The organism is Gracilibacillus sp. Marseille-QA3620, assembly GCF_054950035.1.
Genome location: NZ_CM143102.1, coordinates 1938015 through 1995685 on the forward strand (window position 1 = coordinate 1938015; position 57671 = coordinate 1995685).

General features: G+C 43.2%; 56 protein-coding genes, 1 pseudogene and 1 riboswitch (2 of these 58 cut by a window edge). Of the genes and pseudogenes, 45 read left to right on the plus strand and 12 right to left on the minus strand.

Features of this window, described 5'->3' with window-relative positions; translation table 11 throughout:
• The 14 genes from ACY8DX_RS09850 to ACY8DX_RS09915 form a co-directional block, all read left to right on the plus strand.
• Window positions 1–314, plus strand: the 3' end of a protein-coding gene (locus ACY8DX_RS09850; RefSeq protein ID WP_462406735.1) for a DUF4261 domain-containing protein. The gene continues 403 nt to the left of window position 1, outside the view; the window shows 314 of its 717 coding nt (coding positions 404–717); its start codon lies beyond the left edge, outside the window; it ends in the stop codon at window positions 312–314.
• A 49-nt stretch (window positions 315–363) separates the two neighbouring features.
• Complete coding sequence (locus ACY8DX_RS09855; protein ID WP_462406736.1) at window positions 364–867, plus strand: DUF2716 domain-containing protein; 504 nt, start codon at window positions 364–366, stop codon at window positions 865–867.
• A gap of 387 nt (window positions 868–1254) precedes the next feature.
• The gene (locus ACY8DX_RS09860; RefSeq protein WP_439802603.1) at window positions 1255–2172 is read left to right on the plus strand and encodes a dihydrodipicolinate synthase family protein; all 918 of its coding nucleotides are present in this window, start codon (window positions 1255–1257) and stop codon (window positions 2170–2172) included.
• Complete coding sequence (locus tag ACY8DX_RS09865) at window positions 2156–2818, plus strand: GDSL-type esterase/lipase family protein (RefSeq protein ID WP_462406737.1); 663 nt, start codon at window positions 2156–2158, stop codon at window positions 2816–2818. Before ACY8DX_RS09860 ends, ACY8DX_RS09865 begins: the two co-directional genes overlap by 17 nt.
• 11 nt (window positions 2819–2829) lie before the next feature.
• Window positions 2830–4218: an ABC transporter substrate-binding protein gene (locus ACY8DX_RS09870; protein ID WP_462406738.1), complete on the plus strand. Its 1389-nt coding sequence runs from the start codon at window positions 2830–2832 to the stop codon at window positions 4216–4218.
• 79 nt (window positions 4219–4297) lie between these two features.
• Window positions 4298–5176, plus strand: coding sequence for a carbohydrate ABC transporter permease (locus tag ACY8DX_RS09875; RefSeq protein ID WP_439802606.1), 879 nt, complete (start codon window positions 4298–4300; stop codon window positions 5174–5176).
• Between the two features lie 5 nt (window positions 5177–5181).
• Entirely contained in the window at window positions 5182–6030 is an 849-nt protein-coding gene (locus tag ACY8DX_RS09880) for a carbohydrate ABC transporter permease (RefSeq protein ID WP_462406739.1), read from the plus strand.
• A 23-nt stretch (window positions 6031–6053) separates the two neighbouring features.
• Window positions 6054–6746, plus strand: a complete 693-nt coding sequence (locus tag ACY8DX_RS09885) for an N-acetylmannosamine-6-phosphate 2-epimerase (RefSeq protein WP_462406740.1) — start codon at window positions 6054–6056, stop codon at window positions 6744–6746.
• Window positions 6747–6749: 3 nt separating this feature from the next.
• On the plus strand, window positions 6750–7628 hold the full coding sequence (locus ACY8DX_RS09890; RefSeq protein WP_462406741.1) for an ROK family protein: 879 nt from the start codon (window positions 6750–6752) through the stop codon (window positions 7626–7628).
• Between the two features lie 22 nt (window positions 7629–7650).
• Window positions 7651–8505: a MurR/RpiR family transcriptional regulator gene (locus ACY8DX_RS09895; protein ID WP_439802609.1), complete on the plus strand. Its 855-nt coding sequence runs from the start codon at window positions 7651–7653 to the stop codon at window positions 8503–8505.
• A 190-nt stretch (window positions 8506–8695) separates the two neighbouring features.
• Complete coding sequence (locus ACY8DX_RS09900; protein ID WP_462406742.1) at window positions 8696–9040, plus strand: ABC transporter; 345 nt, start codon at window positions 8696–8698, stop codon at window positions 9038–9040.
• 77 nt (window positions 9041–9117) lie between these two features.
• Entirely contained in the window at window positions 9118–9489 is a 372-nt protein-coding gene (locus ACY8DX_RS09905; RefSeq protein WP_462406743.1) for a VOC family protein, read from the plus strand.
• Between the two features lie 423 nt (window positions 9490–9912).
• The gene (locus ACY8DX_RS09910) at window positions 9913–11079 is read left to right on the plus strand and encodes an endo-1,4-beta-xylanase (RefSeq protein ID WP_462406744.1); all 1167 of its coding nucleotides are present in this window, start codon (window positions 9913–9915) and stop codon (window positions 11077–11079) included.
• 210 nt (window positions 11080–11289) lie between these two features.
• Window positions 11290–11964 (plus strand): lysoplasmalogenase, encoded by a 675-nt coding sequence (locus ACY8DX_RS09915; protein WP_462406745.1) that lies wholly within the window; start codon window positions 11290–11292, stop codon window positions 11962–11964.
• Window positions 11965–12544: 580 nt separating this feature from the next.
• Here the strand turns inward: ACY8DX_RS09915 and ACY8DX_RS09920 are convergent.
• Window positions 12545–13732: an MFS transporter gene (locus ACY8DX_RS09920; RefSeq protein ID WP_462406746.1), complete on the minus strand. Its 1188-nt coding sequence runs from the start codon at window positions 13730–13732 to the stop codon at window positions 12545–12547.
• Window positions 13733–13784: 52 nt separating this feature from the next.
• Window positions 13785–13883: riboswitch (purine riboswitch) on the minus strand.
• Window positions 13884–14004: 121 nt separating this feature from the next.
• Here ACY8DX_RS09920 and ACY8DX_RS09925 point away from each other — a divergent pair.
• The 3 genes from ACY8DX_RS09925 to ACY8DX_RS09935 all read left to right on the plus strand — a co-directional run bounded on the left by ACY8DX_RS09925 (window position 14005) and on the right by ACY8DX_RS09935 (window position 15923).
• Window positions 14005–14445 (plus strand): PH domain-containing protein, encoded by a 441-nt coding sequence (locus ACY8DX_RS09925; protein WP_462406747.1) that lies wholly within the window; start codon window positions 14005–14007, stop codon window positions 14443–14445.
• Between the two features lie 88 nt (window positions 14446–14533).
• Window positions 14534–15424 carry a pentapeptide repeat-containing protein gene (locus tag ACY8DX_RS09930; RefSeq protein WP_462406748.1) on the plus strand — a complete coding sequence of 297 codons (891 nt, stop codon included), beginning with the start codon at window positions 14534–14536 and terminating at the stop codon, window positions 15422–15424.
• 22 nt (window positions 15425–15446) lie between these two features.
• Window positions 15447–15923, plus strand: a complete 477-nt coding sequence (locus tag ACY8DX_RS09935) for a GyrI-like domain-containing protein (protein ID WP_462406749.1) — start codon at window positions 15447–15449, stop codon at window positions 15921–15923.
• 306 nt (window positions 15924–16229) lie between these two features.
• Here the strand turns inward: ACY8DX_RS09935 and ACY8DX_RS09940 are convergent, their stop codons facing one another.
• Window positions 16230–16844, minus strand: a complete 615-nt coding sequence (locus ACY8DX_RS09940) for a hypothetical protein (protein WP_462406750.1) — start codon at window positions 16842–16844, stop codon at window positions 16230–16232.
• 666 nt (window positions 16845–17510) lie between these two features.
• Here ACY8DX_RS09940 and ACY8DX_RS09945 point away from each other — a divergent pair.
• Window positions 17511–18695, plus strand: a complete 1185-nt coding sequence (locus ACY8DX_RS09945) for a hypothetical protein (RefSeq protein ID WP_462406751.1) — start codon at window positions 17511–17513, stop codon at window positions 18693–18695.
• Between the two features lie 17 nt (window positions 18696–18712).
• Entirely contained in the window at window positions 18713–19888 is a 1176-nt protein-coding gene (locus ACY8DX_RS09950; protein WP_462406752.1) for an amidohydrolase, read from the plus strand.
• A 71-nt stretch (window positions 19889–19959) separates the two neighbouring features.
• On the opposite strand, the gene ACY8DX_RS09955 is transcribed toward ACY8DX_RS09950, so the two are convergent.
• Entirely contained in the window at window positions 19960–20532 is a 573-nt protein-coding gene (locus ACY8DX_RS09955) for an HAD-IIIA family hydrolase (RefSeq protein WP_462406921.1), read from the minus strand.
• A gap of 169 nt (window positions 20533–20701) precedes the next feature.
• On the opposite strand from ACY8DX_RS09955, the gene ACY8DX_RS09960 reads away from it, so the two are divergent.
• The gene (locus ACY8DX_RS09960) at window positions 20702–21157 is read left to right on the plus strand and encodes a GNAT family N-acetyltransferase (RefSeq protein WP_462406753.1); all 456 of its coding nucleotides are present in this window, start codon (window positions 20702–20704) and stop codon (window positions 21155–21157) included.
• A 59-nt stretch (window positions 21158–21216) separates the two neighbouring features.
• Here ACY8DX_RS09960 and ACY8DX_RS09965 read toward each other — a convergent pair whose 3' ends face one another.
• Window positions 21217–21540 (minus strand): DUF3784 domain-containing protein, encoded by a 324-nt coding sequence (locus ACY8DX_RS09965; RefSeq protein ID WP_462406754.1) that lies wholly within the window; start codon window positions 21538–21540, stop codon window positions 21217–21219.
• A 298-nt stretch (window positions 21541–21838) separates the two neighbouring features.
• Here ACY8DX_RS09965 and ACY8DX_RS09970 point away from each other — a divergent pair, with 298 nt between their 5' ends.
• A complete protein-coding gene (locus ACY8DX_RS09970) occupies window positions 21839–23053 on the plus strand; it encodes an MFS transporter (RefSeq protein WP_462406755.1) in 1215 nt (404 codons plus the stop codon).
• Between the two features lie 180 nt (window positions 23054–23233).
• Here the strand turns inward: ACY8DX_RS09970 and ACY8DX_RS09975 are convergent.
• From ACY8DX_RS09975 to ACY8DX_RS09985, 3 genes and pseudogenes are all read right to left on the minus strand, one after another.
• Window positions 23234–23659 (minus strand): annotated as a pseudogene (locus ACY8DX_RS09975) (transposase); the annotation flags it as partial.
• A gap of 490 nt (window positions 23660–24149) precedes the next feature.
• Window positions 24150–25016 (minus strand): anti-sigma-V factor RsiV, encoded by an 867-nt coding sequence (rsiV, locus tag ACY8DX_RS09980; RefSeq protein WP_462406756.1) that lies wholly within the window; start codon window positions 25014–25016, stop codon window positions 24150–24152.
• Window positions 25017–25039: 23 nt separating this feature from the next.
• Window positions 25040–25522: an RNA polymerase sigma factor SigV gene (locus ACY8DX_RS09985; protein WP_439803357.1), complete on the minus strand. Its 483-nt coding sequence runs from the start codon at window positions 25520–25522 to the stop codon at window positions 25040–25042.
• A gap of 204 nt (window positions 25523–25726) precedes the next feature.
• Here ACY8DX_RS09985 and ACY8DX_RS09990 point away from each other — a divergent pair, with 204 nt between their 5' ends.
• The 4 genes from ACY8DX_RS09990 to ACY8DX_RS10005 all read left to right on the plus strand — a co-directional run bounded on the left by ACY8DX_RS09990 (window position 25727) and on the right by ACY8DX_RS10005 (window position 29493).
• Complete coding sequence (locus ACY8DX_RS09990) at window positions 25727–27070, plus strand: polysaccharide deacetylase family protein (RefSeq protein WP_462406757.1); 1344 nt, start codon at window positions 25727–25729, stop codon at window positions 27068–27070.
• A gap of 470 nt (window positions 27071–27540) precedes the next feature.
• Window positions 27541–27909: a GntR family transcriptional regulator gene (locus ACY8DX_RS09995; protein ID WP_049671055.1), complete on the plus strand. Its 369-nt coding sequence runs from the start codon at window positions 27541–27543 to the stop codon at window positions 27907–27909.
• Entirely contained in the window at window positions 27906–28769 is an 864-nt protein-coding gene (locus ACY8DX_RS10000; protein ID WP_462406758.1) for an ABC transporter ATP-binding protein, read from the plus strand. The genes ACY8DX_RS09995 and ACY8DX_RS10000 overlap by 4 nt, the downstream gene beginning before the upstream one ends.
• Before the next feature lies 1 nt (window position 28770).
• A complete protein-coding gene (locus ACY8DX_RS10005; protein ID WP_439803354.1) occupies window positions 28771–29493 on the plus strand; it encodes a hypothetical protein in 723 nt (240 codons plus the stop codon).
• Between the two features lie 171 nt (window positions 29494–29664).
• Here the strand turns inward: ACY8DX_RS10005 and ACY8DX_RS10010 are convergent, their stop codons facing one another.
• Window positions 29665–30426 carry a glucose 1-dehydrogenase gene (locus ACY8DX_RS10010; protein WP_049671052.1) on the minus strand — a complete coding sequence of 254 codons (762 nt, stop codon included), beginning with the start codon at window positions 30424–30426 and terminating at the stop codon, window positions 29665–29667.
• Between the two features lie 265 nt (window positions 30427–30691).
• On the opposite strand from ACY8DX_RS10010, the gene ACY8DX_RS10015 reads away from it, so the two are divergent.
• The 8 genes from ACY8DX_RS10015 to ACY8DX_RS10050 are packed head-to-tail and all read left to right on the plus strand — an operon-like array spanning window position 30692 to window position 40137.
• A complete protein-coding gene (locus ACY8DX_RS10015; protein ID WP_049671051.1) occupies window positions 30692–31360 on the plus strand; it encodes a TetR/AcrR family transcriptional regulator in 669 nt (222 codons plus the stop codon).
• An 18-nt stretch (window positions 31361–31378) separates the two neighbouring features.
• Window positions 31379–32524 (plus strand): acyl-CoA dehydrogenase family protein, encoded by a 1146-nt coding sequence (locus ACY8DX_RS10020; RefSeq protein WP_049671050.1) that lies wholly within the window; start codon window positions 31379–31381, stop codon window positions 32522–32524.
• A 34-nt stretch (window positions 32525–32558) separates the two neighbouring features.
• Entirely contained in the window at window positions 32559–34196 is a 1638-nt protein-coding gene (locus ACY8DX_RS10025) for an AMP-binding protein (protein ID WP_462406759.1), read from the plus strand.
• Between the two features lie 17 nt (window positions 34197–34213).
• Complete coding sequence (locus tag ACY8DX_RS10030; RefSeq protein WP_462406760.1) at window positions 34214–35566, plus strand: acetyl-CoA carboxylase biotin carboxylase subunit; 1353 nt, start codon at window positions 34214–34216, stop codon at window positions 35564–35566.
• An 11-nt stretch (window positions 35567–35577) separates the two neighbouring features.
• Window positions 35578–35793 carry an acetyl-CoA carboxylase biotin carboxyl carrier protein subunit gene (locus ACY8DX_RS10035; RefSeq protein WP_049671047.1) on the plus strand — a complete coding sequence of 72 codons (216 nt, stop codon included), beginning with the start codon at window positions 35578–35580 and terminating at the stop codon, window positions 35791–35793.
• A gap of 36 nt (window positions 35794–35829) precedes the next feature.
• Window positions 35830–36603 (plus strand): enoyl-CoA hydratase, encoded by a 774-nt coding sequence (locus ACY8DX_RS10040; protein ID WP_462406761.1) that lies wholly within the window; start codon window positions 35830–35832, stop codon window positions 36601–36603.
• Between the two features lie 24 nt (window positions 36604–36627).
• Complete coding sequence (locus ACY8DX_RS10045; RefSeq protein ID WP_462406762.1) at window positions 36628–38160, plus strand: acyl-CoA carboxylase subunit beta; 1533 nt, start codon at window positions 36628–36630, stop codon at window positions 38158–38160.
• A 15-nt stretch (window positions 38161–38175) separates the two neighbouring features.
• Complete coding sequence (locus ACY8DX_RS10050; protein ID WP_462406763.1) at window positions 38176–40137, plus strand: AMP-binding protein; 1962 nt, start codon at window positions 38176–38178, stop codon at window positions 40135–40137.
• 152 nt (window positions 40138–40289) lie between these two features.
• Here the strand turns inward: ACY8DX_RS10050 and ACY8DX_RS10055 are convergent, their stop codons facing one another.
• Together ACY8DX_RS10055 and ACY8DX_RS10060 are read right to left on the minus strand one after the other, a co-directional pair.
• Window positions 40290–41483 (minus strand): MFS transporter, encoded by a 1194-nt coding sequence (locus ACY8DX_RS10055; RefSeq protein ID WP_439803347.1) that lies wholly within the window; start codon window positions 41481–41483, stop codon window positions 40290–40292.
• 57 nt (window positions 41484–41540) lie between these two features.
• Window positions 41541–41984 carry a MarR family winged helix-turn-helix transcriptional regulator gene (locus ACY8DX_RS10060; protein WP_462406764.1) on the minus strand — a complete coding sequence of 148 codons (444 nt, stop codon included), beginning with the start codon at window positions 41982–41984 and terminating at the stop codon, window positions 41541–41543.
• Between the two features lie 257 nt (window positions 41985–42241).
• Between ACY8DX_RS10060 and ACY8DX_RS10065 the strand changes: the two genes are divergently transcribed.
• The 3 genes from ACY8DX_RS10065 to ACY8DX_RS10075 all read left to right on the plus strand — a co-directional run bounded on the left by ACY8DX_RS10065 (window position 42242) and on the right by ACY8DX_RS10075 (window position 46252).
• On the plus strand, window positions 42242–44719 hold the full coding sequence (locus ACY8DX_RS10065) for a DEAD/DEAH box helicase (protein ID WP_439803346.1): 2478 nt from the start codon (window positions 42242–42244) through the stop codon (window positions 44717–44719).
• Between the two features lie 241 nt (window positions 44720–44960).
• Complete coding sequence (locus tag ACY8DX_RS10070; protein ID WP_462406922.1) at window positions 44961–45545, plus strand: GNAT family N-acetyltransferase; 585 nt, start codon at window positions 44961–44963, stop codon at window positions 45543–45545.
• Window positions 45542–46252 (plus strand): nucleotidyltransferase domain-containing protein, encoded by a 711-nt coding sequence (locus tag ACY8DX_RS10075; RefSeq protein WP_462406765.1) that lies wholly within the window; start codon window positions 45542–45544, stop codon window positions 46250–46252. The genes ACY8DX_RS10070 and ACY8DX_RS10075 overlap by 4 nt, the downstream gene beginning before the upstream one ends.
• Window positions 46253–46397: 145 nt before the next feature.
• On the opposite strand, the gene lexA is transcribed toward ACY8DX_RS10075, so the two are convergent.
• Window positions 46398–47024, minus strand: a complete 627-nt coding sequence (gene lexA / locus ACY8DX_RS10080) for a transcriptional repressor LexA (protein ID WP_049671039.1) — start codon at window positions 47022–47024, stop codon at window positions 46398–46400.
• 164 nt (window positions 47025–47188) lie between these two features.
• Here lexA and yneA point away from each other — a divergent pair, with 164 nt between their 5' ends.
• From yneA to pepF, 6 genes are all read left to right on the plus strand, one after another.
• Entirely contained in the window at window positions 47189–47506 is a 318-nt protein-coding gene (yneA, locus tag ACY8DX_RS10085) for a cell division suppressor protein YneA (RefSeq protein WP_462406766.1), read from the plus strand.
• Between the two features lie 89 nt (window positions 47507–47595).
• Entirely contained in the window at window positions 47596–48246 is a 651-nt protein-coding gene (locus ACY8DX_RS10090; protein WP_049672899.1) for a YneB family resolvase-like protein, read from the plus strand.
• A gap of 76 nt (window positions 48247–48322) precedes the next feature.
• Entirely contained in the window at window positions 48323–48553 is a 231-nt protein-coding gene (locus tag ACY8DX_RS10095; protein ID WP_049671037.1) for a DUF896 domain-containing protein, read from the plus strand.
• A 143-nt stretch (window positions 48554–48696) separates the two neighbouring features.
• The gene (gene tkt, locus ACY8DX_RS10100; RefSeq protein ID WP_462406767.1) at window positions 48697–50700 is read left to right on the plus strand and encodes a transketolase; all 2004 of its coding nucleotides are present in this window, start codon (window positions 48697–48699) and stop codon (window positions 50698–50700) included.
• Between the two features lie 489 nt (window positions 50701–51189).
• A complete protein-coding gene (ltrA, locus tag ACY8DX_RS10105; protein WP_049669436.1) occupies window positions 51190–52575 on the plus strand; it encodes a group II intron reverse transcriptase/maturase in 1386 nt (461 codons plus the stop codon).
• Window positions 52576–52847: 272 nt separating this feature from the next.
• Window positions 52848–54635 (plus strand): oligoendopeptidase F, encoded by a 1788-nt coding sequence (gene pepF / locus ACY8DX_RS10110; RefSeq protein WP_462406768.1) that lies wholly within the window; start codon window positions 52848–52850, stop codon window positions 54633–54635.
• Between the two features lie 412 nt (window positions 54636–55047).
• On the opposite strand, the gene ACY8DX_RS10115 is transcribed toward pepF, so the two are convergent.
• On the minus strand, window positions 55048–55233 hold the full coding sequence (locus ACY8DX_RS10115; RefSeq protein ID WP_462406769.1) for a hypothetical protein: 186 nt from the start codon (window positions 55231–55233) through the stop codon (window positions 55048–55050).
• A gap of 596 nt (window positions 55234–55829) precedes the next feature.
• Between ACY8DX_RS10115 and ACY8DX_RS10120 the strand changes: the two genes are divergently transcribed.
• The 3 genes in view from ACY8DX_RS10120 to ACY8DX_RS10130 are tightly spaced (at most 4 nt apart) and all read left to right on the plus strand, a layout consistent with a single transcriptional unit that may run on beyond the window.
• Window positions 55830–56735, plus strand: coding sequence for an ABC transporter ATP-binding protein (locus ACY8DX_RS10120; RefSeq protein ID WP_462406770.1), 906 nt, complete (start codon window positions 55830–55832; stop codon window positions 56733–56735).
• Window positions 56732–57472, plus strand: a complete 741-nt coding sequence (locus ACY8DX_RS10125) for an ABC transporter permease (protein ID WP_462406771.1) — start codon at window positions 56732–56734, stop codon at window positions 57470–57472. Before ACY8DX_RS10120 ends, ACY8DX_RS10125 begins: the two co-directional genes overlap by 4 nt.
• Before the next feature lie 4 nt (window positions 57473–57476).
• Window positions 57477–57671, plus strand: the start of a protein-coding gene (locus tag ACY8DX_RS10130) for a sensor histidine kinase (protein ID WP_462406772.1). Its footprint extends 927 nt past the window's final position; the window shows 195 of its 1122 coding nt (coding positions 1–195); its start codon is at window positions 57477–57479; its stop codon lies off the right edge, out of view.

Sequence of the window (57671 nt, forward strand, 5' to 3'; positions counted from 1 at the left end):
ATTATCTACCTGTCTATTCTCACTTTGTAACTCTTATTGGGGATGAGGAAAGTTATTTTTCGTGTGGAATGAAAGCTTTTGGATTACCTGATGTCATGACTTCTTCCTCAATATCACCGGAAGAAGCAGCAGACCTTCTTAATAACTTTAATCTTTATAACATTATTGAACAACCATCTTTTAAGGAAGGTGAAACATTTAGTTTGGAGCAAAATTCACCTTTATACAAAATAGCTTTCATCAATGAATGTAGATATGAGAAAGAGGATGTTTTCTTTAATCCATTTGGGTTCATTCATTTATTTCAGGCATAATAAATGGAAGTGTTTTTAAAAGAGATCTTTTTTTAGGAGTAGGTTTATTTTGAATAATTGGATTGAACTTTCAGATTCAGAATCTGACCTAGTATGGGATATGGTATATGGAAAGTTTAAGTTTAAACCTAGTAGAAGTAATTTCCCTTCATTTAAAGTGCCAAAGCCGTTTATTACATATGATATTTCCAGTTATTTTTGTTGGTCAGGAGACTTAGAGGAGATAAAATGGCTTTATCGTAATCTTGAAGAGAAATCTTTATTAGCTTTTCGGGAATTAACAAATGAAAATGAGTATGTTTATGCTTTAGATTGGCAACATCCTTGCTATTGGGTTAATCCCTTTTTAGCGTTTCCAAGAGATGAATTTAATGAGTGGCTAGTTCCTATTTTCCCTAATGGAGATTATTATTTCTTTTTACAAAGAGAATTTAATTGGGGATTATTAGGTCACCCTTGGGAGAAGTCCATTACTGTTTTTGGTCATGAGTTAATACAAGCATTAGAAAAACATAAACCTAGAATGTTTCATACCATTTTACGAATAAAGTAAGTATCTTAATGAACAATCGATGCAGCAAACGTTCAACAACCAGTTCAACCACTTCCTATCTGGAGGTGGCTGTTTTTATATATTAGATGAAAGGAATTGCAACACTCCTTACGAAAGCATAATCCAGTACTACGAAACAAGCTTAATCTTAGGTGGGTTGGAGTTTCTTAAAACCCCTCGTTGATCTAAACCGCTACTGATCATTAATCAGTAGCGGTTTTTTATGATGTACATCTAATCAGCGACAATTGGTATCCTGCTAAGTAACAATAATCGAAATTTTTTTCATTAATTCTAAAAATAAAGAAAATTATTTACAGTCTATTTCCTCCCATGTTATATTGAAACTGGAAAACATAACAATAAATGTTAGAGAGTGTGAGCGAGATGGGATTGGACAAATTTAAAGGGATTTTTCCGGCTTTTTATGCTTGTTACGATGACTTAGGAGAGGTGTCGGAGGAGCGAACGAAGGATTTATGTGGGTACCTTTTGGAAAAAGGGGTTAACGGACTTTATGTCGGCGGGAGCTCTGGTGAATGTATCTATCAGAGCCTGGAAGAAAGAAAGGCAACATTAAGATATGTTGCGGAAAGCCTGCAAGGGAAACTGACGTTAATGGCTCATGTTGGTGCACCGTCCACGAGAGACAGCGTCCGTTTGGCTAAGTATGCCGAGGAATTAGGGTATGATGCGCTATCCGCGATTCCTCCGATTTATTTCAAGCTTCCTGAAAGCTCGATTTACGCTTATTGGACGGATATTATGGAGGCTTCTACGCTGCCGTTCGTTATTTATAATATCCCGCAGACAACCGGATACAGCTTGTCTATGAATCTCTTTACGAAATTGCTTGAGAACGATAAGGTAATCGGGCTGAAGAATTCGTCTATGCCAGTCATGGATATTGAAAGGTTTAAAGCGGCGGCAGGGGAGGACTTCATTGTGTTCAATGGCCCTGATGAGCAGTTTGTATCTGGCCGGCTAATTGGGGCAGACAGTGGTATTGGTGGTACTTATGCGGTGATGCCAGAGCTTTTGCTGGCAGCTGAAGAGTTTGTCTCAACAGGAAATTTTGCTGAGGCGAGACGGATTCAAAAGGATATCAATGATATTATTATCGCGCTTTGCTCCTTGAATGGATCCATGTATTCCGCCATCAAGGAAGTATTGAAGCTTAATGGGGTCAACATAGGAAGTGTGCGGGCGCCATTAGAGCCAGTGAGCGGAGAGGATCTAGAGAAAATAGTCGACATAAAAAATCTGATCGATCAATCCATTCAAACGTATGCAAAACAGGGCTGAGAAGAAACGAATCGTTTGCTTTGGAGATTCAAACACCTGGGGATTTGACGCAAGCATGGGTGGAAGATTTCCTGAAGGGATACGTTGGACAACACTTTTGCAGGAGCATCTTGGTGAGGAGTATCAAATAGTAGAGGAAGGTCTTCCGGGTAGAACAGCCGTATTAGATGACCCCTTATTGGAAGGGATGAATGGAAGTACGTATCTGCAGCCTTGTTTAATGAGCCATTCACCGCTTGAACTTGTCATTATCATGCTTGGGACGAATGATGCCAAAGAGCGCTTTGGTCTTACATCCTTTAATATCGCACAAGGAATCGCCAAGCTTTCCTTCAAGGCTAAGCAGCTCTTGTCAGGACACAACGGACTGAATTCACCTGTGTTAGTCGTTGTGCCGCCGCCGATTGGACCGGAATATGCAAAGACACCAATCGGTAAATCGATGGGGAAAGATTGTGATGATAAAACGGAGCATTTAGCCAGCCATTTGACGGAGCTATTACAGGAATCTGGTATTGAGCTTCTTGATTCGAAGGGCAAGGTTCCTATGAACCGGATTGATTATATGCATCTCGATGAGGAAGGCCACGAGCTTTTAGCAAAGCTTGTCTTCAATAAAGTAAAGACCATTTTAGGAGATGGATAGGGGGAAGGTATATGTTTAAAAAGCGTTATCTGACTGTATTAACGGCTATGCTGCTCTTGCTGGTGATTGTCACGGGTTGTTCCAATGATTCAAAAGAGTCAAATGGGAAAGAATCAGATCAGGTGGAAATTTCTGTTTGGCTGACTCCTCAATGGAAGGGTGTCATGGATGGTTCAGAGGATGGGGCAGATTATGACAGCTTCTTCAAATATGCTGCCGAGAAATTTTCCAAGCAGTATAAGGAGCATGATGTAAAGGTTAATGTCGAAGTGATTGCAGGAGATCAAAGGGATGAGCTCCTCAATGTCAATCTAAATGGGGGAACGCCTCCTGATGTGTTCTTTGAAAGCGTTTTTGCGATGGGGGATTATGCCCACAGGGGAGCTTTAGTGCCATTAAACGATGTGATTGATGATGAAGCGAAGAAGGATATCCCGGAAAGCTACTGGGAAAGCGTCACCTTTGGCGATGATATTTATTTCTATCCATTCTCCCATATGCCTGGTACATTAGCGTACAACGCGGATATGTTTAAGGCGGCAGGACTCGACGAATATATTGCCGAAGAGAATGAAATCGGCACTTGGACATTGAAGGATTATGAAAAGATCCTCAAAGGCTTAAAGGATAATCTGCCAAAAGACAAGTATCCAAACGCTTATCCAATGGGGCTTTATGCACTGAATAATCAAGGTGATACATGGAACTTAGCTTACTTACGAATGTTTGGCAATTCATTCTTCGATAAGGACGGCCATATCACCCTTGATGACGCGGATGGAGTGAAGGCAGCTGAATGGCTGAAGAAGGTTTATGAGAGCGGGTATACAAACCCTGGAGCTGAATCGGTTTCTTCCAATGATGCGAATGCGATGTTCCAGAATCAACAGCTTGCGATCAGCTTCACGAATTCCGTCTTGGCTACCAATGCTAAAGCAGATATGGAAAGCGGAAAAACACAGAAATTTGATATGAGACTAGCGAATATTCCATCTGAAAGTGGAGATCCGCTTACCTTTACTTATGTAACTGGAGCGGCTGTGTTTAATACAAATGATGAAACACGCATGAAGGTCAGCAAGGATTTCGTTCAATTTGTTTCCTCTGATCCAGAGCTTGTTAAGGCTTCCAAAAATGGAATACCGGTACGGGATTCCGTTATCGAAGAGTTCAAGAATGATAATCCGCTCTTCGCCGCTTACAATGACAATGCACAGTATATGTTTAACTTTACCGGGAATGTCCCTGGATACAGCCAATTGAGACAGGTCCTCTATCCAGAGCTTCAGGCCCTTTTCACGGGTGATAAGACACCGAAGCAAGTCGTGAAGGATTATCAGGAAAAAGGAAACCAAATCATCGAGGAATCAAAAGCGAACTCGGTCATCTATCAGAAATAACCCTGTAATGAGAATGGATAACAATCTTAAGCTCTGAAAAAGAGCTTAAGATTGTTATATAGAAAGGTAAGGGAATACCATGCAGATTACGAAATCATTGAAGGAAAACATAACGGGGTATCTTTTTATTGCGCCGCAGCTTTTACTCTTTCTAGTCTTTATCGTCTATCCGATCATTGAAGGAATCCGGCTAAGCTTATTCCGGATTAATTATCAGCAGGAGACGTTCGTCGGTTTTGAAAACTATCAGCGATTATTCGCCGACCCTGTCTTTATGAAATCAACCGTCAATACGGTCATCTTTGTCATCTGTATTGTCGCGTTAACCGTTGTATTTGCCCTCTTTGTGGCTTCCGCTATCTTTGATAAGAATGCCAAATATGTCTCCTTCATTCGGGGCAGTTATTACATACCTGTTATGGTGTCTATGGTCGTCATGAGTATGGTATGGAGCTTTTTGCTTAATCCTGCCAACGGCCTTATCCCATATGCGGCAAGAGAATTAGAAATAGTCTCGGTTAATTTCCTTGGAGATAAAAGCCTCGTGCTGCCCGTGATTATCTTTATCACCTTTGCAACGAACATAGGTCAAGCCATTATCCTTTATGTCGCTTCCATGATTGGGGTTCCAAAGGATGTTTTTGAAGCGGCTGAAATCGATGGCGCTAACCGGATGACCATCATCTTTAAAATCCTGATTCCGCTTGTTAAGCCCACAACCATCTACATAATCATTATGAATATCATCGCTGTCTTAAAGATCTTTGTCGTCATCCAGCTCTTAACCGGCGGTGGACCGAACAATGCATCAACCACTCTTATGTACTACTTATACAATAATGCATTCAAATATAACCAGCTCGGCATCGCTTCAGCTGTGGGGGTCATCATGTTCTTGATTACCTTGGTCCTATCCATTCCGCAGTTAAGAATGATGTTTAAGAAAGATAAGGGGTGAGAGGCTTGTTTGGAAAGAAGAATAGAAACAAAAAGAAAAAAGAAAAAATCGATATCATCATAAATGGATTCGTCGTTTTCTTTGCCCTTCTCAATTTATTTCCGCTATATTGGCTGATCACGAGCTCCTTCAAGAACAGTGCTGATGTGGTGAAAATGCCGCCGGATTGGTTCCCAAAGACGATATCCTTTGCGAACTATGTAGATGTCTTCAATAATCAGCCTGCCTTTAGATGGGCCTATAACAGTATTTATGTCTCCCTCGTTTCGACCATTGCCTTAGTGGTTGTCAGCAGCCTGGCTGCTTATGCCTTTTCAAAGCTGAATTTTAAAGGGAAGAATATTATTTTTATCATCTTCATCTCTAGCCTGATGGTACCAAAGGAAGTCATGATCGTTCCTTTATTCCGGATTATCCAGGATTTCGGCATGGTCAACACGCTAAATGGCATGATCTGGCCGAATGTGGCCACAGCGTTTGGGGTATTCATGCTGAAAGGCTTCTTCGACTCCATTCCTGATTCCTTGCGTGAATCAGCCAAAATGGATGGGGCGAGTGAATTTACGATTTTTTATAAAATCATGCTACCGATGGTGAAGCCTGGGATTGGGGCATTATTTATTCTGAATTTTGTCCAAGTATGGAATGATTACCTATGGCAGCTAGTCGTAGGCCAAAATGAACATTCGAAGACGTTAATGGTCGGTATTGCTACCTTGATGCAGGATTTAAATCCGAACTTTGCCTATAAGATGGCTGGTGCCACAGTAGCCGCTGTTCCTATGCTGATCATCTTTATGATGTTCCAACGCTACTTTACAAAAGGGATATCCATTGGGGCAGTCAAGGAATAAATTCGGGAGATGGAGATGGGAAAATGAACAGCCAGAATAAGATATTGAACCAACTGGAAGGAACGTTGATTGTTTCGTGTCAAGCGCTTCCTGAGGAGCCGCTCCATAGCCCGTTCATTATGGGGAGAATGGCGCGTGCGGCAATGCTTGGCGGAGCACAAGGAATTAGAGCAAATAGTATTGAGGATATAAGAGAGATAAAGAAAAATGTCGACCTGCCCATCATTGGCATCATCAAGAAGGTTTATGAAGGGTCAGATGTCTTTATCACACCAACGATAGAGGAAGTGGATGCCCTTTACCATGAAAAGGTCGAAATCATCGCCCTTGATGCAACCAAAAGGGTAAGACCGGACGGAAAGACCATCAGTGAGGTGTTTCCAATCTACCGTGAGAAATATCGCGACCAATTGTTTATGGCGGACTGTTCAACAATCGAGGAAGCAGAGGAAGCCTGTCGGTTAGGCTTTGATTGTTTAGGGACGACATTAAGCGGCTATACGGACTACTCAAATCATCGTGATTTGCCTGACCTTGAGCTGATTAAACAAATGGTGGAACGCTTTGATATTCCCGTAATTGCCGAGGGTGGGATTTGGACTCCTGAAGAACTGAAAAGTGTCTTTGATCTTGGCGTCCATTGTGCTGTTGTTGGAACGGCCATCACAAGGCCGATGGAAATCACGAAAAAGTTTCTTCATGCAATCGAGGGATGAGAGATGAATATATTAGGAGCAGATATTGGCGGTACATCCATTAAGATTGGGATTTCGGATGAGCATGGTCATCTTACATCTTTTGGCGAGTACCCCTCTGAGAGTAAAAAGGGCGGCAAGCATTTAGTCGAGAGATTGATTCAATACATAACAGAAAATCCTGGATTCGAGGCGATTGGAATCAGTACGGCTGGTCAGGTAAATATAGCTGATGGATCGATCATTTATGCCAATGAGAATATCCCTCAATATACGGGAACAAAATTAAAGGCGATCCTAGAGCATGAATTTCATGTGCCGGTTTTAGTCGAGAATGACGCCAATGCGGCAGCAATCGGCGAGGGAGCATTTGGAGCGGGGAAGCCTTATGATGATTTTCTCTGCTTAACCTATGGGACAGGGATTGGGGGAGCGATTGTATTGAACTCCCAAATTCATAGAGGGTATAATGGCATTGCGGCAGAATTTGGTCATATGATTACCCATCCATTGGGTTATCCATGTAATTGCGGCCGGCGTGGCTGCTATGAAACGTATGCCTCTACCACTGCATTAATTCGAAAAGCTGCCGATATAGATCATAAATTCACCAATGGCCGAATCATTTTTGAGGCGATTAGCCAAGGAGACAGCAGGCTGGAGAAAGTGCTGGATGAGTGGGTAACGGAGGTGGCGTATGGTCTCACCTCTTTAATCCATGTATTTAATCCGCCAGCCATCATCATAGGCGGTGGAATCATGGAGCAAGACATGCTGGCAGCAATGGTAGACCGTAAAGTCAGAGAGCTGATCATGGAAAGCTATGCGGATGTTCAAATCTTGAAAGCAAGACTTGGCAATAAGGCTGGCGTCCTAGGAGCGGTATCCCTGCATAGTAAATAGCAATAGAAGAAGAGGTGTATAAATGGCTTATCAAGATATTTTTTCTCTAATCCACTCAAGATACGCTTCTTTCACAAACACCGAAAAAAAAGTAGCCGACTACATTCTAGCAAACACGAAAGACGTCCTATATATGTCGATAACCGATCTGGCAGACGCCTGTCATGTCGGCGAGTCAAGTGTGTTTCGATTTTGTAAATCGATTGATCTCAAAGGGTATCAGGAATTTAAGATCGTATTGGCCCATAGTGTCTCTTTAGAGGATGAAACGCCTCAGCTATCAAGTCAGATTACGATGCAGGATACCATTCCAGAACTGTCATCAAAGATCCTGTCGACCAATATCAATGCACTGACCGAGACCTACAATCTTATCGATGAACAGGATATCGCAAAAGCAGCTGAGCATATGATTAAGGCAGATCGGATTCATTTTTTTGGCGTAGGATCATCATTAGTGACGGCGATGGAAGCAAAAAGCAAGTTTATGAGAATAACAAATAAAACAGAATGCTCGATGGATTCTCATCTTCAGGTTATGTCCGCTTCCCTATTGACGGAAAAGGATGTCGCGATCCTGATTTCCTATTCCGGTTCAACAAAGGACACGATTGAGATTGCAAAGGTCGCTAAAGAAAGAGGTGCGACTGTCATCTCCATCACGAGATTTGCTAAATCTCATCTCACAAGTTATTCGGACATCACCTTATTATGCGGTGCCAATGAAGGACCGCTGCAGGGCGGGAGCCTGACCGCTAAGATATCGCAGCTCTATCTATTAGACCTTCTATACTTCGCCTATTTCAAGGGAACAAATAAGGAATCGATCTACAATAAGGAGCTTACAGCGAAAGCAGTCGTTGAGAAAATGCTGTAGGGTTGGAATATGAGTGTTAGTAATGAGGCCTTCTTATCCGTTCATGGAACGGAGGGAGGTCTTTTTTCTTTAGAATTGTGGTCAGCCTGTAAAAAGGAGGGGATATGATTTTTTTGCAGAAAGGATATAAGAGCGATTCTCTCCTAACGCTTGGAGATGGTTTTAAATTTAGGCAAAAGAGGGAGTTAGCATGCGTGAACTAAGTGAAATTTATACAGATTGGCAAGATAAGCTGGATCAGGACGAATGGTATTTCAGTCATTCTTTTGAAAAAATAATTGAGCGGTTAACACCGATTGAAGCGTATGATTCTATTCCATCCGTGATAAATGAACTGATCAAGTTGAGGGAGCCTTATTTAATCGGAGAAACGCTAGATTTCTTACATTCTATCTATCATAAAGCAGATACAACCGAGGTACATCCGGTCGTTAAGCAAGAACTTAAGAATATAGAAACGGTCGTTCAAAATGTTGGTGATGATTATTGTAAAAATGCTTTACGGGAATGGAAAACTTTTTTGAGGATAAAGTAGACATTAAACTACGAATACTAGGAAGTTTGTTAGAAGGGATAATTTGATCGACAAGATTAAATAAAGGGGAGAGGGTTATGAGTAAATCATTTATTGAACAAGTACATTATATTAGAATTCCTGTAAAAGATTTAGAACGGTCAGCCAAATGGTATCGTGATGTATTAGGGCTCCAGTTACTCAACCATTCTGAGGAAAGAGCCATCTTAAAAGTAAATGAGGGACCATTCTTGCTTATCTTAGTTCCTACCGAAGATGAAACATTTGCCCATTTTACCATTAATCATGAACAGGAATTTAGCATTGGCTTTACAAGTCCAGAACTATCAAAGTTTCATCAACACTTAATGGATAATCAGGTTAAGGTTGAGGATATACAAGAAGATCATGGTCATACTTTTTTCCACTTTTATGACCCCAGTGGCAATAAACTTCAAGTCCACTGGTAAGGGGCCTGTACCTGTACTTTTTATTTATGGTGATATTCCGTATTCTCGTTTTGTCCTTATTCTTGATGATGGATAAATGGAGAAGAAGGAGTCAGCATTCACCTTTTATGGGGAAGGGAACTAGGGCTTATTGACAACGAAGATATGAAAATAGCCTTGTTTAGAACAGGGCTATTTAGCTTTTGTGTATGCTAAATACACGCAAACTTTGACATATTTCCAAAGTCATAGATAAATAGATTCATTTTTCAGTAAACTTAGTTTGTTCACTGGATAAACTAAAGGTGACTTGCTATAATCAATCTCAACAAGAGGGATACATATTTTCCTGACATAAATTGAAAGCCCTTACATTTTGTTTGATGAAAGGAGGGCAGTTCTTCTAATATAAAAACTTGTATAAATGAAGGGAGAGAACAAATAATGCCTAAAGGATTACGTATGAAGCTTTTCTCTGCTGCGGCTGCAGCCTTATTATTATCCAGTGGTCTGTCCAGTGCTTCTGCAGGGCCGGCAACGAAACCAATTAGTGCGATGAAAGCCCCGGTTGAGCTTGATGAACGGTATAAGGATTCATTTGATATAGGGGCAGCAGTTGAGCCGCATATGCTCAATGGGAAGGATGGCCAAATTCTTAAACGCCATTTTAATAGTCTGGTTGCTGAGAATGTGATGAAGCCAATTAATATCCAGCCTGAGGAAGGTAAGTTTACCTTCAAGGATGCGGATAAGATTGTCAAATTTGCGAAAAAGAATAAAATGGAGCTCAGATTCCACACGTTGATCTGGCATAGTCAGGTGCCAGATTGGTTCTTCCTTGATAAAGAAGGCAACAAAATGGTGGAAGAGACCGATCCGAAGCAAAGAGAAAAGAATAAGAAGCTTTTATTGAAGCGATTGGAGACGCATGTCAAGACAGTTGTGAAGCGTTATAAGAATGATATTACCTCATGGGATGTCGTGAATGAGGTGATTGACGAGTATGCTGGGAATGATAAGGGTCTCCGGGAATCTCCTTGGTATCAAATCACCGGTACGGATTATATTAAAGTAGCCTTTGAAACAGCCGACAAATACGCCAATAAAGATGCCAAGCTCTTCATTAATGATTACAACACGGAGGTAGAGCCAAAGAGAACGTATCTTTACAATCTAGTGAGTGAACTGGTTGAAGAAGGTGTACCGATTGATGGAGTCGGGCATCAGGCCCATATCCAAATTGGGTGGCCAACCTTAACGGAGATTGAGGATTCCATTAATCTATTTGCTGGTTTAGGACTTGATAATCAGATTACAGAGTTAGATGTCAGTCTATATGGCTGGCCGCCAAGACCGGCATACCCGACCTATGATGCTATTCCAGCGAGTGAGTTTGAGCGCCAGGCTGTTCGTTATGATCAACTGTTCGAGTTGTATGAGAGACTGGATGATAAAATCAGCAGTGTTACCTTCTGGGGTGTCGCTGACAACCATACATGGCTCAATGACCGTGCAGAAGAATATAATGACGGCGTAGGGGTTGATGCGCCATTTGTGTTTGATAATGAATACAATGTGAAGCCTTCTTATTGGGCGATTATTGACAGATAGGGATGAATGGAAGGAAGGGTTCCTTGAGCAGTTTTGCTGGCTCTCGGAACTCTTTTCTATTTAGGGAGAATCCGAGTCTAGTAAAATATACAAGGATAATGGAAAAATGATACAGAAATAAAGGTGTTTAAGCAAGTATGTAGAATACAAGATAGAGCTGATTTTGATTCAATTATGATACGAAAATAATTCGGTAGAAGGGAGACATTCATGAAGATTAAATTGCTTTCTCTTTTCATTTTAGTTATGAGCACTATTTATATCTTTCTCATCCCATCAGAGCCTTTTTGGCTGAAGATTTTGTTCAAGCTCATTCCGATGTGGCTGATCATCTATTTTGCCTTTATCCAGAGAACGGATCGTGTTCGGACAAATAAAGGGCTTATCCTCGCGGGTCTTATCTTTTGCATGTTTGGAGATGGATTGCTACATTGGTTTTTGATTGGGCTGAGCTGCTTTTTAATTGGGCATATCATTTATATTTTTGGCTTTCTGAAACGGTGGACCTTTTCGACGCTTCGCTTCTTATCCATCCTGCCGCTTCTCGCATTTGATTTCATTATCGGGAATAAGCTAATCGAAGCACTACAGCTATCAGGGAAGGATGAATTAATCATTCCGGTGATTTTCTATATTGGGGCGATTTCAATTATGGCTTGGGCTGCTTTTATGACCGGCAATCGGTTTGCCATCATCGGCAGCTTGCTCTTTGTCGTTTCTGATACCGTCTTATCATGGAATATGTTTGTATCGGACGTTCCCTACTCACATGTCCTTATTATGACTACCTATTATGCTGCTCAATATTGCATTGCCTCTAGTGTTAGACAAACAAGCAGTCTTGAAGGAATAGGAGCTCAAATAAAGGGGCCATGGTATTCTTAGCCGCTTTAATGTTCAGATTGGGGTGATAATCATTAAAAAAAAGAATTTAGTCTTTTATTTGAGGATAGGGTTTTTTGTTGGATTAGGAATTGGTCTATTTGTCACATCTTTCTCTTCGATTGAGACAATAGGTGAGGGGGTAACGACCACCAATACGAAAGAATTGTCAGAGTATGTGGTAATGGTATTGAGATGGGCTTTTGCAACTAGTCTAGTAAGTGGACTACTATTTCTGTTTCTAGGAGACATCTTGGAAAGAAAATAAATACATGAAAATTGTTAAGAGATTTTATGGAATTCACCATATGTGGCTGATGGGAAGATAGCGCTGGATACACTATTCTTGTATGCCCTTTGAAATTCATACGCCTATGACTGGAGCGTACAATGAGAGCCTATTTCAATAGTTGACTTGGTTGCGAAGTGGTGTGGTTTCTAGTTTTATTTGTTCACTTCTAGATAGTATGATTTGTTCATTGCGGGAGGGAATAGAAGAATACAAGCCTATGTATCAGGACCGTGATGATTAAAAATAAGGAGTTCCTCCTAATGCAAGGGGAACTCCTTTTTATCCTGCGCTTTAAGCGTTCGATTCGTGCAATTCCTTTACATTTCTTTCCCTGACGACAGCCTTTCTCGTAATCGAGAACACCGCACAAGCGAGTGCCACGAGAACAACCGCGCTACCGTACCAGGCCGTATGCGAAACGGAGCCTGTTTGGCTTAATACAATTCCGCCGAATCCAGATCCAATGGAGATGCCGACCTGTAAAGCAGAGTTATTGAAGCTTTGTTGAATATCGGATGTAGCCGGATCTGTTTGAATCAGATAGCTTTGCTGCGGAGGTGATAGGCTCCAGCTGAGTGCTCCCCAAATCAACATCACAGGGATGAAGACGAACATGGAGAATGTGGAGAACGGCAATAGGAACAGCACAACCGCAAATGAGACGATGAAGATAATGATGCTCTTTTGCGGGCCAATCGCGTCAGAGAGCGTGCCTCCCAATGCGCCGCCGCTTACCGCCGCAATTCCGAACAATAGATAGAAGATGCTGACCCAATTCCCATCTAAATGCATGACGTCCTCAAGGAACGGGGTGAAGTACGCATAAATTGTGTAATGCCCCGCCAGCATGAACATCGTTGCCAAATGAGCAGTGCCGATTTTTGGACTGGCGACAGCCTTTAATTGCTGTGATAACGGAATCGATTTTTCTCCAGGAATCCGTTCGAGGAAGATAGAAACGAGAATAAATGATCCAACTGAAAGAACGGCTATTCCAAGGAAAAGGATACGCCATCCGAATTGCTCTGAAATCAAGATGCCAAGCGGAACACCCATAACAAGCGATGAGCTGATTCCCATCGTTACAAGGCCAATTGCCTTTGCCCGGTGTGACGGATGAACGACTTTAGCCGCGATAATCAAGGATAAGACCATGATTAAGGCCGTACTCATCGCCGTTAACACACGGGCAATCATCATAACCGTGTAGTTTGGACTGAAGTAGGTGATGATGTTTCCTAAGAAGAAGATGGCCATGGCGATGAGGTAGACCTTTTTACGCTCATATTTATTCGTCATGACCAATAAAACCGGTCCTGCAATCGCGTAAATAAGGGCAAAGACTGTGATCAGTTGTCCAGCCGTGCTGATTGATACATTTAAATCATTGGCGATGTTCGGAAGAATTCCGCCGATGATCAGTTCCACCAATCCAACCGCCACAGCGGATAAAGCTAATATAATGACTTTAAGATTCATATTGTGTAATCGTCCTTTCTGTACAAAATAAAAAAATCCTGACTACAAAAAATGAAAAAGGTTCATTTTCTGTAGTCAGGACTTTATGGTTCCTGGTAGAGACCCTCACGCCATATTCTGAGGTTATACAGGTTGAAATTATGTTGTTCTTTTGTAGCACACTTTGAAAAGTTTACTAGCTTATCGCTCATTTAGCAAGTATTAAATTTTAATATCGTATAATAAAGGTAAGGATATACAGTTTTAGATATAAAGGGAGGTAGGTATGCATCATGGTTTTTCGCTCTAAAGTGGATGCGTTTTTTGTGAATTTTATGGTGATTGTCGTACTTGTTATCGCTTCTGTAACCATATTTCCATTGTTCCTGGAGGGGATGCGTCATGATTTAGCTGGAAGCATTATATTGGTCTCGGTATTTCTTATGGTTATCGGTTTTCTATTATGGACGTGCTTTTCTGTACAGTATATTTTTCACCAAGACCATTTATTCATCAAGGGTGGACCATTCAAGAGCCGGATTCCATACGAGAAAATCATCAAGGTCGCCCCAACAAAAGCCATCTTTACTGGGTATCGAATCCTGTCCTCGAGAGATGCGATAGAAATCACTAATCAGACAACTGTTTTTGGCAGTATTAAAATTTCACCGAAAAATAAAGAGGCATTTATCAGTGAGCTTAAAAAACGAAATCCTGGTATAAGGATTGAATAGTGAAGGAAGTCCCTGAGCAGGGGCTTTTTTTGTTTAGGGATGACTTTTAGAAGGATTTCTGCCGTTCACCCTCGAATAGGAATAACAATTGTATTTTGTATCTATGAAAATAGGAACGGATGTGAAGAATCATTTGCCTGAACATATAGTGAATGATCACAATCGAAAAAAATTCAGTGCTGACTGCGGGAATTGTTTTGGCTTATGCTGTGTAGCTTTATCCTTTGCGGCTTCCTCTGATTTTGCCTTTGATAAAGAGGAAGGGACGCCTTGCAGAAATCTCCAGCAAGACCATCGTTGTGGAATTCATAAAAACCTTAGGCTGAATGGCTTCAGGGGGTGCACAGTCTATGAATGCTTTGGCGCAGGGCAACACGTTTCTCAAGTGTTATACAAGGGCAATGACTGGCGGAAAAATAAAGCGACAGCTAAGGAAATGTTCGCTGTATTCCCCATCGTACAACAGCTTCATGAAATGCTTTATTACTTATCTGAGGCTCTTCATAGAGAGGATGCTCGCCCAATCTATAAGGAGTTAGAGCAAACGGTTAAAGAAACCGAACAACTCACTCATTTAAGCCCCGAATCCATCTTAACTCTCTATCTCCCAGACACCCGGGAAAACGTGAATATTTTACTAAAACAAACAAGTGAACTAGTACGGACAAAAGGGAAGCATACCAAAAAACCTGGAAGAAAGAGAAAAGACATCAAAGGCCGCGATTTAATTGGGGCTAATTTAAGAGGCGCTAATCTAAGGGGAGCCCATTTAAGAGGGGCTATGCTCATTGCAGCTGATCTTCGAGAAGCTGATTTAAGAGAAGCAGACCTCATTGGTGCGGACTTAAGAGATGCTGATTTAAGAGGAACTAACCTAATCGGCAGTCTTTATCTTACACAAGTTCAAGTGAATTCAGCTAAGGGGAATAGGCACACGAAATTACCATCTGCACAAACAGCTCCTGAACATTGGCTGTGATGAATTGAATAGGGGGATGAACATGTCTGAAACAATCAATCAAAATATAACGGTTAAAGAGCTTGATGAATTAAGGTTAGTCGGTTTTCGAGTGTTGTGTTCAGGTGATCAGTATATTGTTGAAATACCGAAAGCGTCATCCAGGTTAAGTAAGCGCATAGATGAAATTAAACAAGTAATGAATCCAAGGGAACAGTTTGGCGCATTTATGGTGGAGAATGAAACAGCAGAGGAGGATGGGTACTGGGTTTGTGTGGAAGTAAAGGATTTTGAGGATATACCATCAGATATGGTGACCTTGACCATACCAGCTCAACGCTATGCCGTTATCGGGCATAAAGGACCCAATCATCAAATAATAGACGCCTATCATGACTTACATCAGTGGATTGACGAAAACAGCTATGTAAGGCGAAAGAATACTTGGCATATCGAAAAGTATCATGATTGGAGGGATGCGGAGGATTTAGATGTAGAGTTGTTTGATACGATTGAGTAAGAAACTTATATAGCTAATATGGCGTATTAGGCTTAAAGAAAGGGAACTTTTTCTACATTCTTTATATAGGTGAAGATAAAGCAAAAAAGAGTTTGGAAGTATAGATTCCAAACTCTTTTGAAAAAGGATAAAAACATTTTCTAGTTAGATATTAAACATTGCCAATTAAGTAAAGTTTAGCTCGTCATTCACTCGAAAGGAAGAACATCGCGCAAGGTGTTACTACCTCGTTTTATTAAATATGTATAACCATTACTCGTGTTGTATAACGGGCAATCGATAGAATGCCCGCTATACAAGTATAGATTATTTCAGTTCAAGCTTTACTTCTTGGTCGTCATATAGATCATTATCATAGTTCCCGTCTGGGTCTTCATAGCTATTACTCCAAGTAAGTTTAATCCAATCGATTTCTTCAGCTTTTCCACGTTCCAGGTAGAAAATAATGTTACCTTCCTTAATAACACCTTCGTGGATTTCTCCGCCTAAGTTATCTGATAACCACATATCCGCCTCTACTTGTTCACCTGTGCTAGTGACTAATGTGGCTTGGTCTGGATAAGTTGTGTAAATCTTATCTGCAGTTGTATTCTCAATTTTCATTTTTACGCCTACAGCACTTGAAGTCACTTCTTTGCCATTATCATCTACCATTGGAGCTTTATCCGATACAACAGCTTTTTGGATAGTGAATTTTAGTCCTTCCCATGTACCTTCCCAATCGGCATCCTCATAGTAAGTCCATATATCTTCTTCCTTTGTAGCTTCTTCTTTGTTTTCACTATCACTAGAATTGACTTTCGCCTCTGATTTTTCAGTATCGTTTTCTTCTAGCTCTTTTGTTGCTTCATTTCCTCCACATGCTGTTAAAATACCTAGGGACAATAGTAATGTACCCATAACAGAAAGTGTTTTCTTCATGTTGTTTAAATCCTCCTAGAAAATATTGATTATGCGAACAAACTCTATTATACATATTTTTAAAGAATATAGGAGAAAATGTACTTTTCAATTTATTTACGTAGTTATATTGGTTCGGATAATAAATCATTCAGTTTAACTGATCATTATTGATGGCTGTTTTCGTAAAGATGGGTGGTGTTAGCTTCTATGGCACTTCTCTTACTTTATAATTAAGAATGTGAATAAATATACTTACACAAACAGGGCGTTAGTTTAAGGGATACGTACCCAATTACCTGCTATCAATATTGAAAGGGATCTCATTTTTAACGCTTTTGTTACTCTAACAATCATCGAATGATAATTCTATTTTTGTATATCAATAGGCAGATGAAGTTTAATCTCTTTTTTGTAAGTGCTTACACGAGGGGGACAGAGCTGTCTTTAGTTCCTTGGCATTCTTTCGTGAAGTATATTTGCTCTTTTTTGCAATTGAATACTTGATATATAAGCATTTATATGTGTATTCCCCTATATAGGAGAATATTCTAGCTCGGAACAAAAAAGCGCAGAGGACTTAAAAAAATCATAATTATCTAAAAATTATTAAAATTCCCTTTATTTATCAATCATTTTATATTATGATAGTAAAATCATATTTTGTTAAAAAAAGGGGGAGACATCATGACACAAATGTATGCGCTCGTGATTGTAGTTGGAATTCTATACATAGGGGATGTAGTGGCAGCGAGAACAAAGGCTTGGGTACCTTCAGTCTTTGTTTGTGCTGTTTTATTTTTGGCAGGCTACTGGACGTTCTTCCCGCAGAATATTGTTGAAATTGCTGGTATAGGGCCGGTTGTGGCGACAATGTTTATGTATTTACTCGTTACGAATATGGGGACCTTATTATCCGTTCAAGAATTAAAGAATCAATGGAGAACGATTGTGGTCGTTTTATCCGGTATAGCAGGTATTATTAGCATTTTGTTGCTTATTGGGACATTCATTTTTGATTTTAAAACGATGGTGGTGGCGATTCCGCCGCTTGTTGGCGGCTTGGTTTCCTCGTTAATTATGTCTGAGGGGGCTGCTAATGCAGGGCTTGAAGATTTAGCTGTATTTGCGATCGTGATTTACGTGATGCAAGGTTTTGCCGGTTATCCGCTTACATCAATCATGCTGAAGAAAGAGGGCAAGCGGATTCTTGAAATGTACCAAAAAGGGGAGATTCATTATACGGTGCCTGAGGAAGTGAAGGAAGATGTACCAGTGAATCCTAAGCTCTTTAAAGGTTTGCCTGCGAAGTATAATACGGATTATTTTAAATTTCTTCGGTTGGCCATTGTCGGGGCTTTAGCATATGGAACATCGGTGCTGGTAGCGCCTGTTGTTACCATTAATGCTCTTGTACTTTGTCTTGTCTTTGGAGTTCTTGCTACATCAATCGGTTTCCTGGAACGCCAACCGCTCGAGAAGGGAAATGGGTTCGGGATTGCTATCATGATTCTCATGCTCTTTGTGTTTGATGGACTGAAGAACGCAACACCAGATATGATGATTCGAATTATCGTACCTCTTATCGTATCGATTATCCTAGCGGTTATCGGCATGTTCATCTTTTCATTCATAGCAGGGAAAGTATTGAAAATGAGTCCTTACTTAGCATTCGCGGTGTCACTTACAGCATTATTTGGATTTCCAGCAGACTATATCATTACGAATGAAGTAATTAAATCTTTGGCAAAAACAGATGAAGAAAGAGAATTATTATTAAGCCGAATGATGCCTCCGATGCTTGTGGGAGGATTTATCTCTGTCACCATTGTATCCGTCATTCTTGCCGGTATCTTTGTAGGCTGGCTATAAAAAGGGGAGAGAACAAAATGAATCAAGTAAAAGAGATAATCGAGAATTTAAATGAAGAGCTCGTTTCCATACGTCAAAAACTGCACAGTGAGCCAGAGCTATCATGGGAAGAGGTAGAAACAACAAATTTCGTTTGTGCCTATTTAGATGAACTGGGTATTCCTTATCGCAGAACAGAACCGACCGGCGTGATTGCTGAGATTATAGGAGGGAAACCAGGAAAGACAGTGGCACTAAGGGCAGATATGGATGCTTTATCGGTACACGAAATAAATCAAGATCTTGTATACTGCTCGAAATCAGACGGCAAGATGCATGCATGCGGACATGATAGTCATACAGCCATGCTCTTGGTTGCCGCGAAAGCGTTGAATCAGTTGAAGGACGAAATTCCAGGCGCTGTTCGCCTCATCTTCCAGCCTGCAGAAGAAGTAGCTGAAGGGGCAAAAGCAATGGTTAAGCAAGGGGCGCTTCAGAATGTAGATAATATATTCGGTATACATATTTGGTCCTCTGTTGACACGAACAAAATCCAATGTGCCAAGGGACCGCAGTTTGCATCAGCAGATATCGTCCAAGTGAAATTTACGGGCCGGGGAGGTCATGCTGCCCAGCCGCATGATTCGGTGGATGCGGTCATGATGGCATCCAGCTTTGCCTTGAATGTACAGACCATTGTATCAAGAAAAGTGAACCCGCTGCAGCCGGCTGTTGTAACAATTGGCCGAATGGAGGTCGGGAGTCGATTCAATGTCATTGCAGAGAATGCGGTATTGGATGGGACGGTGCGCTGCTTTGATAAAGGTGTCCGTACATTAATTGAAGAACAAATTCGGCATTATGCCAACCAGGTAGCTGAGCTTTACGGAGGGACGGCTGAAGTAACCTACATCTATGGAACCCAGGCTGTCATTAATGAAGAATACAGTGCCAAGCTGGCGGAAAAAACCATTAAAGAGTGCTTTGGAGATGAAGCATATCATATAGATGATCCAACGATGGGCGGAGAGGACTTCAGTTTCTATTTGGATGAAGTTCCAGGCTGTTTTGCGCTAGTCGGCTGCGGTAATACGGAGAAGGATACCCGCTGGGCCCATCATAATGGTCATTTCAACATTGATGAAGACGCACTGAAAGTTGGGGCTGAGCTATATGTCCAATATGTATTTGCTTATTTAACGGATAGTGAATAGATGATGGAATAAAAGGAAGCTTCTCATATACTGGATATGAGAAGCTTTTTTTTGGTGGAAGTGGTCTGATTTCAATTGACACTCCGTTCGTTCTCCAATAAATCAACGGAATCTAGCTTGAATTGACCATACAACCAATCGATTGCATCGGCTAAATTCTCAGCAACATAATCTAGTTCTACATCTTTTCGTTTTTCACCATGCTCATTTAATGAAGTAAGACCTGCTCCAGTTTTCACAAGTATTTTCTTGCAGTTTGCCGATGAGGCGGCCAGCATATCACTCCATCGATCACCAATCACCATGCAGTTTTCTAATGTTAGATTATGTTTTTCTGCGGCATGTAGCAGCATTCCTATGCCTGGCTTTCGGCAACGGCATCCTTCCGTGGGACTATGTGGACAGATGAAAACATCATCAAAGCCAAATCTGGTTAATTCTTCTGTGAAATCATGAATAGTCGCTTTCCCTTCAGAAATTCCAGGTTGATTCGTAAATGAAAATACGTTGATTCCATCACTCTTTAACTGGTGAATGAGTTTTTTGGAGAGAGGAAATATTTTGAATTCACCTGGATAATGTATCGTGTGGTCACCACCAATGGTTCCATCTCTGTCTATAAATATCGCTTCTATCTTTTGTATGTGACTCACAGAATTCCCCCTATATAACAAATATCTACAATACTCTTATATTCGGCTATATGTAAGGCAATTCCTCCTTCATTCATTCTGCCTGGCTAAAGTTATGGTATTTTATAAATACAAGCAAGGATTTATCAGGATGAAAAACAAGGGGTAAGGGGGTAATACCTTGATCAGATTAGAAAAAATGAAGTCAGAGGAGTTTCAAAGATATCTCGAGTTTGCAATCAAAAACTATGCTGCCGAACATGTTAAAGCTGGTAATTGGGATGTGTCAGATGCACTTAGCAGGGCCGCTTGGGAATATGAGAAGCTATTGCCAGAAGGGGAAAAGACGGGTAATCATCACTTATTCATGATTCGTGATGAAGAGCAAGAGGTGGGGATGATTTGGCTTGCTCAAAGATCAGCTGATAAAGGATTTATCTATGACATACATATCTGGGAAGATTATCAAGGGCGTGGGTATGGCAAACAAGCGATGATGGAAATGGAATATGTGGCTAAGAATCTAGGATTAAAGAGTGTAGGTCTCCACGTTTTTGGTCATAACCAGCAAGCCAGACATTTATATGAGAAATTAGGGTATATAGAAACGAGTGTTGTAATGGAAAAGAAACTTTAACCCAAGTTTCCAGCATACAGCCAATGCTCCATGAGCAGGCTGTCTTTTTTATGGAGTCATTAACCATTCTTTTTGAATCGGTTCCCTGTATTGGCGTACACCAATGCAAAAATAATAAGACCAATAAATAAAATGAGACCAAGGATAAATAAAGCTTGGGTATCTAATAACTCACTCAAACCAAATAATAATAGACTAAAGCTAATCCCATACATGATTTTCCCCATAAATTGGCACAGAGCAGCTTCATCGTATTTCGCCTTTTCACTGTCTGGCATTGTATTGTAACCCGCAAGTAATGATGCTCCTTTTCCCTTTGAGAGGACGATAGCCAAAATGAAGAATGGTAATGGAATAATAATCAGAAGAATAACTGCTTCCATACAAGTCGCCTCCTTTTTTCCTTTTTTATCCTGCTTATACAATCTGAATTTTCCTATTTATACGTTCTTTATGAACCCTAGGTTTCATTAACTGGATAAATTCCACTCTGCGGATTGCTTTACGTATAAATGGATGATTATAAATAATCCCTAGATAAAAAGTCATAAAACATTCGCTATGACCTTATCATATAGGTAATGCCCATATAGCAGAAAGAATACTAGATTCTGTATAATCTCCTATAAATGAAAGGGCAGATGGGTTATGCTAGATAAAAAACATAGGAATGGTGAAACAATGCAAGTATGGAAAAGGCAAGCGGCTTTATTTCTTTCGAGTCAAAGTGTGTCTATGTTTGGGTCATCGATTGTGCAATATGCGATTATGTGGCATTTGACGTTGACGACGGAATCAGGATTGATGATGATGTTTTATATTATTTGCGGGTTTTTGCCGACTTTCTTTTTAGCGCCTTTTGCAGGGGTATGGGCGGACCGGTACAATCGGAAGAAATTAATCATTTTTGCAGATGGCTTGATTGCGGCAGCGACATTAATCCTGGCCATTTTATTCTTGAGCGGGATCCAATATATGTGGCTTTTGTTTGTGGTTGTGACGATTCGAGCCATCGGTGCAGGAATCCAAACGCCGGCGGTTGGAGCGGTATTGCCGCAAATCGTCCCAGAAGAAAAGCTGATGAGGGTAAATGGCGTAAACGGAACCTTGCAATCAATCATTTTCTTTGCATCTCCGTTACTCAGTGCTGGGTTGTTATCCATAACGACTTTAGAGGTGATCTTGTTTGTCGATGTTGTAACAGCTGTGATTGCCATAGGCATTTTACTGTTTTTAAAGCTGGAGCATGTGAGAAAAGAAGTTAAGAATGAAGGCTATTTTACAGAATTTAAAGCAGGCTTGCGGTATGCAAGGTCACAGCCTTATCTCAAATGGTTTTTCATTTTCTTCTCCATTCTATTTTTCTTAATGGCACCAGCCTCCTTTTTAACGCCGCTGCAGGTAACCCGTGAGTTTGGCGGGGATGTTTGGAGATTGACAGCGATTGAACTAACCTTTTCCATTGGGATGATGCTGGGCGGTGTCCTCATTTCAGCGTGGCAAGGGTTTCAAAACCGGGTACATACGATGGTTCTTGGAGGGTTAGTGTTTGGCTTGTGTACAATGCTATTTGGGATTGTGCCTAACTTTGTTCTCTATCTTGTCATCATGGGCATATGCGGGATTTCCATGCCCATCTTTAACACGCCAACGATGACCATGCTTCAAGAAAATATTGATGCTTCCTATATTGGTCGTGTGTTTGGTCTATTTAGCATGATTTCTTCCTCGATGATGCCGATGGGGATGCTTTTATTCGGTCCTCTGGCAGATGTCATCGACATAAAATGGATTCTTATGATCACGGGTGTGTTCATGATGGGACTGTCGATTGCGATGTTAAAGACAAAAGCGCTTGTTCAAGCAGGGACCAAGAGCCAAGATATAAACGGGTAAAGAGTTGGCTATTGGCGGAGAAAAGGGACGATATCATGCGGGTTCGGTCATGAAAAAGAGCAGCGAGAAAAAACGCTGCTCTCAGACTGTAGACAAAAGGGACTGAGAATGCTTTTATTCTCAGTCCCTTGTTTGATTTTTTGATATTTCCTCCCTAGATAGACCTCTCCCGGTATCTTTTTAGGCCATTTTTGGTATTCTCCACAACCAATTGACCATCTTCTTCAGGTTCATGGCAGCAAAAGTAAACATCGCCTGCATGGACAATTTTTTTAATCCCCTTAGGATTGTCCATCGCATACCATGCTTTTCTTTTGCATCGGCAAAGACTCGCTCGATTGTCTCTTTGCGCCTGGCATATAGCGCTTTATTTTCGTCTGTATGACGAAGATGGTCGGCTTCCTCCACATGTTCTTCCCAAACATGCCGTTGAATCAACTTCTGATGGTTTTTACAATGCGAGCAGACAGATAGAAGTGGACATTCCTTACAATGAAGGGGATTGGAAACATACTGACGATAGCCTTCTTTTGTGGTCCTACGATAAGGCAACTCTTGTCCTCCTGGACAAAGGTAACAGTCGTAATATTCATCATAGATAAACTCGGTTCAGCCGAATAAGCATCCTCGACTAATGAGTAAATGAAGGAGAAATCAATGGCGGCTTCAACTTTCCGAACAAAATGGTTCTCGGGTACGAGTTGATCTAATGTAATCATTTCTAATTGTTCACGGTTTTTAGGGGTATATTTGGTTAACATGTCATCATCACCTTTGATAAGAATCGTTAACCCTGTTATATCAAAATGAGGAAATACCGGTTTTGTGTGTGCTATTATTATGAAGTGCAGCCTCCTATTTTCGGCAGAATGGGCGAGACTCCTGTGGGAGAAGGAGGCAGGCTGATGACAGCTCTTGCCGAAGGCGAGCTGGCTCAGCGCTTCCCCCACGGAAAGCGAGTCCGTTCTGCCGAAAATAGCTTTCACGTCCATATGGGGTACAAGAGTATAAAAAAACTGTAGACCAACCCTTAATGGATTTTGTCTACAGTCTGAGAGCAGCGCGAAAAAGCACTGTTCTTTGTGTATTTGAAAAATTAGTTAATATACAGATGGCTCACCAGAATATTCGATAGGACATCGGTTGGGATGACAAACTCTACTGTTCCCATATAACCTGGAGCCGCTTCGTACTTATTAAAAACAATCACCAATTTATGATCTGCATTAATGTAGAATGGCTGATTCTCCTTGATTTGTTTGAATTCACCAGGTTCTCCATGCTGTATCCAATAGCTTTTATTTGAATCTGCCTTCATTTGCTGTTTCATTTGTCTTTTGATTTCTTCACTAATGACCTCTATATAGCGATCATCTTTAAATAAGCTCTCTAGTGAGAGTAAGATTTCATTTTGTTTATCAATCGTATCATACTTATTTTCCACATAGCTTGAGGCTTGGGTTTGTTCCGTATAACGTCGGATGGATAGAATGCGCTCGTTATTTGTTAGTACCTCATAATCACTGTAAATAGCTGTATTGCCATTTTGTCCAGCTTTTAAAGCTGCCATAGACTCCTCAAATTGCTTGTATAGCTCCTTACCCTCTGCAATATATTTGGAATTGAGACTGTTTTGAAGTTCAGTATTATCTAATCCCTCTATCGCAGGGGTCTTGATTTCAATACTTGAGTTATTTTTCGTTTCCTTTATTTCATGAAAGGTGAGGATTCTTACTATTTTTCCGATTACCGGTACATCCGATAACGTATTGGCCAATGCAGGGCTGATGTTAAGGGTGATGGTTAAAAGCAGGGCAGCTGCAGCTGTTAAAGCGGCGGCCTTCCAAAATAGATTCTTCCTCTTAGGACGAGTGCGGAGGGCTTTGTGAACCACTTCATCTAATTCATCCGGTATCGGGATGGAATGGTACTCTGCCTTCAATTGTTCTAATCGTTTATCCACTTGATTGATTCCTCCTTGTATTCCTATTCCATTTTCAGACGCAGCATTTTATGGGCCTTATATAATCTTGTTTTTATCGTATTGATATTGACATCCAGAACCTCTGCAATCTCCTCCATTTTAAAATCCTCAAAATATCTCAAAATAATGATGATTTTATATTTATGGGGAAGTTCATCAAGCGCCTTGCGTAAGTCCAAATCCGTATAATGATCAGCCTTTCCATTTTGTAAGGCTGATAATTGTTGGTTATCGGTTAATATGGTTTTCTTTCGCTTACGCAATAGGTCCAATGATGTATGGACAATAATCTTATAAAACCAGCTTTTCATGGAATTGATATCTTGTATTTTATCAAGTGATAGGAGTGCTTTTTGGATGGATTCCTGCACGACGTCTAAAGCATCCTGTTCATTTTTCACATAGCTGTAGGCTAGCCGGTAGTAGCTTTCTTTTTGCTCTGTAATAAGGGTTATAAGTGAATGGCGGATATCCTTATTCTTCATCTCATAGTAGAGCTCCTTCCCTTTTACTCTTTGGGAGATTCAATGGAATGATTGAAACGTTTCATTTATCTTCCTAATACTAGACGCACTGATTAGCCAAAAAGTTTGTATGAAAAAAATATTTTTCTGCTAAAACTTTTTCATTTTCTGCTCCGTCTATCAAATAGAATTAGATCATTAATCAACCGGGGAGAGAAACATCCTATGAACAGAAGAAAGCTTCACAAAAAACGCCTCTTTATTTTGCTGTCATCTTTAGTCGTGCTGATTGGCGCTGTCGTCAGGACAAATGCATCAAAAGCAAATACTTCTCCTATTCGAACGGATGAGAAATATCCGCTTGTCGAAATCATTCATACTATTGATAAGGAAAAGGGCATTACCATAGACTATCCATTCTTTCATCTAGAAGAAGTTGATCAAGCAATAGAAACCTATTTAAAAGAGACAATCACGCCATGTACGAATAAAGAACAGTTAATCGTCACATACGAGATTGTTCACTATAGTCAGCAAACCGTATCCATTATTTTCACGGAAAAAAATAAAGAGAAATCATTCAATCATATGGTTACTATCGATCTTGCCAATGGCAAAATCATTCGATTAGATGACCTGTTTAAAAATGAAAGTGATTATTTGAGCCTATTATCTGACATTGCGTATCACGAGCTTAAGAATAAGGAGGATATCCTTCTTTCCAATAAAGAATTGGCAGAAGCTGCGGCTCCGACACAAGATCATTTTCAGGAATTTACCCTATTGAATAAGGCCATTATTTTTTATCTCACAGTTGGTGACCAGATGGCCGATACACAATTGATTATCAGCAAAGAATTACTTAAGGACATGCTCGAGGATAAATATGTATCAGCTGAATTAAACAAAGATAGGATAGAGGATATCGACCCACCAAATATGATTACGGAACTGCCGAAAAAAGACATTCAGATAGCACCAGACCAAAAGGTGATTGCACTCACGTTTGATGATGGTCCGAAAAAAGGGACAACAGATAGTATTCTCGAAGCTTTAAGAAAATATGATGCACATGCGACCTTTTTTGTACTAGGAAGTATGGCTGAAAAGAATCCGGAGCTGCTCCGTGATATGGTGGAACAAGGAAATGATGTCGGCAGTCACACGTGGGATCACAGGCTAATGACCAAGCTGAGTGAGGAAGAGATGATAAAACAAATTAGTCAAACGAATTCGCTTATTAAAGAAATGACAGGGAAGGAGGCGACGCTGTTCAGACCGCCATATGGCGCTTATGATCAAAGAGTGACCAGCCATTTAGGGAAGAATACGGATGTCATTTTATGGGACGTCGATCCCGAGGATTGGAAATATCGAAATAAAGACCATATCGTACAATCTGTTTTGAATCAAGCTGGTGATGGTAAAATAATACTGATGCATGATATCTATAAAACAAGTGCAGAAGCAGCCGTTGAGATTATGGAAAAGCTGACAGCTCAAGGATATAAAATCGTCTCTGTCTCCGAATTACAAGAAATACAGAAACAAAGAGAGCTAGCTTCGTAATAGGTCATCATAAATATTTTTGCTGGGGCATCTATCTATTCGTCGAGGATGGGTAGGTGCTTTTTATTCAAGAAGAATGTTCATAAGCAGCTGGAATTAATGACTTTGGTACAAGATGGTGAAATGGGTTTTAAGCTTATCCATCTTCCTGTTGTGAAAGCTTTTGTTGACTCGCTATACTAGGGGCCATCATCCTCTGCTTATTTTAGGCTTACGTCCTGCACAAAATGGAAGTCGGAGTTTTCCCGTCTAATAATGATAAAAAAGAAACACTGGTTCTGTGTGATGAATTGCACGGAGATCAGTGTTTTTATGTTGTTGGAACAGTATATTTAGGTGAGCCCAAAAGGAAAATTTTGAATGGAAAGTATTTACAATTAAAGAGCTGTATTGTATAGTTGGTTACAGAGGTATACAACTATACAAATAATCAACTTGGACCGAACAGGGTTAAGAGAGGAGTATTCCTATTGAAGCCAGTATTAGATGAGTCGCTGCCCATCTTTCAGCAAATTGCACAAATCATAAGAGATGACATAGTTGAAGAAACATTAGTGGAAGGGGAAAGGGTCCCATCTGAAAATGAACTTTCCAGCTTTTATAACATCAATAGGGCTACAGTGAGGAAAGGCCTGCAAACGTTGGTTGATGAAGGAATCATATACAAAAAACGTGGAATTGGCATGTTTGTTATGGAAGGAGCAAAAGAAAAATTAGTTAATGAGCGAAAAAAACAGTACAAGAAGGAATATATATGGCCGCTGCTTGAAGAAGGAAAGCGCTTGGGGATGAGTGTTGATAAGGTAATCGAATTAATAAAAGAGGAGGATCAGAAATGATTCGCGTGGAGAATGTTACCTTTGGTTACGAGAACGCATTAGCACTTAAGGATATTTCTTTCAGTGAAGAGGAACGAGGCATTATCGCCATTTGGGGTCGTAATGGAGCTGGAAAAACGACACTGATGAAACTTCTTGCAGGACATGAAAAGCCAGACAAAGGAAAGGTTGAAATTATGGGGATGGCACCTTATAACCATACGAAAGCTGTCCAGCATATCTGTTATATGCAAGAGGATCATCCGTTTAGCGCTATCTGGAGTGTGAAGGATGCATTGAGGATTGCGGGTTATTATTATGCTAATTGGGATCAGGACTTAGCTCAAAGGTTGTTAAAGACCTTTCAATTGAATGAAAGGAAGAAAATATCTAAGCTGTCGAAGGGAATGAAGTCCGCGCTGCAATTTATCATTGGAATTTCCAGTCATGCGGACATTACCATCCTAGATGAACCAAGTAATGGTTTAGATGCAAGCATGCGTAAGAAAATGAATCAGTCTTTACGGGAAAGTCATGAGATTCATCCACGATTAATCCTTTTATCTACTCACCATATCGAGGAAATCCAGTCTTTATGCGAATCACTGGTTGTCATACATGATAAAAAGGTCTTGTTACATGAATCGATTGATGACATAAGAGAGTACGGGGTATGGTTGGCAGGCGAAAAAACCAAAATCGAGAAGTTATTAGATGGACAAAAACCATTAGAAATACACAAATTAGGTTCAAGTGTAAAAGTGATGATTGATGTACCATATAATGATGAATGGAAGGAATTTGCATCCACACACGGACTCTCGATTGAAAAAGCCAAGCTTCAAGATTATTTACTCAATAAAACAGAGGAGGCAGTATAGGGTGAATTCTTTATACGGAACGGTACGGTTAGTATCTGAAGATTCCCTTTGGTTCTTTGGAAGGCTTTTGTTTCTTTATATTACGGTTCCCCTAACATTAATCTGGCTCCTTATTGGCTATCTATTTGAAATAGGAAATGATGTAGTTGTCGTCATATCAGGGCCAACTTATTTCTTTATTGCCTTCTTTGGAATCGCTGGTTTTAAGTCTTTGTTCCCCATAGTCATTGGGTTGGGAAGCACGAGGACACAATTTCTCAAAGTATTCTATGGAGTCAGTATATTGGGTGTTGGTTTAAGTATCTTATTACTAAATCTATTGCAACGTATATTAAAAGCAGTCTTTCTACAATGGGATATCCATTCAACGATCATGCACCCGGGATTATTCTTAGTAAATGAATATCATTTCTTCACGTATCTTTGGATTGATCTCATGTTGGGCTTGTTTCTGATTGGGATTCCTTTTTTTCTATACAGCATTCATTATAGATTGGGAATAAGTAAAAGTTTGATTATTCTTATGCTGTTATCGTTTGTTACAATGCTTCTGTATTATGGCGGGTATTTGCAAAACAGTATAGAGTGGATGATGGGGCTGGATTTAGAAGCTATAAAAATGAATCTTATTACCGTATTGGGCTTATGCGGAATAGGAGCGTTTCTATTAACCTATCCAATCATGAGAAATGCCTCATTAAAGCCTAAGTCAAGAAAAGAATAACCATGATTGACGGATTGATAAACTTTCCCCTAGGGGTAGAAAGTGAACTAGTAAGATTAAACAAGACAGGGGAACCGACAATCATCCGGTTTTCCTGTCTTGTTCGTTTGTAGGCCTTTTACAAATTCAAGGGCACTGTCATTCTAGATTCTTTAAGAATAATGAACGATCTTAATAAGCACTCCAGCCGCCATCAGCCGTAATCACCACGCCATTGATCAACTGTGATTGATCGGACGCAAGGAAGAGGGCGATGTTCGCGATATCGGAAACTTGGCCAGCCTTGGTGATCATGTTCACGCCGCGGGTGGCCTGCTTCATGCCGAATGGGTCAATATTCGTCATTTTTGCACTGAAGCCTGTTTCGACATGACCAGGGGCGATTGCATTGGCACGGATATTGAGCGGACCGTAATGTGAGGCAACGTTTTTCGTCATCCCGACAACAGCATGCTTAGCAGCCGTATAGGTTAAGCCGCCGCGTCCGCCCATGACACCGGAAAGAGAGGCCATATTGACGATAGTGCCTCCGCCGTTTTCTTCAAAATGAGGGAGAATGCGGCGTATGCAACGCATGACACCGGTTACATTGATGTCCATTACGCGATTCCAGATATCATCCTCTACATTAGCGGCGGCCTGCATATTATCGCCGACACCTGCATTGTTCACTAAGATATCGATGCGGCCGAATTTCGCGATGGATTCCTCCACCATGCGCTGTACATCCTCTTCATTAGATACATTGACTTTGACGCCCATAGCCGTATAGCCCGCATCTATCAGTTCTTTCACAGTTGCATTCATGACTTCCTCGTTAAAATCGGCAATGACCACTTTAGCTCCTTCTTGTGCATAGGTGGTGGCGATTTCTTTTCCAATGCCAGAACCACTTCCGGTAATGATGGCTACCTTGTTTTCTAAGAGTTTCATTTTAATCCCTCCAATGTTTTAATTTACAATTCTATTATACTATAAACTCATTATTCTGATAAAATTATACACTCATGAGAAATTTTGAATACATATTCTGTATAATATTGGAAGGAGCATGCAATTGCAGGTATTCTATTCTGATGAAAAGTTTTGAAGAATAGTAAATCAAGTAAACTCTCTTTCTTTGTCGAATTATTCTCTGCATCTGTAATTGACAGATAACGGAAGGCTGCGATAGAATCACCTTGTAAACATTTGCCAAATGGAGGTGGTGAACTCGCAGCTTAAGGACCGGATTCTTGCCACATCTCTCATGCTGTTTGAGAAGCACGGCTTTCATAGTGTCACAGTGAAGGACATCGTGGAGGCGAGCGGGACCTCAAAGGGCGGTTTTTATCATCATTATCGTTCTAAGGACGATCTTCTGTTTTCCATTCATGACACATTTATCTCCTATGTTTTGGCTAAGGCGAAGGAAGCAAACCTTACTTGTCAGACCCCAGCAGAGAAGCTAGCGCAGATCATTCATTCATTTGCGAAAGTCTTTGATATGTATCAGCCCCACATATCCGTTTTTTATCAAGAGAGCAAATATTTAAAGCCGGAGCTCGACCAGCTCATTAAGGTGAAGCGGGATGAGTACCGCCTGCTGATCAATGAAGTGATTGCCAGCGGCCAGGCGACCGGTGAATTCAGACGGGAGATTCCCTTTGATATTAGTGGTATGGCCATTTTAGGGATTGTGAATTGGACCTCCAAATGGTATCAGCGCAATGGGGAGCGCTCCATTGATGAGATAGCGGATATCTTCACGGATTTCATTATGCATGCCTTGTTGACGGAAAAAGCGAAAGAGACGTATTCCTTTTATTTTTTGGACAAAAGTAAAGCGCTTACAAATGTAAAAGGCAGACCAACCAGTCGGTCTTAAATGATGGAGGTTTAGGATATGGATTTTGAATTATCGGCAGAACAACGGATGGTAAAGGATTTAGCAAGAGAATTTGCTCAGGCAGAATTGAAGCCGCTTGCGATTGAGCTTGACCGCGAGTCCCGCTTCCCAGAGGAAATCTTCATGAAGATGGGTGAGCTTGGCTTGCTCGGTATTCCGTTTCCAGAGGAATATGGCGGTTCAGGCGGGGATACGATTTCCTATGCGCTCGCTGTTGAGGAGATTGGCCGTGCCTGCGGCGGAAGCGGTCTCAGCTATGCGGCGGCGGTTTCTTTAGGTGCGAGTCCCATCTATTATTTCGGGACGGAGGAGCAGAAGAAGAAGTATTTGACTCCATTAGCCAGCGGAAAGGGACTTGCCTCCTTTGGCTTAACGGAGCCGAATGCCGGCTCAGATGCCGGGGGCACACGCACGACGGCGAAACTCGAGGGAGACGAATACGTTATTAACGGAGAGAAGTGCTGGATTACCAATGCCGGATTTGCAGATTTCATCACGGTGACAGCGGCTGTCGCCGGCAAGGAGAAAAACGGCAAGAAGGTCATCTCAGCCTTCATCGTTCCAGCTGATGCGGAAGGTGTCACCATTCGCAGTGATTACGAAAAAATGGGCGTACGGGCATCGAATACATGCGAAATCATCCTCGAGAATGTCCGGGTACCAAAGGAAAATGTGCTTGGTGACCCAGATGGCGGATTCAAGCAGTTTCTTTACACATTAGACGGGGGCAGAATCTCGATTGCGGCTTTATCCGTTGGGATTGCCCAGGCTGCCTTTGACCGGGCGCTTGCCTACAGTAAGGAAAGAATTCAGTTCGGCCAATCGATTTCGAAGTTCCAGGCTATTCAGTTCAAGCTGGCTGATATGGCAATGGAGATTGAGCTGGCCCGGAATATGGTCTTGAAGGCCGCATGGCTGAAGGATAAGGGCAAGCCGTTCACGAAGGAGTCCGCTTATGCGAAGCTGTTTGCCTCTGAAATGGGCTTCCGTACATGTAACCAGGCCATCCAAATTCATGGCGGCAATGGATATATGCGTGAATACGAGGTGGAGCGTTACTTAAGAGATATTAAGTTGATGGAGATTGGCGAGGGGACATCAGAGATCCAGCGGCTTGTTATCTCCCGCCAGCTAGGTTGCTAGTCTTTATGGATAAAAGATTAGGAGGATTGATGTGATGGCAGATTTGGTAGAGCTGACAGTCGGCGGTTTATTGGAAGAGGTCGCGGCGAAATTCGGCGATCGGGATGCGGTCGTTTATCCAGAGCTTGGCCTCCGGCTGACCTATAAGGAGTTTGACGAGCAGACAAATGAGGCGGCAAAGGCGTTTATGGCGCTTGGAATCGAAAAAGGGGACCATCTGGCCGTTTGGACGACGAATCAGCCGGAATGGCTGACAACGCAATTTGCAACGGGAAAGATGGGAGCCGTGCTTGTGACGGTGAATACGAGCTACCGGGCAAGTGAGCTTGAGTACCTGCTGCGCCAGTCAGAGTCTGGCACCTTTATCCTGCAGGAGAGCTTTCGGGATCATTCCTATATCGAGACGCTGTATGAGATTATTCCTGAGCTGAAGGACAGTCAGCCTGGAGAGCTGCAGTCGGAAAAATTCCCGCATCTGAGGCGAGTGATTGTCCTGGGAGATAAGTCTTATCCAGGCACATACACCTGGTCTGAGGTCATGCAGATGGCCGGTAAGATTAGTCACGGCAAGCTCCAAAAGCGCAAGAAATCCCTTCACCGGGACGATGTCATCAATATGCAGTACACCTCAGGGACGACGGGATTCCCGAAAGGGGTCATGCTTACTCATTATAACATCGTCAATAATGCCATCAACATTGCAGAAGGAATGAAGCTCACGCAAAGAGACCGGATGTGTATACCCGTCCCGTTCTTCCATTGCTTCGGCTGTGTGCTTGGTACCTTGACAGCTGTTTCAGCCGGGGCGGCAATGGTTCCGCTCCTTGAATTCAATCCTCGCAAGGTATTGCAGACAGTCCAGGATGAAAAATGCACCGCCCTCCATGGCGTGCCGACCATGTTTATCGCCGAGATGAATCTTGAAGACTTTGAAAGCTATAATCTTTCCTCCCTGCGGACTGGCATTATGGCAGGTTCCACTTGCCCGATAGAGGTCATGAAAGGTGTCGTGGAACGAATGGGAGCAAGCGAGCTCACGATTGTGTTTGGCCAGACGGAATCATCTCCTGGTATTACCCAGACACGAACGGATGACCCGCTTGATTTGCGCGTCACCTCGATTGGCCGCCCAATGCCGAATATCGAGGTAAAGATTGTGGAGCCGGGAACGGAGAAGGAGGTCCCTAAACTGGAGCATGGGGAGCTGATCACAAGGGGCTACCATGTGATGAAGGGGTATTATAATGACCCGCATGCGACTAAGGCGGCGATTTCACCTGACGGCTGGCTTCACACCGGCGATCTCGCCGTGATGGATGATAATGGCTATTGCTCGATTACGGGGCGGCTGAAGGACATGATTATCCGGGGCGGGGAGAATATTTATCCGCGTGAGATTGAGGAATTCCTTTATCAGCATCCGCAAATTATGGATGTTCAGGTAATTGGGGTGCCAGATGAGAAATACGGGGAGGAATTAATGGCGTGGATCATTCCAAGGGAGGGGCATAATCTGACCGCAGAGGTTGTGCGTGCCTACTGTGAAGGGAAGATCTCCCGCTTCAAGATTCCGCGCTATATCGAATTCATCGATGAGTACCCAATGACAGCCTCAGGCAAAATCCAAAAATACAAGCTTCGTGAAAAATCAGCTGAAATACTGAAAGCATAGGAGGCGCTTACGACATTATGTTCAAAAAACTATTAATTGCTAACCGGGGCGAAATCGCCTCCCGCATCATTCGTGCCTGTAAGAAGCTCGATATAGAATCAGTGGCCGTTTATTCGGAGGCGGATAAGGAGGCTCCTTTTGTGAAGGAGGCTGACCATGCCCGCCTGCTCGGCGGTCCAAGGGTCAACGAGAGCTATTTGAACACAGCCAAGATTATCGAAATCGCGAAGGAGGAAGGCGTGGAAGCCATCCATCCCGGCTATGGGTTCCTGAGTGAGAGCGAGCAGTTTGCCCGTATATGCAAAGAGGAAGGAATCATCTTCATCGGCCCCTCTCCCTCCGTAATTGAAGCGATGGGAATCAAGACGAAGGCGCGCAAAATCATGGAGGAGGCCGGGGTGCCGGTCGTTCCCGGGTTATCAGATGCGACGATGAATGTGGAGGCTGCACTAAACGCCGCTCAGAAAATCGGTTATCCGGTCATGCTGAAGGCATCGGCTGGAGGCGGCGGAATCGGCATGCAGCGAGTGAATCATGCTGCTGAACTGGAAAAAGCCTTCGCCGGCAACCAAAAGCGGGCGGAATCCTTCTTTGGCAATGGAGAAATGTTCGTTGAGAAATTAGTCGAGAATGCCCGCCATATCGAGATCCAAGTACTTGCTGACTCATACGGGAATGCGGTGTATCTAGGAGAGAGAGAATGCTCCATCCAGCGCCGCAACCAGAAGGTCGTAGAGGAAGCTCCATCTCCATTTGTGGATGAGCCTCTCCGCCGCAGGATGGGGGAAGCGGCCATTCGTGCGGTCAAGAAATTGGGCTATGAAAATGCTGGCACATTAGAATTTCTGGTCGATGCGGAGAAGAACTTTTATTTCCTCGAGATGAACACCCGCCTTCAAGTGGAGCATCCAGTGACAGAGGAGGTCACGGGGATCGATATCGTCATGGAACAAATCCGTATTGCAAATGGGGAGAGACTTTCTGTTACGCAGGAGGATGTCACCATTACAGGTCATTCAATCGAGGTTCGGATATATGCGGAGGACCCGGTGACATTTTATCCATCCCCAGGGCAAATCACGAGACTGGAGCTTCCCGAGGGACCACAGATTCGCCATGAAATCGGCATTGACGGGCATACCTTGGTCAGCCCCTTTTATGATCCGATGCTGGCAAAGCTCATCGTCTCTGGTGCGGACCGGCAAGAGGCGATTGACTCGCTCGCACAGGCGCTTTGTGATTACAAAATAGAAGGAATCAAAACCAATATCCCCATCCTCCAAGACATCATTGACCATGAGGCATTCAAGAATGGGGACATGAACACAAGCTTTATTGATACACATATGAAAAAACAACGAAATGGATAGGAGGAAGAAACATGGCACAAGAGATTAAAGCCAGCATGGCAGGAAGCGTTTGGAAGGTACAAGTGAAGCAAGGGGATTCAGTTACAAGCGGGGATGACATCGTCATTTTAGAATCCATGAAGATGGAGATTCCCATTGCCGCTGAAATGGATGGACAGATCAGCGAGGTGCTCGTGAACGAAGGGGATTTCGTGAATGAAGGAGACGTGCTCGCCCGAATGGACTGAGGAAAGAAGAACTAGAAACGGGAGGGATAGGTAACCATGATTGAACAATGGAGCGAGGACACTGGGATCCATGTGATTAGGCTCAACAGGCCGCAGCATGCCAATGCATTGTCGATGGCCCTGCTTAAGGAGCTTCAGGAAGCCTTACAGGCAATAAAGAATAAGGAAGAGATTCGCTGCGTTCTCTTGACGGGAAGCGGTGAGCGGGTGTTCTGTGCGGGGGCAGACCTTAAAGAGAGAAAGGGCCTTCCGGAAAGCGAGGTCAAGCAAGCCGTTGCTCTCATCAGTGACACAATCAATCTGCTGGAGGAGGTTCCTCAGCCGACCATCGCCTGCTTAAACGGCTCTGCCTTTGGCGGAGGGCTTGAATTGGCCCTTGCCTGTGACATCCGCCTTACAGCGGCAGAGGCAAAGATGGGCTTAACGGAGACTACGCTTGGCATTATTCCAGGGGCTGGCGGAACACAGCGGCTTCCGCGTATTGTCGGCATCGCAAAGGCAAAGGAAATGATTTATACCGGAAAGCGCATCACAGCGAGTGAAGCGCTTGAGATCGGCCTCGTCAATGCAGTCGTGAGGCAGGAGGAATTAATGCAAACGGGGATGGAATGGGCCGGCCAGATTGCCGCAAACGGACCAATTGCCGTTAGAGCAGCCAAAAAAGCGATTAACAGCAGTCTTGATACCGATATCGCCTCAGGGCTTGAGGTTGAGAACCAATGCTATCAAATGACCATCCCGACAGAGGACCGTCTGGAGGGTTTACGGGCATTTGCGGAGAAGAGAAAGCCTGTCTATAAAGGAATCTAGCTTTCGAAAGGAAGGGTTTGAATCATGGATACTATTCAAGCAGAATTAAACGAGCGAATTTCCCGCATAAAAGAAGGCGGGCAGGAGAAATACCATCAAAAAAACAAGGAAGCAGGGAAGCTGTTTGTTCGAGATCGTCTGAACCAGCTGCTTGATAACGGACTCGAGTCAGAGGATGCCCTCTTCGCTAATTGCGAGGCAGAGGATCTGCCGGCTGATGGTGTGGTAACAGGACTCGGATCTATTAACGGGCAGGCGGTTGCCGTCATGGCGAATGATTCGACCATTAAGGCAGGCTCATGGGGCTCTAGAACAGTCGAGAAAATCATCCGCATTCAGGAGACCGCGGATAAGCTGCAGATTCCGATGCTGTATCTTGTCGATTCAGCAGGAGCCCGTATAACAGACCAGGTTGAGATGTTCCCTGGCAGGCGCGGAGCTGGACGCATTTTCTATAATCAGGTGAAAATGTCCGGCAAGGTGCCGCAAATCTGTTTATTGTTTGGACCTTCCGCTGCCGGAGGAGCCTATATCCCGGCCTTTTGTGACATCGTCGTGATGGTAGAGGGCAATGCCTCCATGTACCTTGGATCACCGCGTATGTCAGAGATGGTAATCGGGGAGAAGGTAACCCTTGAACAAATGGGCGGTGCGAGGATGCATTGCTCGGTTTCGGGCTGCGGGGATGTGCTGGCGAAGAGTGATGAGGAGGCCATTGAGTTTGCCCGTCGATATTTGTCTTATTTTCCAGCAAATTTCACGGAGAAACCGAAGGCATTCGAGCCAAGGGCCGCTGAGCAATTGGCAAAGCCGCTTGAGGAGCTTCTGCCGAACAATCAAAATGCACCCTTTGATATGTATGAGTTAATCAAGGGCGTCATTGATGAGGATTCCTTCTGTGAAATCAAGAAGCTGTTCGCACCTGAGCTCATCACGGGACTTGCCCGTCTGCAAGGGAAGCCGGTCGGCATTATTGCCAATCAGCCGCGTGTCAAAGGCGGCGTTCTTTTCCATGATTCAGCGGATAAGGCGGCGAAGTTCATTCATTTATGCGATGCCTATCATATTCCGCTTCTATTCCTTGCGGATATCCCAGGCTTCATGATTGGCACAAAGGTCGAGCAGGCAGGGATCATCCGCCATGGTGCAAAGATGATTGCCGCGATGAGCGAGGCAACTGTGCCGAAGATCTCTGTCATTGTCCGTAAAGCATATGGTGCGGGCCTTTATGCGATGGCCGGCCCTGCCTTTGAGCCGGATTGCTGTCTTGCCCTCCCGAATGCCTCGATTGCGGTTATGGGACCGGAAGCAGCCGTGAACGCTGTCTATGCCAATAAGATTGCTGCCTTGCCAGAGGAAGAGCGCCAGGCCTTTGTCATGCAAAAGCGGGAGGAATATAAAGAGGATATTAATCTTTATCACCTTGCCTCAGAGATGATCATTGACGGGATTGTCGAGCCGCAAAACCTTCGTCAGGAGCTTTCAACAAGATTCCGTCTATACGAAAGCAAGCACCAAGTGTTCACGACAAGAAAGCACCCGGTTTATCCGGTGTAACGGGAGGGACTTGACATGCAAATGTCTAAATGGGTGCCTGATGAGGAATCGATGAAATCACTTCGGCTCGTGCAATGGATGGAGGAATTGAATCTCCCTGATTATGATTCGTTCTATCAGAAGTCCATCCAGGAGCCGGAATGGTTCTGGTCGGCTGTGGAAAAAGAGCTTGGCTTTGTCTGGAAGAAGCCGTATGAAGAGGTCTTGAACCTTGATAACGGGATTGCCCGCCCGCATTGGTATGTCGGAGGGGAATGCAATCTCGTTGATACGGCATTGGCAAAATGGGCGGAAACGGACCGGATGGCCATACTTTGGGAGGGCGAACAAGGGGAAGTGAGGGAATACACCTATGCCGAGCTTCATGCTTGGGTAAGCCAGGTCGCTTCCGGCTTGCAAAAGGCCGGCATCCAAAAGGGTGACCGTATTACTCTCTTTATGCCCATGATTCCGGAGGCGGCCGTTTCCATTCTCGCCGCTGCCAAAATTGGCGCGATTATCTCACCAATCTTCTCAGGCTATGCAGAAGAAGCGTTAAAAACCCGGGTTATTGCTGCTGGTGCGAAGATGATCATCACCGCTGACTCCTTTTTGCGCCGAGGCAAGCAAGTGGATATGCTGCAAACCGTACGCAATGCCCTCCCAGAACTTGGCGGTGTGGAAACAATCGTCGTTGTCGGCGGCAGCGATTTAGAAGCTCCATTCATGGATTGGTCAAGGCTGGAGGAGGCTGGCTCCCTTGAGGAATCCGTCCGGATGAAAAGCGATGACCCATTCATGCTGATCTATACCTCAGGGACGACGGGCAAGCCGAAGGGAACGGTTCACACTCATGCAGGGTTTCCGATTAAGGCAGCCATTGACGCCCGTGTGGCGATGGACTTAGTAGAAGGGGACCGCCTCCTTTGGGTAACCGATATGGGCTGGATGATGGGACCCTTCCAGCTGTTCGCAAGTTTGACGAACGGGGCGGCAATGGTGATGTATGACGGGGTGCCTGATTATCCAGAATCCGATCGTCTCTGGAAGCTTGTCCACAAGTGGCGTGTCACTCAGCTGGGAATCTCCCCAACCCTTATCCGCTCACTGATGGCAAAGGGAGAGGGCTGGCTTGATGGGCATGATTTAAGCTCGTTAAAGGTGTTCGCTTCAACAGGTGAGCCGTGGAATTCCGCCTCCTGGCTCTGGCTCTTCCAGCAGGCAGGCAAATGTCTGATTCCTATTATCAACTATTCCGGCGGCACGGAAATCTCCGGCGGCATTCTCGGCAATGTGCTCGTAAAGCCCATCACACCGGCTGCCTTTAATACCCCATTGCCAGGAATGGAGGTAGTTGTTCTGGATGAGAACGGCCAGCAGGTAGTAAATAAGGTTGGCGAGCTTTGTCTGACAAAGCCGTGGGTCGGGATGACCAATGGTTTCTGGAATGAGCCGGAGCGCTACATAAAGACATACTGGAGTACCTATGACGGCTATTGGGTTCACGGCGACTGGGTTGAAACAGACGGGGAGTCCTGGGAAATCAAGGGCCGATCGGATGATACACTCAATATTGCCGGCAAGCGGGTTGGACCGACTGAATATGAATCGATTCTCGTCAAGCATGAGGATGTCGTGGAAGCGGCAGCCATCGGAATACCTGATTCGATCAAGGGGGAGGCCTGCCTATGCTTTGCTGTCTTAAAGGGACATGTCAAAGCTAGCAAGCTCCTGGAAGACGAGCTGCTTGAGATGATTGGGCATGGTCTTGGGAAGGCATTAAAGCCTAAAGGAATCTATTTCTTATCAGACCTTCCAAAGACGAGAAATCAGAAAATCATGAGACGGGTTATTAAATCCGCCTATTTGCAGCAGGAGCCCGGAGATTTATCCTCCTTAGTGAATCCGGAGGTTGTAAGGGAAATCGCCCTGTGCAACGAAGAAAACATAGCAGGTAATCATAGAAGTGAAGGCGATATGATGAGAGGAAATCAATAATTTGTTGATAAGTCGAAAAGAAAAACAGAATTCCAGCAATGGAATGTTTGATGTAATATAGATTGCTTTCATGTAAACGAGAGGAAGGGGGCTGTTTCAAAAGTCATTCAATGATTTTTGAAACAGCCCCCTCCTTTGTCATTATAGGCTCATTATTTCCAATCAAATTTTATCGATTTTGCTTTTAAAAGATAGAGCCAAGCAAGGGTAGTGAAAGAAATAAAGATCAACATCGTAATGGCTAATCCGCTTGTATAACTACTCCAGGCTAATGAACCAACAGTCATGCCGATACTGCCGACTACAGTAAATCCGAAATTCATGACAGAGGATGCTGCCCCGACATCTGTCTCAGTAGCTGATAATAATAAATCTGAAATCATTGGTCGGAAATAGGTCGATACAATCGAATAAATGACATATGACAATAAGAAAATGATCGGACCTGCATGACCTACTGTGAGTATTAATACCGCTGAAATGATGGAGACAATAATCCCGATATTGATTGCTTTCTTGACAGAACCCGCTCCGAATTTCATGTAAATGACTGGACCCAAAATAGCAGCTGCAGAGTTAATGGCGAAATAGATACTGAAGGTTGTTTCCGAAACACCAAAACCATCAATATAAATATAGGAGGCAATTGCCAGGTAAGCCATATACGGTGCTGCAATTAATGCTCCAACCATTAATACGCTTGTAAAATGACGGTTTCTGGCAATTTTGCCTAATCCCAAAATAGACTGAATGGTGCTCCCTTGCGTGCGTTCATGCCTTGGTAACGTTTCTTGTAAAAGGAGAGCACCAATGAGGGAAATACCTGTTAAGATGGCCAAGGCAATAAATGTCATTTTCCAATCAAAGATACTTAAAATGAGTGCTCCTAAAAGAGGAGCTAACATTGGAGCCAGCAGTCCGAATGCTTGTGTAACAGATAGTACTTGTGACATTGATTTTCCTTCAAAGCTATCTTTAATTAAGGCTGTCGCAATCGCTACCATACCGCCTGCACCTACCGCTGAAGCTGCACGCGCAATAATTAAGAAGGTGATGGTTGGAGAAATTGCACACAGGCCACTAAATATCAAAGAAATAGAAATACTTGCAATCAAGATCGGTTTTCGGCCATATTTATCACTCATTGGACCTAGAATTAAAATGCCGATTGCCATGAAAATAAAAAAGATCGTCATGGTAGAACTCATTAATGTAGAGGATGTCTTAAAGTATGCCGTCATTTCAGGCAACGCTGGCATATATAAGTCAGTCGATAATGGCGGTATCATGGATAGTATGGTAATCAATGCGATTAAACCAGAATTCTTTAAATACTTTTGCTTCATAACTAAACTCCTTGTATAACATATAGCTTGCTATATAAGTGCGGAAAAATAAATGCATCACATATGACGTAATGCATTTGCGGCCATCCTACTCATGAAAGGCTTTAATAGATCAATCTCTTCATCCGAAAATCCCTCTAAAAGCATTTGCTCTGTTTGATGAATACTTTGATAAATAGCATCAAGAACATCTAGTGCAGCGCCAGTTAATGAAATAATGCGAGCTCTCGAATCGTCTGGGTCGATGTGACGGACGATAAAATTCTTTTGCTCCAGCCGGTTTAATAAGCCTGTTACAGTCGGATTCGAATAATTCAAGGCACGCTCAATATCACGCTGCCGGAACACTTTATCTGATTCATGCGCAAGTAATATAATGACATCTGCCTGACTTTTCGTTAAGCCAATCTGCTTTAGATGTTCATCTCCAATTCGTTTCACAAGATGCTCAATCATTTTCACATGTGTAAGAACAATAGGCTCTTTTTGGGAATTCTTCATTATAGCACCTCACTTATAAAAGCATCTTTCGGAATTATATAGCTAGCTATATAATCTGTCAACTACCTTCAATTCTATCGTCGCATTTCTTGGGTTAACGAAATGAAGCAGTACGGTTTGGAATCGAAGTATCTTTTGAGCTTCCATTCCAAACCGTAAAAATATTATGTAAACAAAAACAAATTTCGATTTTTCCTGTGACTTCTGTATATAATGATACCTATATAGAAGAAGTAATATGTTGATGGGAGTACTGAATGGTGGATATTTTGGAAAAAGGGTACATCGCTGCCGTAGAAAAAGCAAAGAATGATGTACTGAATGATCTATATCTTTATTTCGAACAAACGGATGAAAAGCCTACGTTCGATGAGTATATGCGTTATACCGGCGGCCGCTTTGAGCAAATTTGGCGATTGGCCTGGAAGAGCAAGACTGTCCAGCGCATGAACCGGTATGAGAAGCTCCGATTTTTGGAGAGCCGTGGTTTGTCAGCAGACGGCTTATCCAAAAAAGGCATCAATAAGCTGATTGAACAGGAGCTTGATGGCTACCGTACATTTGATCTGCATAATTGGGTCGTTGATTATTTTAAACAATCCCCGCATTTATGGGATGAATTATATGAGGATGTGAAGGTGAAGAAGCAGAAGGAATACTTCGAGACCCGCATCTTAAAGGATAGTATGCTGGATAGTTTAATGCAGGCACGGATGAAATTATACATCTTCCTGCGAGCGGATGTGGCAAAGCATTTAGCGTTTGAGCTGGAGGGGATTCCAAAGGCAAATCTTCATGGGGCAAAGACGCTCGCTGATCTTTTTCACCTGGATATTCAGCGAAGCGACGGTGAATGGGTGCTTGAGGATTTTGAACTGGAGGCATTCATTGGAAGGCTGACCTATGAGAGAATCATTCCAGCTATTCAAAACAGTCTGCCAGATGAATTGAAGGAACAGTACGAGCTGCTAAGCGGTGAGAAAATCAGCCGCCATCTTATATGGCAGCTGATTGGCGGTAGGATTGAGGAGTTAGAATGGGAATTCCAGGAGGAACTCGAACAGGAGCAGGTAAATGAGCTGCTGGAAGCGGCGGCGATTCCCTTTCAGTATGAGACCCATTACCGGCTGTATCACGAGCAGGCGGAAAACCGAGAGCGCAAACGGGCCGAAGAGCTTGCGGAGCAAAGAAGGCTGGAGGAGGAAAAGAACCGACAGCTGGAGGACATCTTCGGCAAGGAATACCGGACCTCCATTTATCAAAATACGCGGTATGTGCTTCATATCGGAGAAACGAATACCGGCAAGACATATCAGGCATTGAAACAGATGAAGGCCGCACCTACTGGTATTTATTTGGCTCCATTGAGGCTTCTCGCGCTCGAGGTCTATGAGGCGTTAAGAAGCGAGGGTATTTCCTGTGCCCTGAAGACTGGGGAAGAGGAGAAGCATATGGAGGATGCGACTCACTTCTCCTGCACAGTCGAGATGTTCCATGAGAAGGATTATTATGACGTGATGGTCATAGATGAGGCGCAGATGATTGCCGATAAAGACCGTGGTTTCTCCTGGTACCGTGCCATTCAAAAGGCTCATGCGAGGGAGGTCCATATCATTGGAAGCCATAGCGCGAAAAAGATGCTATTGAACATGCTTGAGGGAAATGATGTGGAGCTGCATGAATATCACCGGAATGTCCCTCTTAAGGTGGAGGAAAAACCGTTTAAGCTGTCTCATGTGAAGCAAGGGGATGCCTTGATTGTCTTCTCACGCGCGAAGGTGCTCCAGACAGCCTCCCGACTGGAAAGGGACGGTCATAAGGTCAGCATCATCTACGGAAGCATGCCCCCTGAGACAAGGGCTAAGCAGATGAAGCGATTCATTGATAAGGAATCAAAGGTCATCGTTTCAACGGATGCCATCGGAATGGGATTAAACCTGCCAATCCGCCGTGTCGTCTTCCTTGAAAACGAGAAATTTGACGGAACGAGAAGAAGGATGCTCACCTCCCAGGAAGTAAAGCAGCTAGCTGGACGTGCCGGCAGGAAGGGTCTCTACAACGTCGGTTTGGTTGCCTTTACCTCGCAAATTGACGTCATGACAAGACTTTTAGAGGATGAGGATAAGTCGATCAATACCTTCACGATTGCCCCGACCCAGCAGGTGTTTGACCGGTTTGCCCGCTATCATTCTTCCCTTGAGCATTTCTTCTACCTATGGGGAGAATTCAAAAATCCACATGGGACGAAGAAGGCGCCGCTGACTCAGGAACGGGAGTTGTATGAGCATATCCGAAACACCGATATTGAACGACGGTTCTCGCCAAGTGATTTATACGGATTCCTGCATCTTCCGTTCTCAAGCAATGAACCAGCATTGGTGCGGCAATGGATGGCCAACATGAAGGCCGTCATTCATAACTCAGACCTGCCAGAGCCCATTATGAAGCAGGATACACTGGATGAATTGGAGCTTTCCTATAAATCCATCGGCCTTCATTTATTGTTCCTTTACCGGCTGGGACGGAAAACGGAGGCCTATTATTGGGAGCGGATCCGGGAAGAAATCAGTACACGTGCTCACTCAAAGCTCCGGACAGATGTGAAGAAATATCAGAAGAAATGCCGATCATGCGGCAAGTCACTGCCTGGTGAGTACCCCTATAATATTTGCCAATCCTGTTATGATGACAGGCTGCTGCAAAGGCATCATTATCGGGGCAGAAACTTTAGATAAAGTGAAACGACCATCCGTGAGTGTTTTTCCCCCGTGGATGGTTAGTTGAGCCAATTGGGCTTTTATGGACAGTTGACCTCTCACGAAAGCATCTCGATGATCCTGCAGGTTAGTGGGAGTTTTACGGTCCGTAAATGCGGGATAAACAAAAAGCAGCATTCCATGAATTTTGTGGGTGCTGCTTTTTTCGGTTTTTTCAAAAATATTTTATAATGAGAGAAAAGAGGGTGAGGTGTGGGCAGTGAAGGTGGAGGATGTGTTCGGTTCATTTCCTGCTTTAGAAACGGAACGGCTGTTATTGAGAAAGCTGACGAAGGACGACGCGCAAGATGTGTTTGAGTATGGCTCTGACCCTAAGGTCACGAAATACGTGACGTGGAACACGCATCAATCATTGAAAGATACCCGAGAATTTATGGAGTTTTCCTTAGGGAAATATGAGAATAAGGAACTCGCTCCATGGGGAATGGAATGGAAAGAGAACGGCAAGCTGATTGGGACAATCGATTTCATCTCATGGGACATTCGTAACCGAGTGGGGGAGATTGGCTATGTCCTATCACGTGATTACTGGGGAAAAGGCATCACGACAGAGGCAGCAAAAAAAGTGATTGAGTTTGGATTTGAGGAAATGGATTTAGTGCGTATCCAGGCTCGATGCTCTACAGAAAATGCAGGCTCTGAGCGGGTGATGCAGAAAGCTGGGATGAGCTATGAAGGCATTATTCGGAAAGGGTTGTTCGCTAAGGGAAAACATCATGACTTGAAGCTGTATTCCATTTTGCGAGAGGAGTACGATGCTAGAGGCGGAGGGAGAAAGAAATGAATAAACGACTGGACCCGTTAAGCGCTTCTATGAGGATTATCGAGAAATATTTCCCGGATTGTCACGGAGCAATCCTGTCCGGCAGCGCAGCTCGCGGGGAAGTGACAGAGACATCGGATTTGGATATCATCGTTTTTGATGACCGTCTCCAGCACTCCTATCGTGAGTCATTCATCGATTTTGGCTGGCCCATTGAGGTATTTGTCCATAATTTGACCTCTTATCAGATTTATTTCGAGCGTGATTGCCGGGACGGAAGGGCTTCCTTGCCGCGAATGATAGCTGAGGGAACGGTGTTGAAGGATATGGGAGCGTTGATGAAGATTCAGGAAGAGGCAAAGGCATTGCTAATGAATGGCCCAGAGGTGTGGACACAGGATACGATTACATACAAGCGGTATTTTATCACAGATCTATTGGATGATTTAATAGGAAGTCAAAATCGAGGGGAACGCATCTTTATCGCTGGGAGTCTGGCTGAACGATTGAGCGAGTTTGTGCTTAGGACAAATAGGCAATGGACGGGCTCATCTAAATGGATGATTCGCTCTTTGTCCCAGTATGATAAAGAATTGGCGGATGGTTTTATGGAAGCTTTTGATTATTTCTATAAAACGGATGACACGAAACCGATTGAAAGGGCAGCAGCCAGTATACTTGAACCGTATGGCGGAAGGCTGTTCGAGGGTTTTTCACTAGGAAAATAGAATAGGAAGAAGCACATTGCTTGAGCTTATCTCAAGCATTTTTTTGTGCGGTTATGCTGCATAAACTCTAGTAAACATTCATATAGTCTACTAAGAATCTAGCAACTGAAGGAAAAAACCAGCCGTTTAATAGGCTGGCTCTTGATTAGTGAATATTTCTGTATAGGCCGATGACTTTTCCTAAAATGCTGACATTTTGAAGGATAATGGGGTCTAGCATAGAGTTCTCCGGCTGTAAGCGGAAATGATTCTCTTCCTTAAAGAAACGTTTAACGGTTGCCTCGTCATCCTCTGTCATAGCGACGACAATCTCGCCGTTGTTGGCTGTATGCTGCTGGCGGACGATCACATAGTCGCCGTCAAGGATGCCGGCTTCAATCATACTGTCTCCCATGATTTCAAGCATGAACACGTTCTCATCTGCCGGTGCCATATGCTCAGGTAGTGGGAAGTACTCCTCAATGTTCTCGATCGCGGTGATAGGCTGTCCTGCTGTAACCTTACCAATAAGAGGAACACTAACGGAGTTTGCTTTTGGAATATGATCATGCGGATCCATATCAAGAATCTCAATGGCACGCGGTTTCGTTGGGTCACGTCGAATGAGTCCCTTGCTTTCCAGCCGAGCTAAGTGTCCGTGAACGGTTGAGCTTGAGGCAAGTCCGACTGCTTCCCCAATCTCCCTTACGGAAGGCGGATACCCCTTCGTCCGAACTTCTTCTTTAATGTATAGTAAAATATCTTGCTGTCGCTTTGATAGTTTTGTTGTCATCTCCCGCACCTCTTTATCTGATCTTTGTCGTTATTATATCATGAGGGGAACACTAGTACAAACATAAGTTCGATTTTTCTTGTTGACACGAAACATTTGTTCGGTTTATACTGAATTTACGAAAGGCGAACATATATTCTTATTTTGTGGAGGGATTTTTACATATGAAACACGTTTGGTCTTCTTACTCATATACCATCATTTTTACGGTTGGACTTTTTCTTTTGATTTTATTGGCGACTGTCACGAATTTTGAAAAGAGCGATGATCAATATATGAAAGTGACGGTTGAGAGCGGAGATACGTTATGGGCTATGGCAGAGCAGTACGAGGATGCGAATATGTCTACGACGGAATTTGTCAAATGGGTTCGAGAGGCTAATGAACTTCAAACTACCCACATTAAAGAAGGCCAAACGATTATCCTTCCGATTGAAAAGAATGCGGATATCCTGCATTTGGCAGACTCAAATAAAGAATAAACGCTATAATGAGACTAGTGAAGGCCGGGGCATTCGTTCCGGCCTTCCATGCATATCTCAGGAAGAAATTATAGAGAATGGTGAGAGAAATGAAGGTTGGAATTTACTGCAGGGTCAGTACAGAAAAGAGCACACAGGAGACCTCTCTTGATAGACAGGAGCAGGAATTAACCCAGCTTGCCGCAATGAAAGGCTTTGAGGTCGTCACGATTGAGAAGGAGCAGGCGAGCGGCTATGACTTGGAGAGGGAGGGAATCCTGGTCCTGCTCGAGCAAATGCGCAATAAAGAAATAGAAGGGCTTCTTATTCAGGATGAAACACGGCTAGGCCGGGGGAACGCGAAGATTGCCTTGATGCACTGCATCTATAAGGAGGGCATTAAGCTATATACCGTGACACATAACGGTGAGCTTGAAGTGTCTGAAACAGATGCCATGCTCCTGCAGATCATCAGCATTGTTGAGGAATATCAGCGCAAGCTGCAAAACAGCAAGATTCGCAGGGGGATGAAGCGGGCTATAGAGAATGGCTACAACCCTGCCAAGAATTTGTCGAATCAGCATGTCGGCGGCGGCAGGGAGCGTTCAGAGGTCCCAATCCAAGAGATTATCGCCCTAAGAATCAAAGGGCTGACATTTGCCGAGATTACGGAGAATTTAAATCGCAGAGGCTATGAGGTCTCAAAAGCAACGGTTCATCGCCGCTATGCGGAGCATGCCGAAAAACAAAAGCATGTATAATAGATACTTCTTGAAATAGTGTCGGTTTTTCTATACGATGTCAGTAATTGATTTTTTAGGAAAAGGAGCAATATACATGCTGCCAAAAAGCAAAATTAATCGAATTAATGAATTATCCAAGAAGGCGAAGGAAGGCAGCCTTACAACAGAGGAAGCGAAGGAACAATCCTTGCTGCGCGCTGAATATTTAGAGGCTTTCCGTGCTTCCATGAGAAAGACAATTGAGGGAGTAACCATCATTGACCCAGAAGGAAATGACGTGACACCGGAAAAGGTTAAGCAAATCCGCAATAAAAGACTTCATTAATGGGTAAGAGATAGTAGGAGCTTCCACTCTTCGTTGAAATTTTTGTCAATTCTGTAGAATTGGGTAAATAATGTTGTCAATATAACTTTGTTTCATTTATAGTAAGACTGAAGTATGTTAATCGGAAAGGATGTAGACTGACTATGTTTACTGAAAAGGATCAATTAGCGATTACAGCTATTCGTACACTTTCAATTGATGCAATCGAAAAAGCCAATTCTGGTCACCCAGGGATGCCGATGGGCGCTGCGCCTATGGCCTACACATTATGGACTCGTTTCATGAACCATAATCCAAATAATCCAGAATGGTTCAACCGTGACCGTTTTGTGTTATCTGCAGGGCACGGATCCATGCTTTTATACAGTCTTCTTCACTTATCCGGATATGGACTTGATATGGAAGAAATCAAGAATTTCCGTCAATGGGATTCTAAAACACCTGGCCACCCGGAATATGGCCACACTCGCGGGGTTGAAGCAACGACTGGTCCACTAGGGCAAGGGATTGCAATGGCTGTTGGGATGGCAATGGCTGAACGTCATTTAGCCGCAACTTACAACAAAGAGAACTATGAAGTAGTCGACCATTATACATACAGCATCTGTGGAGATGGCGACTTAATGGAAGGCGTATCTGCAGAAGCAGCTTCATTGGCTGCACACTTGAAGCTTGGCCGTTTAGTCGTTCTATATGATTCAAATGACATCTCCCTTGATGGGGAATTGAGCATGAGCTTCTCTGAAAGCGTAGCGGACCGCTTTAAGGCGTATGGCTGGCAATATATCCGTGTAGAAGACGGCAATGATTTGAGTGAGATTGCCAAAGCGCTGGAAGAGGCAAAAACAGATCTTGATCGTCCAACTATGATTGAAGTCAAAACAGTCATTGGTTATGGAGCACCGAATAAATCCGGTAAATCTGCCGTTCATGGCGCTCCGCTTGGCGAAGATGAAATGAAGCTGACGAAAGAATACTATAAATGGACATTCGAAGAAGACTTCTATGTACCTGAAGAAGTATATGAGACATTCAAAGATACAGTTATTGAAACAGGCGCTAAGAAAGAAGAGGAATGGAACCAATTATTCGCAAGCTATAAGGAAGAGTATCCAGAGCTTGCTGCTCAGCTTGAAACAGCTATCAATGGTGAGCTTCCAGAAGGCTGGGATAAAGACATTCCCGTTTATGAAGCAGGCAAGGCTGTTGCAACACGTAATTCCGGCGGCGAAGTGCTGAACGCCATTGCGAAAAATGTACCATCCTTATTCGGAGGTTCCGCTGACTTGGCTGGTTCAAACAAAACGATGCTGAATGGCGAGAAGGATTTCCTTCCAGGAGCTTATGATGGACGCAACATTTGGTTTGGTGTACGTGAATTTGGAATGGGTGCTGCGTTGAATGGTATGGCGCTTCATGGAGGACTCCATGTGTACGGCGGTACATTCTTTGTCTTCTCTGACTACCTGCGTCCAGCTATCCGTTTGGCTGCGCTTATGAACCTGCCTGTTACTTATGTGTTCACACATGATAGTATCGCAGTAGGGGAAGATGGTCCGACACATGAGCCAATCGAGCATCTTGCGGCCTTGCGCGCAATGCCGAATGTTTCCTTGATCCGTCCAGCTGACAGCAATGAAGTGGCAGCGGCTTGGAAAGCGGCGCTTACTAGCAAGAATAAACCAACGGCGCTTGTTCTATCCCGCCAAAACCTCATGACATTGCCATTGTCTGCTAAATTGGCAGAAGAGGGCGTTCAAAAGGGTGCCTATGTCGTATCTCCTGCTAAGAAAGACCAAGCAGATGCAATCCTTCTTGCATCCGGTTCTGAGGTTGGCCTTGCTGTTCAAGCCCAAGGCGTATTGGCTGGTGAAGGTATTGATGTATCTGTTGTCAGCATCCCGTCCTTCGACCGCTTCGAAGAGCAATCTGCGGAATACAAGGAATCTGTCCTTCCTAAATCCGTTAAGAAACGCTTGGCAATCGAGCTTGGCACTTCCTTCGGCTGGGAACGTTACACTGGCGATGAAGGCCGCGTACTTACGATGGACCGCTTCGGTGCATCTGCACCAGGAGATCTATTGATGGAGAAATTCGGTTTCACACCATCCAATGTGGTTTCCATCGTAAAAGACATGTTGAAATAAGCACGATGAAAAGCCGTCCAGCGTGGTATAAGCCCACAGGACGGCTTTTTCTTGTGCGCCCTGCATGGGCGAAAACTTGGTGGTGCAAGTCCACTACAGGCTTGGCAGTAGGAACTGTTAGCGAAAAGCAAGGTGGCTATCGTGAGGTAGTGGCTGAAGGAAGCTGGACGCAAACTCCTGAACTGACGAACAGAAACTAGATACAAGGCTGGCTTAGGTCGGATGAGTCTGCAAGACAAGACGAAGTCCAATACTGCCCGAAACCTATCCAGTAAATCTAGCAGTTACATGGGAGGAAAGTTTTCGCTCTTACCAGGGGAGGTCTTGTGAGGGTGCAGTGTGAGTTGAATGAGAACGAGCCAGCACAATCGAAGTGGTGACATCTCGATGAATCACAAGAAGTCAGCCGAAGTCATAGTAGTATCCCATCTGACAAGGATACGAAGGACGGAACAATAGTAATTTTGAGCATTTTAGGAGGTGTGGAAAGTGCGACAATCGCAGAAAACAGGACAATCTGGCTATCGTCAGAGAGATAATGTGGAACATGAAGGGTATGACGAAGTGCGTAGCACTTTTCATGGTGAACAGAACAATCAAAATGGTGTAAATCTGTTTGAGAGAATCCTATCAAGGGATAATCTCAATCTTGCTTACCTTCAAGTTGTCAGAAATAAAGGAGTGGCTGGAGTCGATGGCATGACATGCGAACAGTTACTTCCGTACTTGAAGGAACATCGGGAGGAATTACTAGCGCAACTCCGAGATGGAACATATAAACCTTCTCCCGTCTTACGGGTAGAAATCCCGAAATCTAATGGAGGAAAGCGTAAACTAGGTATTCCAACCGTCATCGACCGAATGCTTCAACAAGCTATCAATCAAGTCTTACAACCATTATTTGAACCGACCTTTTCGGATAATAGCTTTGGGTTTCGTCCAAAACGTAGTGCTCATGATGCCATTAGAAGAGCACAGACGTACTACAAAGAAGGGTATAGATACGTAGTAGACATTGATATGAAAGCTTATTTTGACACGGTGAATCATGACAAACTTATGTACTTTATCGAGAGAAAGGTAACGGATAAGCGTGTCCTACGACTGATTCGTTTATACCTTCAGAGTGGCATCATGACAAATGGGCTGGTTGAGCGATCGGAGAAAGGAACACCGCAAGGTGGAAACCTATCCCCATTACTCAGTAATATCTATCTTAATGAATTTGACCAGCTTTTAGAGAAGCGCGGACACAAGTTTGTGCGTTACGCGGATGACTGTAACATCTACGTGAAGAGCCGACGTGCAGCGCAACGAGTGATGAACAAGGCCATTGACTATCTTGAAGGGACATTAAAGCTCACCGTTAATCGTGAAAAAAGTGCCGTAGGCAGTCCGTTGAAACGAAAGTTTCTGGGATTCTGTCTGCTTACGACAAAAACGGGGGTCAAAATTCGTCCTCATAATAAGGTGAAAGTATCGGTAAAAGCAAAGCTGAAGAAAATCACAAAGCGTAACCGGGGAAGAAGCCTTGAAATCATTCTAAAGGAAATCCGTCAGCTTATGACTGGTTGGCTAAACTACTATGGTATTAGCGAAATGAAAGGGTTTATGAATGAATTGAATGGATGGTTGAAGCGAAGAATCAGACAATATATCTGGAAACAATGGAAATATCCACGAACAAGAAGGAAAAATCTGATTCAATTGGGTATCGAAAAGCAAAAGGCTTATGAATGGTCGAACACTCGGAAGAGTTATTGGTGTATCTCCAAGAGTTACGTCCTTCATCGGTCCTTAACAGATAAAGAGCTGGCACGTCACGGATATGAAGACATATCTGTGAAATACCAGCTCATTCACTCAAGCTATTGAACCGCCGTATACGGGTCCGTACGTACGGTGGTGGGAGAGGGGCGGAAATTCAAGTGAATTTCCCCTCTACTCGATTAGGCAATCTGAACGGCCGGTAGAAGAATAAGGGATGAGGAACTCCCTGATGGATTGAAATCTTATCGTATCTTTCAAGCAAGTATAGTAAGTTTTCTGCTCTTTATTGGTAAACTAGAGAGATAAGGGACCAGTGCTAATACGGGCCTATTTATGTATATACATAAACAATGGACAAATGAACAGGAGGCAGCCATATGAAACAGTATAAAGATCGCAATGAAGTACCAGACCATGAGAAATGGGATTTGACTGACCTATACTCCAGCATAGACGACTGGGAGAGGGATTATCAGCAGGTAGAGGGACTTGTCGGGGAAATTGCTGCCTATAATGGGGCAATACAGAATGGCAAGGACTTGCTTGATTATTTGACCAAGAATGAAGAGACAGATGCCATCTTCACGAATATATACGTGTATGCGATGCTGCTTGGTGATTTGGATACACGAGAATCATTGGCGCAAAATTTACTGGCGAAAGCACGTACGCTTAGCGTGAAGTTAAGCGAGGCCGGCGCATTCTTCATGCCGTACTTATTAAGCTTGGATGAAGAGACGTTGCGCACGTATATTAAGGAACAGGAGGGACTCCAGTACTTCGAGAAGGACTTATGGGATGCGTTCCGTTATAAGAATCACACCTTGAATAAGGAACAGGAGGAGCTCTTATCGAAATTAGGGGAAACCTTCTCTGCTCCGAATACGACCTTTCAAATGTTCAATAATGCGGACATTCAGTTCGGCGAGGTATCTGACGGCAATGGCGATATGGTCGAGCTCACGAGGGGGATGTACTCAAAGCTGATTGAGGACACTGACCGAAATGTACGGAAAGAGGCCTATAAAGCCTATTACAAGCCGTACCTACAATATGCGAACGTGATTGCTTCTACCTTATCAGCCAATATTAAGAACAATGTTGTGCGGACAAAGATTCGAAACTACTCATCGGCACTTGAGAAGGCATTGTTTGCTGATAAGGTGCCGGTTGAGGTATATGAGAATTTGATTGAAACGACAAGAAAGAATTTAGATGCGAAGCACCGTTATAATGAGATTCGCAAGGAACTCCTCGGTCTTGAACAATTGAAGCCATATGATTTGAGTGTCGATCTTGTAGAAGGTGTGAAGCAGGATATCAGCTATCACGAAGCCTACGAGACCATGCTAAAGGCACTTCATCCGCTTGGTGAGGAGTATTTAAGCATCCTCAGCAGCTTCCGTGACAAACGCTATGTCGATGTCAGGGAAACGCCAGGGAAGCGCTCTGGTGCCTATAATCTTGGCGTTTATGGGGTGCACCCGTTCATCCTGTTGAATCATCATGATGATATTGACAGCCAGTTCACGCTCGTTCATGAGATGGGCCATGCGATGCACAGCTATTATTCCTCGACCTATCAGCCAAGAATCTCAGCCGGCTATTCCATCTTTGTGGCAGAGGTGGCCTCAACGGTAAATGAGGTGCTGTTAATTCATTACTTATTAAAAGAAACGACGGATCCGAAGAAACGGAAATACTTATTGAATTACTTTATTGACCAGTTCAACGGAACCTTCTTCACGCAGGTTATGTTTAGTGAGTTTGAGAAAATCACGCATGAGAAGGCGGAGCAAGGCGAACCACTTAATAAGGAATCCTTCAATCAAATTTACGGCCAATTATCGAATGCCTACAGCGGTGATGTCGTAGAAGAAGAGGAAGAAACAGCATACGGCTGGTCACGAATTCCTCATTTCTACCGTCCATTCTATGTGTACAAATATGCGACTGGATTTGTCTCCGCCATTCATTTGGCAGGGGAATTGCTGAAGGGCAACAAAGAGGTTCAAGCCTCCTATCTGGAATTCTTAAAGAGCGGAAGCTCCGAATATCCGCTTGATCTCTTGAAGAAGGCAGGGGTTGATTTGACCTCGCCTGAGCCAATTAATAACGCGATGAAACAGTATCGGGAATTGATTGAGGAGTTTGCCTCATTGTAAGAGAATAAAAAAAGAGTTTCGGACTAAATGGAATAAATGATTTTCAAAAATGAGTGATTGTAACTTATTCTTCCTATTCAACAGCAGTTGGAAATATACAATCGTTTCATTCCGCAAAATGCACTCGTTTTCCGCGGGGAGGAAGGCTTGAGCCTCCTCGGCACTTACGCCTGCGGGGTCTCAGCCTTTCCTCTACTTCCCGCAGGAGTCGAGTGCATTTCGCTCCATTTCACTAGTCAAAGAAAGCAACAATCAACGAATGCATAGAAAACAACAAATAAAGACCCGAATGATTAGACGATAGATTTATTCCTTTATCGTCTAATCATTCGGGTTTATCATTTGGCTGGAATACTTATGTCCCCGCCTCTTCTTTTTTATTCATCCTCAAATTCATCCATTATCCTTGCTCTTAAGCATAAACATAGAACGAGGGGATAAACCCGCTAATAAACAAGATGGCTCCTATTAGGACACCATCCTGCAATCCAAAATTAGGTGTGATGGAAACGTAGTATGCGGCTACTAATACAATTCGAGCAAGGACAATCAAGCTGATGCGAAATGATTTGGCGGGATTTTTTAACCGTTTTTTCATTTTCCACATTTACATTCATCGATAAATAGGCAAATACAATGGTTGTTGTCATGAACAATAGCCAAGGTGGGTTGGCGCGCATTCCTTCCATTACATCCTGGAAAAGGAAGCCTGAGAATACCTATAATCCCGATGGTTTGAATGATATAGACAATTCTGATGTGTTTTGTGGGTTCTTTAAGATCAGCCGTTCATCCAGTATATTCTTCATACAGTAGCCTCCTCATCCCCCTAAAAGAGTTCAACTAATGTGGCGTTATGCCTGCAGCTTCCGCTAGTTTAGCTTGAGTTAATCCGGCTTTTATGTGAGTATTTTACTAAATTTCCCATAATGGTCCCCTTTTTTTAGGTAACCTATATATTACTATATGTAAATTATAAGTTACATAATATGGTTTTCTGTCATTCTGAGTGTATATGAGTTTTATTGGTGCAATGGAGAAGATTCATTTTTAATCTGATTCCTCCAATCATCTCTGGTCATTTTCATGACAATTGTCATTATGTTTTATGACAGTCCATACTGCATAAATCAATGAAGTCTCAGATACAATCAAAGTATGAAATGCTTAGGACTAAATGGAGGGGAATAGATAATGGCATGTGTTGTTTCTTTTCAGCAAGTGAGTAAGGAGTTCAAAGGAAGAAAGGCCGTGGATGGGGTATCATTTTCAATTGAAGAAGGGGAAACAGTGGCGATTCTAGGTCCGAATGGAGCTGGAAAAACAACGACGATCATGATGATGCTTGGGTTAATGCAAGCATCCAGCGGCAAGATTGAAATATTCCAGCACACCGCTGCGGATAAGAGAACCCGTGACCGTATCGGTGTCATGCTCCAAGAAGTAAGTATGATTGATGCGCTAAAAGTACATGAGATTCTGGAATTATTCCGAAGTTATTATCAAAATCCTCTCAGCTATGAAGAGTTAGTAGCGATTACGGCATTGGATTCTAAAGTGCTTAATCAGATGGCCAATAAGTTGTCAGGCGGACAAAAGAGACGGTTAAGCTTTGCTTTGGCCTTGGCAGGGAATCCGGATGTGCTCTTCTTGGATGAGCCAACTGCCGGGATGGACTTAACATCGAGGAAACACTTTTGGGAAACCATTAGTCATTTGAAAGAAATCGGGAAGACAATCATTTTCACCACGCATTACTTACCGGAAGCGGATGAAGTCGCGAGTCGTATCCTTTTATTCGCCAATGGGAAAATCATTGCAGATGGATCCCCTCAAACTATGAAAGCCAATCTCACCAAAAAATCACTATCATTTGATATGAATGATACCATTCTCCTGGATGTTCTTCAGGAAGACCAAGTCATTTCCGACGTAAACATCAAGCATAATCGAGTATTTATCGAGTCAAATGATACAGATGACGTATTGAGACGGTTACTTCAAACAGACATGCGGATTCAAAATATCACGATCGAGCAAGCAAAGTTGGAGGAAGCCTTTGAATTGCTGACCTCCCAAAAGGAGGAACATAGCCAATGAACATGTTCATCATGCAATCCCGCACGGAGACAATTAGAATATTTCGTAATCCTTATTATGTATTTTGGTCACTGATGATGCCAATCGCTTTTTATTTTGTCTTTACGAAAATATTTGCACAAGATGGCGCTGATGACAATCTCTATAAGGCTCACTTTTTGATGTCAATGGCTGCGTTCAGTGTTATGGGAACGGCTATCATGAATCTTGGCATCCGTCTAGTGGAGGAGCGAAACCATGGCTGGTCGCTTCTCTTGAAAGTGACACCATTATCTCCGTTCACGTATTATCTTGCTAAAATGGTTAGTCAATTAATGATTCAATTCTTTTCGATTGTCTTAATCTTTCTTGTGGGGGGATTATTTAATTCTATTTCCTTATCCATTTGGGAATGGGTAAGTGCGAGCTTGTGGATTTTATTTGGCTCGATTCCTTTCCTGGCCATTGGGTTAATTATTGGAACGATGAAGAAGGTTGATACGGCATCTGGTGTAAGCAATTTGATTTATTTATCACTCGCCATTACAGGCGGTATGTGGATGCCAATGGAAGTCATGCCAGACTTCATTCAGGATGTTGCAGTATGGCTGCCCGGATATAACTATGGAAACGGAGCTTGGCAAATCGTTCGAGGGGAAACGCCTGAATGGAAGGGGATATTGTTATTAATAGGGTATTCCTTCCTTTTTATGCTACTATCAAATTATATTAAAAAGAGGCAAGAAGCGGTGGGGTGATCATGTGAATGGATGGACAATCTTTCCGAGAAAATACGGTTTCTTCCCCTATCTATTTTTAGTTTATCTATTCTTCCCTATTTCCTTTATCGCTGAAGAAAGTGGATGGAAGAGGCTTATTGGATTTGGATGGATTGTCGTGTTTCTCATCTCGTATAGGCAGCTTTACTTCGTTAGAGACACTTGGAAATTCCATCTG

Bases quoted from the DNA above. Each gene is read 5' to 3' on its own strand.
- ACY8DX_RS09860 (WP_439802603.1), top strand. From the start codon at position 1,255: ATGGGATTGGACAAATTTAAAGGGATTTTTCCGGCTTTTTATGCTTGT.
- ACY8DX_RS09865 (WP_462406737.1), top strand. From the start codon at position 2,156: ATGCAAAACAGGGCTGAGAAGAAACGAATCGTTTGCTTTGGAGATTCA.
- ACY8DX_RS09870 (WP_462406738.1), top strand. From the start codon at position 2,830: ATGTTTAAAAAGCGTTATCTGACTGTATTAACGGCTATGCTGCTCTTG.
- ACY8DX_RS09875 (WP_439802606.1), top strand. From the start codon at position 4,298: ATGCAGATTACGAAATCATTGAAGGAAAACATAACGGGGTATCTTTTT.
- ACY8DX_RS09885 (WP_462406740.1), top strand. From the start codon at position 6,054: ATGAACAGCCAGAATAAGATATTGAACCAACTGGAAGGAACGTTGATT.
- ACY8DX_RS09890 (WP_462406741.1), top strand. From the start codon at position 6,750: ATGAATATATTAGGAGCAGATATTGGCGGTACATCCATTAAGATTGGG.
- ACY8DX_RS09895 (WP_439802609.1), top strand. From the start codon at position 7,651: ATGGCTTATCAAGATATTTTTTCTCTAATCCACTCAAGATACGCTTCT.
- ACY8DX_RS09900 (WP_462406742.1), top strand. From the start codon at position 8,696: ATGCGTGAACTAAGTGAAATTTATACAGATTGGCAAGATAAGCTGGAT.
- ACY8DX_RS09905 (WP_462406743.1), top strand. From the start codon at position 9,118: ATGAGTAAATCATTTATTGAACAAGTACATTATATTAGAATTCCTGTA.
- ACY8DX_RS09910 (WP_462406744.1), top strand. From the start codon at position 9,913: ATGCCTAAAGGATTACGTATGAAGCTTTTCTCTGCTGCGGCTGCAGCC.
- ACY8DX_RS09915 (WP_462406745.1), top strand. From the start codon at position 11,290: ATGAAGATTAAATTGCTTTCTCTTTTCATTTTAGTTATGAGCACTATT.
- ACY8DX_RS09920 (WP_462406746.1), bottom strand. From the start codon at position 13,732: ATGAATCTTAAAGTCATTATATTAGCTTTATCCGCTGTGGCGGTTGGA.
- ACY8DX_RS09925 (WP_462406747.1), top strand. From the start codon at position 14,005: ATGGTTTTTCGCTCTAAAGTGGATGCGTTTTTTGTGAATTTTATGGTG.
- ACY8DX_RS09935 (WP_462406749.1), top strand. From the start codon at position 15,447: ATGTCTGAAACAATCAATCAAAATATAACGGTTAAAGAGCTTGATGAA.
- ACY8DX_RS09940 (WP_462406750.1), bottom strand. From the start codon at position 16,844: ATGAAGAAAACACTTTCTGTTATGGGTACATTACTATTGTCCCTAGGT.
- ACY8DX_RS09945 (WP_462406751.1), top strand. From the start codon at position 17,511: ATGACACAAATGTATGCGCTCGTGATTGTAGTTGGAATTCTATACATA.
- ACY8DX_RS09950 (WP_462406752.1), top strand. From the start codon at position 18,713: ATGAATCAAGTAAAAGAGATAATCGAGAATTTAAATGAAGAGCTCGTT.
- ACY8DX_RS09965 (WP_462406754.1), bottom strand. From the start codon at position 21,540: ATGGAAGCAGTTATTCTTCTGATTATTATTCCATTACCATTCTTCATT.
- ACY8DX_RS09970 (WP_462406755.1), top strand. From the start codon at position 21,839: ATGCAAGTATGGAAAAGGCAAGCGGCTTTATTTCTTTCGAGTCAAAGT.
- ACY8DX_RS09985 (WP_439803357.1), bottom strand. From the start codon at position 25,522: ATGAAGAATAAGGATATCCGCCATTCACTTATAACCCTTATTACAGAG.
- ACY8DX_RS09990 (WP_462406757.1), top strand. From the start codon at position 25,727: ATGAACAGAAGAAAGCTTCACAAAAAACGCCTCTTTATTTTGCTGTCA.
- ACY8DX_RS10000 (WP_462406758.1), top strand. From the start codon at position 27,906: ATGATTCGCGTGGAGAATGTTACCTTTGGTTACGAGAACGCATTAGCA.
- ACY8DX_RS10010 (WP_049671052.1), bottom strand. From the start codon at position 30,426: ATGAAACTCTTAGAAAACAAGGTAGCCATCATTACCGGAAGTGGTTCT.
- ACY8DX_RS10015 (WP_049671051.1), top strand. From the start codon at position 30,692: ATGGAGGTGGTGAACTCGCAGCTTAAGGACCGGATTCTTGCCACATCT.
- ACY8DX_RS10020 (WP_049671050.1), top strand. From the start codon at position 31,379: ATGGATTTTGAATTATCGGCAGAACAACGGATGGTAAAGGATTTAGCA.
- ACY8DX_RS10025 (WP_462406759.1), top strand. From the start codon at position 32,559: ATGGCAGATTTGGTAGAGCTGACAGTCGGCGGTTTATTGGAAGAGGTC.
- ACY8DX_RS10030 (WP_462406760.1), top strand. From the start codon at position 34,214: ATGTTCAAAAAACTATTAATTGCTAACCGGGGCGAAATCGCCTCCCGC.
- ACY8DX_RS10035 (WP_049671047.1), top strand. From the start codon at position 35,578: ATGGCACAAGAGATTAAAGCCAGCATGGCAGGAAGCGTTTGGAAGGTA.
- ACY8DX_RS10040 (WP_462406761.1), top strand. From the start codon at position 35,830: ATGATTGAACAATGGAGCGAGGACACTGGGATCCATGTGATTAGGCTC.
- ACY8DX_RS10045 (WP_462406762.1), top strand. From the start codon at position 36,628: ATGGATACTATTCAAGCAGAATTAAACGAGCGAATTTCCCGCATAAAA.
- ACY8DX_RS10050 (WP_462406763.1), top strand. From the start codon at position 38,176: ATGCAAATGTCTAAATGGGTGCCTGATGAGGAATCGATGAAATCACTT.
- ACY8DX_RS10055 (WP_439803347.1), bottom strand. From the start codon at position 41,483: ATGAAGCAAAAGTATTTAAAGAATTCTGGTTTAATCGCATTGATTACC.
- ACY8DX_RS10060 (WP_462406764.1), bottom strand. From the start codon at position 41,984: ATGAAGAATTCCCAAAAAGAGCCTATTGTTCTTACACATGTGAAAATG.
- ACY8DX_RS10065 (WP_439803346.1), top strand. From the start codon at position 42,242: ATGGTGGATATTTTGGAAAAAGGGTACATCGCTGCCGTAGAAAAAGCA.
- ACY8DX_RS10075 (WP_462406765.1), top strand. From the start codon at position 45,542: ATGAATAAACGACTGGACCCGTTAAGCGCTTCTATGAGGATTATCGAG.
- lexA (WP_049671039.1), bottom strand. From the start codon at position 47,024: ATGACAACAAAACTATCAAAGCGACAGCAAGATATTTTACTATACATT.
- yneA (WP_462406766.1), top strand. From the start codon at position 47,189: ATGAAACACGTTTGGTCTTCTTACTCATATACCATCATTTTTACGGTT.
- ACY8DX_RS10090 (WP_049672899.1), top strand. From the start codon at position 47,596: ATGAAGGTTGGAATTTACTGCAGGGTCAGTACAGAAAAGAGCACACAG.
- ACY8DX_RS10095 (WP_049671037.1), top strand. From the start codon at position 48,323: ATGCTGCCAAAAAGCAAAATTAATCGAATTAATGAATTATCCAAGAAG.
- tkt (WP_462406767.1), top strand. From the start codon at position 48,697: ATGTTTACTGAAAAGGATCAATTAGCGATTACAGCTATTCGTACACTT.
- pepF (WP_462406768.1), top strand. From the start codon at position 52,848: ATGAAACAGTATAAAGATCGCAATGAAGTACCAGACCATGAGAAATGG.
- ACY8DX_RS10115 (WP_462406769.1), bottom strand. From the start codon at position 55,233: ATGAAAAAACGGTTAAAAAATCCCGCCAAATCATTTCGCATCAGCTTG.
- ACY8DX_RS10120 (WP_462406770.1), top strand. From the start codon at position 55,830: ATGGCATGTGTTGTTTCTTTTCAGCAAGTGAGTAAGGAGTTCAAAGGA.
- ACY8DX_RS10125 (WP_462406771.1), top strand. From the start codon at position 56,732: ATGAACATGTTCATCATGCAATCCCGCACGGAGACAATTAGAATATTT.